Origin of the sequence: Mycobacterium sp. Marseille-P9652 (genome assembly GCF_902652685.1) — a bacterium.
Taxonomy (GTDB): domain Bacteria; phylum Actinomycetota; class Actinomycetes; order Mycobacteriales; family Mycobacteriaceae; genus Mycobacterium.
Map to the genome: position 1 here is coordinate 230,687 of NZ_CACRUY010000001.1, position 56,655 is coordinate 287,341.

The 56,655-nt window shown below is 70.4% G+C and carries 53 protein-coding genes and 3 pseudogenes (2 of these 56 only partly in view); 19 read left to right on the forward strand and 37 right to left on the reverse strand.

What is annotated here, in order from left to right:
* From GPY60_RS00895 to GPY60_RS00985, 18 genes are all read right to left on the reverse strand, one after another.
* Nucleotides 1-556, reverse strand: the 5' portion of a protein-coding gene (locus GPY60_RS00895) for a cation:proton antiporter (protein ID WP_156685673.1). The gene continues 596 nt to the left of window position 1, outside the view; only the first 556 of its 1,152 coding nucleotides appear in the window; the start codon lies at nt 554-556; its stop codon lies off the left edge, out of view.
* A 4-nt stretch (nt 557-560) separates the two neighbouring features.
* Nucleotides 561-1,043, reverse strand: coding sequence for a cation:proton antiporter regulatory subunit (locus GPY60_RS00900; RefSeq protein ID WP_156685674.1), 483 nt, complete (start codon nt 1,041-1,043; stop codon nt 561-563).
* An 81-nt stretch (nt 1,044-1,124) separates the two neighbouring features.
* A complete protein-coding gene (gene mddA, locus GPY60_RS00905; RefSeq protein ID WP_156685675.1) occupies nt 1,125-1,901 on the reverse strand; it encodes a methanethiol S-methyltransferase in 777 nt (258 codons plus the stop codon).
* Between the two features lie 71 nt (nt 1,902-1,972).
* Complete coding sequence (locus GPY60_RS00910) at nt 1,973-3,529, reverse strand: HD domain-containing phosphohydrolase (protein ID WP_156685676.1); 1,557 nt, start codon at nt 3,527-3,529, stop codon at nt 1,973-1,975.
* 11 nt (nt 3,530-3,540) lie between these two features.
* Complete coding sequence (locus GPY60_RS00915) at nt 3,541-4,284, reverse strand: hypothetical protein (protein ID WP_156685677.1); 744 nt, start codon at nt 4,282-4,284, stop codon at nt 3,541-3,543.
* 135 nt (nt 4,285-4,419) lie between these two features.
* A complete protein-coding gene (secA, locus tag GPY60_RS00920) occupies nt 4,420-7,233 on the reverse strand; it encodes a preprotein translocase subunit SecA (protein ID WP_156685678.1) in 2,814 nt (937 codons plus the stop codon).
* An 80-nt stretch (nt 7,234-7,313) separates the two neighbouring features.
* On the reverse strand, nt 7,314-7,994 hold the full coding sequence (hpf, locus tag GPY60_RS00925) for a ribosome hibernation-promoting factor, HPF/YfiA family (protein WP_156685679.1): 681 nt from the start codon (nt 7,992-7,994) through the stop codon (nt 7,314-7,316).
* A 353-nt stretch (nt 7,995-8,347) separates the two neighbouring features.
* Entirely contained in the window at nt 8,348-8,977 is a 630-nt protein-coding gene (locus GPY60_RS00930; RefSeq protein WP_156685680.1) for a ComF family protein, read from the reverse strand.
* Nucleotides 8,978-9,274: 297 nt separating this feature from the next.
* Nucleotides 9,275-11,014, reverse strand: coding sequence for an MtrAB system accessory lipoprotein LpqB (lpqB, locus tag GPY60_RS00940; RefSeq protein ID WP_156685766.1), 1,740 nt, complete (start codon nt 11,012-11,014; stop codon nt 9,275-9,277).
* A 14-nt stretch (nt 11,015-11,028) separates the two neighbouring features.
* A complete protein-coding gene (mtrB, locus tag GPY60_RS00945) occupies nt 11,029-12,717 on the reverse strand; it encodes an MtrAB system histidine kinase MtrB (RefSeq protein ID WP_156685681.1) in 1,689 nt (562 codons plus the stop codon).
* Nucleotides 12,718-12,730: 13 nt separating this feature from the next.
* The gene (gene mtrA, locus GPY60_RS00950) at nt 12,731-13,417 is read right to left on the reverse strand and encodes a two-component system response regulator MtrA (protein WP_007168097.1); all 687 of its coding nucleotides are present in this window, start codon (nt 13,415-13,417) and stop codon (nt 12,731-12,733) included.
* 80 nt (nt 13,418-13,497) lie between these two features.
* Nucleotides 13,498-14,130, reverse strand: a complete 633-nt coding sequence (locus GPY60_RS00955; RefSeq protein WP_156685682.1) for a dTMP kinase — start codon at nt 14,128-14,130, stop codon at nt 13,498-13,500.
* Nucleotides 14,131-14,228: 98 nt separating this feature from the next.
* Nucleotides 14,229-15,701 carry an adenosylhomocysteinase gene (gene ahcY / locus GPY60_RS00960; protein ID WP_156685683.1) on the reverse strand — a complete coding sequence of 491 codons (1,473 nt, stop codon included), beginning with the start codon at nt 15,699-15,701 and terminating at the stop codon, nt 14,229-14,231.
* 98 nt (nt 15,702-15,799) lie between these two features.
* Nucleotides 15,800-16,396 (reverse strand): TetR family transcriptional regulator AlkX, encoded by a 597-nt coding sequence (gene alkX / locus GPY60_RS00965; RefSeq protein WP_156685767.1) that lies wholly within the window; start codon nt 16,394-16,396, stop codon nt 15,800-15,802.
* Nucleotides 16,397-16,422: 26 nt separating this feature from the next.
* Complete coding sequence (locus tag GPY60_RS00970; RefSeq protein ID WP_156685684.1) at nt 16,423-16,605, reverse strand: rubredoxin; 183 nt, start codon at nt 16,603-16,605, stop codon at nt 16,423-16,425.
* A complete protein-coding gene (locus GPY60_RS00975; protein ID WP_156685685.1) occupies nt 16,602-16,775 on the reverse strand; it encodes a rubredoxin in 174 nt (57 codons plus the stop codon). The genes GPY60_RS00970 and GPY60_RS00975 overlap by 4 nt, the downstream gene beginning before the upstream one ends.
* Nucleotides 16,775-18,004, reverse strand: a complete 1,230-nt coding sequence (locus tag GPY60_RS00980; protein ID WP_156685686.1) for an alkane 1-monooxygenase — start codon at nt 18,002-18,004, stop codon at nt 16,775-16,777. Before GPY60_RS00980 ends, GPY60_RS00975 begins: the two co-directional genes overlap by 1 nt.
* 228 nt (nt 18,005-18,232) lie before the next feature.
* Nucleotides 18,233-19,711, reverse strand: a complete 1,479-nt coding sequence (locus tag GPY60_RS00985) for an amino acid permease (protein ID WP_156685687.1) — start codon at nt 19,709-19,711, stop codon at nt 18,233-18,235.
* A gap of 54 nt (nt 19,712-19,765) precedes the next feature.
* On the opposite strand from GPY60_RS00985, the gene GPY60_RS00990 reads away from it, so the two are divergent.
* Complete coding sequence (locus GPY60_RS00990; protein ID WP_156685688.1) at nt 19,766-21,193, forward strand: FAD-dependent oxidoreductase; 1,428 nt, start codon at nt 19,766-19,768, stop codon at nt 21,191-21,193.
* Here GPY60_RS00990 and manA read toward each other — a convergent pair.
* The 4 genes from manA to GPY60_RS01010 form a co-directional block, all read right to left on the reverse strand.
* The gene (gene manA, locus GPY60_RS00995) at nt 21,171-22,397 is read right to left on the reverse strand and encodes a mannose-6-phosphate isomerase, class I (RefSeq protein ID WP_156685689.1); all 1,227 of its coding nucleotides are present in this window, start codon (nt 22,395-22,397) and stop codon (nt 21,171-21,173) included. The genes GPY60_RS00990 and manA overlap by 23 nt on opposite strands.
* Nucleotides 22,398-22,405: 8 nt before the next feature.
* Nucleotides 22,406-23,515: a TobH protein gene (locus GPY60_RS01000; RefSeq protein WP_156685690.1), complete on the reverse strand. Its 1,110-nt coding sequence runs from the start codon at nt 23,513-23,515 to the stop codon at nt 22,406-22,408.
* The gene (locus tag GPY60_RS01005) at nt 23,512-24,918 is read right to left on the reverse strand and encodes a phosphomannomutase/phosphoglucomutase (protein ID WP_156685691.1); all 1,407 of its coding nucleotides are present in this window, start codon (nt 24,916-24,918) and stop codon (nt 23,512-23,514) included. Before GPY60_RS01005 ends, GPY60_RS01000 begins: the two co-directional genes overlap by 4 nt.
* Before the next feature lie 148 nt (nt 24,919-25,066).
* Nucleotides 25,067-25,513, reverse strand: a complete 447-nt coding sequence (locus GPY60_RS01010; RefSeq protein WP_197283491.1) for a DUF3499 domain-containing protein — start codon at nt 25,511-25,513, stop codon at nt 25,067-25,069.
* A gap of 212 nt (nt 25,514-25,725) precedes the next feature.
* Between GPY60_RS01010 and GPY60_RS01015 the strand changes: the two genes are divergently transcribed.
* Nucleotides 25,726-26,148, forward strand: coding sequence for a metallopeptidase family protein (locus GPY60_RS01015; RefSeq protein ID WP_156685693.1), 423 nt, complete (start codon nt 25,726-25,728; stop codon nt 26,146-26,148).
* Between the two features lie 32 nt (nt 26,149-26,180).
* Here the strand turns inward: GPY60_RS01015 and GPY60_RS01020 are convergent, their stop codons facing one another.
* Nucleotides 26,181-26,516, reverse strand: a complete 336-nt coding sequence (locus tag GPY60_RS01020; protein WP_156685694.1) for a WhiB family transcriptional regulator — start codon at nt 26,514-26,516, stop codon at nt 26,181-26,183.
* A gap of 315 nt (nt 26,517-26,831) precedes the next feature.
* On the opposite strand from GPY60_RS01020, the gene cofD reads away from it, so the two are divergent.
* From cofD to GPY60_RS01035, 3 genes are read left to right on the forward strand one after another with little or no spacing between them, the layout of a single operon-like run.
* Complete coding sequence (gene cofD, locus GPY60_RS01025) at nt 26,832-27,833, forward strand: 2-phospho-L-lactate transferase (RefSeq protein ID WP_156685695.1); 1,002 nt, start codon at nt 26,832-26,834, stop codon at nt 27,831-27,833.
* Entirely contained in the window at nt 27,826-29,175 is a 1,350-nt protein-coding gene (locus GPY60_RS01030; protein ID WP_156685696.1) for a coenzyme F420-0:L-glutamate ligase, read from the forward strand. Before cofD ends, GPY60_RS01030 begins: the two co-directional genes overlap by 8 nt.
* Nucleotide 29,176: 1 nt before the next feature.
* A complete protein-coding gene (locus tag GPY60_RS01035) occupies nt 29,177-29,722 on the forward strand; it encodes an NUDIX hydrolase (RefSeq protein WP_156685697.1) in 546 nt (181 codons plus the stop codon).
* Between the two features lie 57 nt (nt 29,723-29,779).
* On the opposite strand, the gene GPY60_RS01040 is transcribed toward GPY60_RS01035, so the two are convergent.
* From GPY60_RS01040 to rfbD, 3 genes and pseudogenes are all read right to left on the reverse strand, one after another.
* Nucleotides 29,780-30,859, reverse strand: a complete 1,080-nt coding sequence (locus tag GPY60_RS01040; RefSeq protein WP_156685698.1) for a sugar phosphate nucleotidyltransferase — start codon at nt 30,857-30,859, stop codon at nt 29,780-29,782.
* Entirely contained in the window at nt 30,860-31,750 is an 891-nt protein-coding gene (locus GPY60_RS01045; protein WP_156685699.1) for a glycosyltransferase family 2 protein, read from the reverse strand. It abuts the gene before it with no gap.
* Nucleotides 31,743-32,643 (reverse strand): annotated as a pseudogene (gene rfbD / locus GPY60_RS01050) (dTDP-4-dehydrorhamnose reductase). The gene GPY60_RS01045 and the pseudogene rfbD overlap by 8 nt, the downstream one beginning before the upstream one ends.
* Nucleotides 32,644-32,718: 75 nt before the next feature.
* Here rfbD and GPY60_RS01055 point away from each other — a divergent pair.
* The 5 genes from GPY60_RS01055 to GPY60_RS01075 all read left to right on the forward strand — a co-directional run bounded on the left by GPY60_RS01055 (nt 32,719) and on the right by GPY60_RS01075 (nt 38,919).
* Nucleotides 32,719-34,197 carry an LCP family protein gene (locus tag GPY60_RS01055; RefSeq protein ID WP_370462630.1) on the forward strand — a complete coding sequence of 493 codons (1,479 nt, stop codon included), beginning with the start codon at nt 32,719-32,721 and terminating at the stop codon, nt 34,195-34,197.
* The gene (locus tag GPY60_RS01060; RefSeq protein ID WP_197283492.1) at nt 34,185-34,913 is read left to right on the forward strand and encodes a TIGR03089 family protein; all 729 of its coding nucleotides are present in this window, start codon (nt 34,185-34,187) and stop codon (nt 34,911-34,913) included. The genes GPY60_RS01055 and GPY60_RS01060 overlap by 13 nt, the downstream gene beginning before the upstream one ends.
* A gap of 157 nt (nt 34,914-35,070) precedes the next feature.
* Nucleotides 35,071-36,696 (forward strand): PPE family protein, encoded by a 1,626-nt coding sequence (locus tag GPY60_RS01065; protein ID WP_156685701.1) that lies wholly within the window; start codon nt 35,071-35,073, stop codon nt 36,694-36,696.
* A gap of 122 nt (nt 36,697-36,818) precedes the next feature.
* Entirely contained in the window at nt 36,819-37,727 is a 909-nt protein-coding gene (locus GPY60_RS01070; RefSeq protein WP_156685702.1) for a class I SAM-dependent methyltransferase, read from the forward strand.
* Nucleotides 37,728-37,737: 10 nt separating this feature from the next.
* Entirely contained in the window at nt 37,738-38,919 is a 1,182-nt protein-coding gene (locus GPY60_RS01075; protein ID WP_156685703.1) for a CoA transferase, read from the forward strand.
* A 2-nt stretch (nt 38,920-38,921) separates the two neighbouring features.
* Here GPY60_RS01075 and GPY60_RS01080 read toward each other — a convergent pair whose 3' ends face one another.
* From GPY60_RS01080 to GPY60_RS01100, 5 genes are all read right to left on the reverse strand, one after another.
* Entirely contained in the window at nt 38,922-39,371 is a 450-nt protein-coding gene (locus GPY60_RS01080) for a response regulator (protein ID WP_156685704.1), read from the reverse strand.
* Nucleotides 39,368-40,969 carry a sensor histidine kinase gene (locus GPY60_RS01085; protein ID WP_156685705.1) on the reverse strand — a complete coding sequence of 534 codons (1,602 nt, stop codon included), beginning with the start codon at nt 40,967-40,969 and terminating at the stop codon, nt 39,368-39,370. The genes GPY60_RS01080 and GPY60_RS01085 overlap by 4 nt, the downstream gene beginning before the upstream one ends.
* The gene (locus GPY60_RS01090; RefSeq protein ID WP_156685706.1) at nt 40,966-42,156 is read right to left on the reverse strand and encodes a PP2C family protein-serine/threonine phosphatase; all 1,191 of its coding nucleotides are present in this window, start codon (nt 42,154-42,156) and stop codon (nt 40,966-40,968) included. Before GPY60_RS01090 ends, GPY60_RS01085 begins: the two co-directional genes overlap by 4 nt.
* Before the next feature lie 260 nt (nt 42,157-42,416).
* On the reverse strand, nt 42,417-43,118 hold the full coding sequence (locus GPY60_RS01095; protein WP_156685707.1) for a rhomboid family intramembrane serine protease: 702 nt from the start codon (nt 43,116-43,118) through the stop codon (nt 42,417-42,419).
* A gap of 70 nt (nt 43,119-43,188) precedes the next feature.
* Nucleotides 43,189-43,458, reverse strand: a complete 270-nt coding sequence (locus GPY60_RS01100) for a hypothetical protein (RefSeq protein ID WP_156685708.1) — start codon at nt 43,456-43,458, stop codon at nt 43,189-43,191.
* A gap of 363 nt (nt 43,459-43,821) precedes the next feature.
* Here GPY60_RS01100 and GPY60_RS01105 point away from each other — a divergent pair, with 363 nt between their 5' ends.
* Nucleotides 43,822-44,406: an HdeD family acid-resistance protein gene (locus GPY60_RS01105; RefSeq protein WP_231639206.1), complete on the forward strand. Its 585-nt coding sequence runs from the start codon at nt 43,822-43,824 to the stop codon at nt 44,404-44,406.
* Here GPY60_RS01105 and GPY60_RS01110 read toward each other — a convergent pair.
* The 3 genes and pseudogenes from GPY60_RS01110 to GPY60_RS01120 form a co-directional block, all read right to left on the reverse strand.
* On the reverse strand, nt 44,370-45,539 hold the full coding sequence (locus tag GPY60_RS01110) for an acyl-CoA dehydrogenase (RefSeq protein WP_156685710.1): 1,170 nt from the start codon (nt 45,537-45,539) through the stop codon (nt 44,370-44,372). The two genes, GPY60_RS01105 and GPY60_RS01110, sit on opposite strands and share 37 nt — an antisense overlap.
* A 15-nt stretch (nt 45,540-45,554) precedes the next feature.
* Nucleotides 45,555-46,133, reverse strand: coding sequence for a 5-(carboxyamino)imidazole ribonucleotide mutase (gene purE / locus GPY60_RS01115; RefSeq protein ID WP_370462631.1), 579 nt, complete (start codon nt 46,131-46,133; stop codon nt 45,555-45,557).
* Nucleotides 46,063-47,392, reverse strand: a pseudogene (locus tag GPY60_RS01120) (5-(carboxyamino)imidazole ribonucleotide synthase). Before GPY60_RS01120 ends, purE begins: the two are co-directional and overlap by 71 nt.
* A gap of 108 nt (nt 47,393-47,500) precedes the next feature.
* Here GPY60_RS01120 and GPY60_RS01125 point away from each other — a divergent pair.
* Entirely contained in the window at nt 47,501-48,172 is a 672-nt protein-coding gene (locus GPY60_RS01125; RefSeq protein WP_156685712.1) for a GtrA family protein, read from the forward strand.
* Here the strand turns inward: GPY60_RS01125 and GPY60_RS01130 are convergent.
* Together GPY60_RS01130 and GPY60_RS01135 are read right to left on the reverse strand one after the other, a co-directional pair.
* Complete coding sequence (locus GPY60_RS01130; protein WP_156685713.1) at nt 48,127-48,645, reverse strand: PH domain-containing protein; 519 nt, start codon at nt 48,643-48,645, stop codon at nt 48,127-48,129. The two genes, GPY60_RS01125 and GPY60_RS01130, sit on opposite strands and share 46 nt — an antisense overlap.
* Before the next feature lie 72 nt (nt 48,646-48,717).
* Nucleotides 48,718-49,509, reverse strand: coding sequence for a biotin--[acetyl-CoA-carboxylase] ligase (locus tag GPY60_RS01135; RefSeq protein WP_156685714.1), 792 nt, complete (start codon nt 49,507-49,509; stop codon nt 48,718-48,720).
* 52 nt (nt 49,510-49,561) lie between these two features.
* On the opposite strand from GPY60_RS01135, the gene GPY60_RS01140 reads away from it, so the two are divergent.
* The 7 genes and pseudogenes from GPY60_RS01140 (at nt 49,562) to GPY60_RS01170 (ending at nt 56,002) form a co-directional block, all read left to right on the forward strand.
* Nucleotides 49,562-51,202 (forward strand): acyl-CoA carboxylase subunit beta, encoded by a 1,641-nt coding sequence (locus GPY60_RS01140; RefSeq protein WP_156685715.1) that lies wholly within the window; start codon nt 49,562-49,564, stop codon nt 51,200-51,202.
* Nucleotides 51,199-51,453 carry an acyl-CoA carboxylase epsilon subunit gene (locus GPY60_RS01145; protein WP_156685716.1) on the forward strand — a complete coding sequence of 85 codons (255 nt, stop codon included), beginning with the start codon at nt 51,199-51,201 and terminating at the stop codon, nt 51,451-51,453. Before GPY60_RS01140 ends, GPY60_RS01145 begins: the two co-directional genes overlap by 4 nt.
* Nucleotides 51,450-52,073: pseudogene (locus tag GPY60_RS01150) on the forward strand (Maf family protein); the annotation flags it as partial. The gene GPY60_RS01145 and the pseudogene GPY60_RS01150, both read left to right, overlap by 4 nt.
* Before the next feature lie 103 nt (nt 52,074-52,176).
* A complete protein-coding gene (locus GPY60_RS01155) occupies nt 52,177-53,070 on the forward strand; it encodes a sulfurtransferase (protein ID WP_156685718.1) in 894 nt (297 codons plus the stop codon).
* The gene (locus GPY60_RS01160; protein ID WP_156685719.1) at nt 53,067-53,486 is read left to right on the forward strand and encodes a SufE family protein; all 420 of its coding nucleotides are present in this window, start codon (nt 53,067-53,069) and stop codon (nt 53,484-53,486) included. Before GPY60_RS01155 ends, GPY60_RS01160 begins: the two co-directional genes overlap by 4 nt.
* Before the next feature lie 119 nt (nt 53,487-53,605).
* On the forward strand, nt 53,606-55,399 hold the full coding sequence (locus GPY60_RS01165) for an acetyl/propionyl/methylcrotonyl-CoA carboxylase subunit alpha (protein WP_156685720.1): 1,794 nt from the start codon (nt 53,606-53,608) through the stop codon (nt 55,397-55,399).
* 183 nt (nt 55,400-55,582) lie between these two features.
* Nucleotides 55,583-56,002, forward strand: a complete 420-nt coding sequence (locus tag GPY60_RS01170; RefSeq protein WP_156685721.1) for an STAS domain-containing protein — start codon at nt 55,583-55,585, stop codon at nt 56,000-56,002.
* Here GPY60_RS01170 and GPY60_RS01175 read toward each other — a convergent pair.
* A protein-coding gene (locus GPY60_RS01175; protein ID WP_156685722.1) for an RNA polymerase sigma factor SigF crosses the window boundary here: on the reverse strand, nt 55,973-56,655 show its 3' portion. 106 nt of this gene lie beyond the right edge of the window; only the last 683 of its 789 coding nucleotides appear in the window; its start codon lies off the right edge, out of view — the gene reads right to left on this strand; it ends in the stop codon at nt 55,973-55,975. The two genes, GPY60_RS01170 and GPY60_RS01175, sit on opposite strands and share 30 nt — an antisense overlap.

The following is a 56,655-nucleotide window of genomic DNA, read 5'->3' on the forward strand; positions in this document are numbered from 1 at the left end:
ACATGCCGCCGATCGCCCGCAGCCACCCCCCGCCCGACGCCAGAACCGCGAACAGCGGCAGGTAGGCCGCCATCGCGAAGTCCTCGAGCACCAGAACCGACAGCACCGCGGGCGTCTCCCGGTTCCCGAGCCGGTTCAGGTCGCCGAGCAGCCGGGCGACGACGCCCGACGACGAGATGTAGGTGACGCCGGCCAGGCACAGGATCGCGACGCCGTCCAGGCCCAGCAGCCAGCCGGCGACCGCACCGGGCGTCGCGTTGAGGACGAGGTCCACGCCCGCGGACGGCAGGTGGTGGCGCAGGCTGCTGGCGAACTCGGTGGCGGAGAACTCCAGGCCCAGGGTGAGCAGCAGCAGGACGACGCCGATGGGCGCGCTGGTGGCGACGAAGTCGCCGGCGGCCGCCACCGGCAGTATCCCGCCCTTGCCCAGCGCCAGGCCGGCCAGCAGGTACACCGGTATGGGGGACAACGCGAACCGGCGCGCCACGGCCCCCAGGATGGCCAGCCCCGCCAGGAGGGCGCCCAGCTGTAGCAGCAGCGTCCCCGAAATCTGCACCGGCTCAGCCCTTTTCGATGATCTGCTCGACACCGGCGATGCCGTCTTCGGTGCCGATCACGATCAAAACGTCTCGGGCGCGCAGGATCTCGGCCGGCCCCGGCGAGGCGAGCACCTCGTCGTTGCGCACGATCGCCACGATCGACGCGCCGGTGAGGGTGCGGGCGCGGGTGTCTCCCAGCGGACGGTCGACGAAGGGGCCGCCGGCGACGATGTGGACCTGACCCGTCTCCAGCCCGGGGATCTCCCGGGCCAATTCGGTGAACCGCTCGGCGATGCGCGGCGCCCCCAGGATCTGGGCCAGGGCCTCGGCCTCTTCGTCGGTGAGGTGCAGGAGCGGACGGGCCTGGTCCGGGTCCTCGCGGGCGTAGACGACGACGTCGAAGTCACCGCCGCGCCGGGCGATCACGCCGATCCGGTCGCCCTTGTGGTCAGTGAACTCGTAGCGGAGGCCGACGCCCGGGAGCAGGACCTCCTTGACATCCATACCCGAAACATACCGGGGATGTGCGACGGCTCGGCGGCCGTACCGAGCCGATGCACACCAACCTCATATGTGGGCGGATCGTCAGTGCCGCACGGGGCACGCGCTGGCCGGACGGTCCGCCTCGGTGGCGTGCCGGCGCTTGAGGGGCACCAGCATCGGCACGTCACGGCGGTATTGGCGATACGCGTCGCCCAGCACGGCGACCAGGTCGCGCTCTTCGATCTGCACGGCGATCAGGATGTAGGCCGTCATGCCGAGCGTGAACACCAGGTGGCCGGCCGTCATGGTGGGCGCGGCCCAGAAGGCGACGAGGAAGCCGAGCATCAGCGGGTGCCGCACCAGCCGATAGAGCAGGCGGGCGTGAAAGCCGATGTGGCTGTACGGCTTTCCTCGCCACGCCAGGTAGACCTGCCGCAGGCCGAACAGGTCGAAGTGGCTGACCATGAACGTCGACGCCAGTGCGATGCCCCAGCCGAGCCAGAACAGCGCCCACACCACGGCGCGTCCCGCCGGCTGCCGCACGTCCCAGACGACGGCGTCCATGGTCCGCCATTGCCAGTACAGCAGTCCCAGCACCGCGCTGGCGATCACCACGTACGTGCTGCGCTCGATGGACGGCGGCACGAATCGGGTCCACCACCTCTTGAACGCCGGGCGCGCCATGACGCTGTGCTGGACGCCGAACGCGCCGACCAGCAGCACGTTCACTACGAGCGCCTCGCCCAGGGGTGCCGGCAGTCCGTGGTCGACGGTTCGGGGCACCCACGAATCGGCAAGGAAGGCAACGAGATACAGGAAGGCCGCGAGAAACAGCAGGTAGGCCGCGGCGCCGTAACCGATGGTCAAGTATCGCTTCATGGGCTTAAGTGTCCGCCGCGCAAGGGCATTGGGATATAGGTCATTTGCCTCAACTTCGCCCGCGCGCCGGCCTAGTCAGAATTGACTAGGCCGTGCCGAAGGGCGTACATGCTGGCGCCGATGCGGTTGGAGACGCCGATCTTGGCGTACGTGCGCTCCACGTGGTTGCGGGCGGTCTTCTCGCTGATCACCAGCGACGCCGCGATCTCCTTGTTGGACGCGCCGCGGGCGACCAGGCACAGCACCTCGATCTCCCGCGGGGTCAGCCCGTCCGGGCGCAGGTTCACCCGGCGCGCGGGCTGCCCGGCGGCGTGTAGCACGGCCTCCACGGCCACGGAGTCGAGTTCACCGGCCTGGACCCTGGCCCGCAACCGCCGGGCCGCGCCGCCGGCGGGCAACGCCTCGCGATACGGCCTTGGCTCACAGGCGGATTGATAGCTCACGGCGGCGGCCAGGATGCGGTCGGGCAGGCCGAGCGCGCCGCCGTCGAGCCCCCGCGGGTATCCCGAGCCGTCGAGGCACTCGTGGTGGTTGCCCGCGACCTGTGCCAGGCGGCGCAGACCGGGCACCTGCTCGAGGATCCGGACCGTGAAATAGGGATGCAGCCGCACGCGCTCGAACTCGGCCGCCGTCAACGGATTTGCGCTGGACCAGATCTGGTTGGAGACCCCGATGCGGCCCAGGTCATGGATGTGGCCCGCTCGGCGGGTGAGCGCGGCGCCGTCGGCGTCCATCCCGGCGGCCAGCGCCGCGTCGCCGGCGAGGCGGGCCACCTCTCGCGAATGCCCCAAAGTGAAGGGGCATTTGAGGTCGACGAAGTCGCCGAGCGCGATCAGCAGCGTGTCCAGCGCCTCGTCGTCGAGGCGCTGATGGTGGTCCGGGGCCGCCCGCAGCGCCGCCGCCCACGCGTCGCCGGGCTGGGGGCCGTCGAGGACCTCTCCGGAGTGGCTCAGCAACGCGTCGACAACCTGCGGATCGAATTGCCCGCCGCGCCGCTCGCGCGCCATGGCCAGCGCGCCCTCCATGCCGTACGCGCGGTGGTGGACCTCCACCATGTCGGCCACCTGGGCGATGCGCATGTGGATCGGGATCTCGTCACCCCGCGCGCCGGCGGGCAGCCCGCCGCCGTCATAGCGCTCGAAGGTGTAGGCCAGCGCGGCCTGCACGCCGGGATCCAGGCCGATCCGGTCGGCCAGCAGGGCGGCGGACGTGCAGTGCGAGTGGATCAGCCGGGAGATGTGTCCGCGCGCGTTGACCATGAGCGTCGCCATCATGCTCAGCCGTTGCGCCAGCGGCCGACCGCGCGCGACGTTGCCGGCGAGGAAGCGAAGGTAGGGCAACCCGGACCAGTCGACCAGGTAGGAGTCGTGGCGCACCGCGATGTCGTCGCCGAACCACCGGGCGTACTCGTGCGAGTCGGCGTGGCAGCCGATCCACATGATCAGCGTTGTGTAGTAGGTGGTTTCGCGCTGCTGCTCGCTCAGGCCGAGCCGGTCGGCGAGCCTGGTCGCGATCAGCGCGGCGCGAAGCATGTGCTCGGCGGGCTGCCCCAGGCCGAGGTCGATCGCGACCGACAGCGCCGCCAGCATCTCCGCGCGGGTCGGCGGCTCGGGCGCCGAGGAAGGCATAAGCCCCATTGTCACCTGATCAGCGTGGGCGGAACAGCCTGATGACGGTTATCGTCGAACGCCTCGAACCGCCCCGAGCCCACAACGAACAGGCCGCGCTGTGGGGGCGCGAACCCGCCCAGCCGGGCCTGCGTGCGCAGCCGCCCGAGCGGCCCGAGGTCCGACCCGTCGAGGACCGCCCGCGACCGCGAAACCGCCCACAGCAGCTTGGGCGCGATCATGAAGCGTTGCCCGTTGGGCACGACACCCGACAGCCGGACCTGTCCGGCGCCCAGCACGGGGCGCGCCGCCTTGCCCAGAAGGCCGAGCACGGTGGGGTTGGTCCACGCGGCGGCCGGAAGCCGCTCGCCGACCATGCTCATCAGCCGCGTCGACGGCGTCGCCTGCAAATCGATGTGCCATTCGAGCAGTCCCGGAATCGCCACGCAGAGCGACCACGGGGTGACCCAGGCGACGTCGATCTCGCACTGCACCGGGTCGGTCGGGGTGGCCGAGCTGAAGAACCGCGCGCAGCTCTGCGGGCCGGGGGTGGTGGCGTAGAACGTCCACGTGCCGCCGGGGTCGCGATGCCAGACCGAGCGGTAACCGGGCGAGAACGACGTCGCGGGAAAGTGCCGCAGGGCGAGGTAGTGCCCGCTGGCGAAGGGTAGGCCCATCACGCCGAAGCCGACGAACCGTTCGTCGTCCCCGGAGGGCAGGCGGGGGTCATTGAGGACGGCCGTGGCCGCGTCGAGGGGGGTGCGTGTGGTGGTCATGCACCGAGACTGCCCGTCAACTCCCGGCGGGCGCATGGGGCGAGTGCCTCAAATCTCGCGGGCGCTGTGACCGTAGCGTCACGCTCGGCGCCGAGTGTGACTGCAGCGTCACGCCCGGGAAGGCGAGGCCCGAGGCTAGCGCTTCTTCACCGATTTCGGCGGCTTGGCGCCGCGGCCCTGCTGCCGCGCGGCCGCGCGGCGCTCACGGCGAGAGCCGACACCGGCGGGCGCCTTCTGCCCATTGCCGCCGTTGCGCTGCACCTCCGCGGAGCCGTCCTCCGCCGGACCGGAGTAGGTCAGGGCTGGCTGCTCGTCGTCGATTCCCTTGGCGTGCAGCACACTTCGCGGCTCTTCGCGCGTCTCGACGGCCGCTTCCTGCTCCGGCTGCTTGCCGAGCTCGGCCAGCCCTTCGGGCACGGCAACCGGCGCCACCTGGGGGGCGGGCACGGCCTCGACGGTGACGTTGAACAGGAACCCGACCGACTCCTCCTTCATGCCGTCGAGCATGGCCATGAACATGTCGAAGCCCTCGCGCTGGTACTCCACCAACGGGTCGCGCTGCGCCATGGCCCGCAGCCCGATGCCCTCCTTGAGGTAGTCCATCTCGTAGAGGTGCTCGCGCCACTTGCGGTCGATGACGTTGAGCAGGACGTTGCGTTCCAGCTGGCGCATCGCGCCCTCGCCGGCGATCTCCTCCAGCTCGGCTTCCCTTGCGGCGTAGGCCCTTTCGGCGTCCTTGAGCAACGCCTCCAGCAGCTCCTCGCGGGTGAGGTCGTCGCGCTCGGAGTCCGAATCCGGACGCATCAGCGTCTCGTGGCTGATCCCCACCGGGTACAGCGTCTTGAGCGCGGTCCACAGGGCGTCGAGGTCCCAGTCCTCGGCGTAGCCCTCGGCCGTCGCGCCGTTGACGTAGGCGGTGATGACGTCGCGCAGCATGTCCAGCGCCTGTTCCTTGAGGTTCTCGCCCTCCAGGATGCGGCGGCGCTCGGCGTAGACCACCTTGCGCTGCTGGTTCATCACCTCGTCGTACTTCAGGACGTTCTTGCGGACCTCGAAGTTCTGCTGCTCGACCTGGGTCTGCGCGCTCTTGATCGCCCGGGTGACCATCTTGGCCTCGATCGGCACGTCGTCGGGCAAATTGAGGCGGTTGAGCATCGCCTCGAGCGCGGCGCCGTTGAACCGGCGCATCAGCTCGTCACCCAGCGACAGGTAGAAACGCGACTCCCCCGGGTCGCCCTGCCGGCCGGAGCGGCCGCGCAACTGGTTGTCGATGCGGCGCGACTCGTGGCGCTCGGTGCCCAGTACGTACAGCCCGCCCGCCTCGATCACCTCGGCGGCCTCCTTGCCGGCCTCCTCCTTGACCTTGGGCAGCTCCTCGTGCCAGGCCGCCTCGTACTCCTCGGGCGTCTCGACCGGGTCGAGGCCGCTCTCGCGCAGCCGCAGGTCGGTGAGGAAGTCGACGTTGCCGCCCAGCACGATGTCGGTGCCGCGGCCGGCCATGTTGGTGGCGACCGTGACGCCACCGCGCCGGCCCGCGACCGCGACGATCTGCGCCTCCTGCTCGTGGTACTTCGCGTTGAGCACGTTGTGCGGGATGCGGCGCTTCTGGAATTGGCGCGACAGGTACTCCGAGCGCTCGACGCTGGTGGTGCCGATGAGCACCGGCTGGCCCTTCTCGTAGCGCTCGGCGACGTCGTCGACCACCGCGATGTACTTGGCCTCCTCGGTCTTGTAGATGAGGTCGGACTGGTCGGTGCGGACCATCGGCTTGTTGGTCGGGATCGGCACCACGCCGAGCTTGTAGATCTCGTGCAGCTCGGCCGCCTCGGTCTGGGCGGTGCCCGTCATGCCGGAGAGCTTGTCGTAGAGCCGGAAGTAGTTCTGCAGGGTGATCGTGGCGAGCGTCTGGTTCTCCGCCTTGATCTCGACGTGCTCCTTGGCCTCGATGGCCTGGTGCATGCCCTCGTTGTAGCGGCGGCCGTAGAGCACGCGGCCGGTGAACTCGTCGACGATCAGCACCTCGCCGTCGCGCACGATGTAGTCCTTGTCGCGGGTGAACAGCTCCTTGGCCTTCAGCGCGTTGTTGAGGTAGCTGACCAGCGGCGAGTTGGCCGCCTCGTAGAGGTTGTCGATGCCGAGCTGGTCCTCGACGAACTCCACGCCCAGCTCGTGCACGCCGACGGTGCGCTTGCGCAGGTCGACCTCGTAGTGGACGTCCTTCTCCATCAGCGGCGCCAGCCGGGCGAACTCCAGGTACCAGTTGGAGGCGCCGTCGGCCGGTCCCGAGATGATCAGGGGCGTGCGGGCCTCGTCGATCAGGATGGAGTCGACCTCGTCGACGATGGCGAAGTTGTGCCCGCGCTGGACCAGCTCCTCCAGCGAGTGCGCCATGTTGTCGCGCAGGTAGTCGAAGCCGAACTCGTTGTTGGTGCCGTAGGTGATGTCGGCGTTGTAGGCGACGCGACGCTCGTCGGGCGTCATCTGCGCGAGGATCACCCCGACCTCCAGGCCGAGGAAGCGGTGCACGCGGCCCATCCACTCGCTGTCGCGTTTGGCCAGGTAGTCGTTGACGGTCACGACGTGCACCCCCTTGCCGCCGATGCCGTTGAGGTAGGCCGGCAGCACCGAGGTCAGGGTCTTGCCCTCACCGGTCTTCATCTCGGCGACGTTGCCGAAGTGCAGCGCCGCCGCGCCCATCACCTGCACGTCGAAGGGCCGCTGGTCGAGCACCCGCCAGGCCGCCTCCCGGGCCACCGCGAACGCCTCGGGCAGCAGGTCGTCGAGGCTTTCGCCGTCGGCGTGGCGCTTCTTGAACTCGTCGGTCTTGGCCCGGAGCTCGGCGTCGGTCAGCTTCTCGACGTCGTCGGAGAGGGTGTTGACGTAGTCAGCCACCCGACTGAGACGTTTGAGCATGCGACCTTCGCCAAGGCGCAGCAACTTCGACAGCACGGTGTTGTCCCCTGTTTGTTAGGAGTCTTTCTTCAAGCGACTCCCATGGTAGGTGACAACCCGGTAAGGGCCGTCCAGCCTCAGGCGAGCCGGATAAGTCCGTAGTCGTAGGCGTGCCGCCGGTAGACCACGCAGGGCCGCTCCGTCTGCTTGTCGTGGAACAGGAAGAAGTCGTGCCCGACGAGCTCCATCTCGTAGAGCGCGTCGTCGACCGTCATCGGGGTGGCCGGGTGCTCCTTGGTGCGGACGATCCGGCCGGGCTCGTGATCGACCTGGCCGTCGACGGCGGCGCCGTCACGCTCGACCGGCGCCTCGGGAGCGATCTGCGGTTCGGGCGGCGGCACGACCGCGGTGGCGGCGGCCAAAGACACAGGCGTCTTGTCGCCGTAGTGCACCTTGCGGCGATCCTTGACGCGGCGCAGCCGGTTCTCGAGCTTGTTGACCGCCGTCTCGAATGCGGCGTAGAAGCTGTCCGCGCACGCCTCCGCCCGGCTCACCGGCCCGCGGCCGCGAGCGGTGATCTCCACCCGCTGACACGATTTGCGCTGACGCCGGTTGGGCGCGTGTTTGAGCTCGACGTCGAAGAGATAGATGGAGCGGTCGAACCGCTCGACCCGGGCGAGTTTCTGCGACACGTAGACGCGGTAGTGGTCGGGGATCTCCACGTTGCGGCCCTTGAACACGACCTCGGCCGTGAGCGTCGCTTCGGGCTGCGTATCGGTTTCTGCCGGCGGTTGATCCAGAATTTGAGTGGAATCCACGGTGTGCCTTGACATACGGGACAACTCGTTTCTCTCGTCACGTCGCACGCGCCCTGCGTGCCGGGCCTTCACGAACGCGCCGACGGGGGTGGAAACGGTGTCGAAGAGAAGCGACCACCGCGCAGGCTGCCCGCCGGTGCAAGGTGTCGAATACTCACCCCTTCCCGTAGCGGGTCAGACCACGAAAGTCATTGGATGTTGTCCTCGACGTTAACCCCTGTTCGGCGTGGCATGCCACTGATTCCGCTGAGCTGTTGCGAGTTCTTCACATGCGCTGTCGTCGAACGTCGATTCATTGCGCAGAATTGCTTGTTTGTTCGACAACCAGTCCACGTTCGGCGGATGCCCGGCGCTCACGCGGCCGCGATCACCAGCACCGCGGCAACGTCGACCCCGGCGGCGTGCAGCACCCGCACCGCCTCGCGGGCCGTCGCCCCGGTGGTCACGATGTCGTCGACGACCACGACCTCGGTGGCGGGCCGCCCGCGCAGCGCGACGCGGCCGGCGATGTTGCGTTCACGCGCCGCGGTGCCCAGGCCGACCGAGTCACGCGCCAGCCCCCGCATCCGCAGCGCCGGCGCGACGGCGATCTCGGGATGCGCGGCCACCGCGGCCCGCGCCACCCGGGTGACCGGGTCGCCGCCGCGTCGTCGCGCGGCCGTTCGCCGGGTCGGGGCGGGAACGATCGTCAGCGGCGTTTCGACGAGGCCCCACGTCACCAGCCGATGCACGCCGAGGGCCAGCGCGCGCGAGAGGGGCCCGACGAGATCGCCGCGACCGCGTTCCTTCAGCGCCACGATGGCCCGGCGCCGCGCCCCGGCGTAGCGGCCGAGCGCGAACACCGGCACGCCGGGATCGGCGCGCGGGTTGACCACGTGCGGCTCGTCGCACCCGACGGCCAGCTCGGCGGCGCACGCTTCGCACCAGCGGGACGACGGCGCCCCGCAGCCGCCGCATTCCACGGGCAGGATCAGGTCGAGCACCCGGCCAGTGTGGCGGACCGGGCCGACAGGTTAGTCCAATGGTGGCGACCCGCTCGCCCGGCTACGCCGCGCTTGCGATCGCCACTACCCGATGGCGGCGACCCGCTCGCCCGGCTATGCCGCGCTTGCGATCGCCACTACCCGATGGCGGCGACCCGCTGCGCCCGGCTACTGCTTGGCGGCGACCCGCATCGCCCGGCTACGCCGCGCTCGCGATCGCCGCTGCCGCGCTTGCGATCGCCGCTACCCGATGGCGGCGACCCGCTGCGCCCGGCTTCGCCGCGCTTGCGATCGCCGCTACCCGGGCATCACCGGGGCTGCGCCGGGCACCGCCAGGCCGGAGACGTCCGACCACCCCTCGCCCTCGGCGGCCGACGCCGAGTACTGCACCACGCCCTGCGGGGCGGCGACGTAGATGGTCGACGGGTTGGCCGCGACCGTCGACACCGGGAGCTGCACGCCGCGGGCCGGCGCGTCGGAGTTCACCCCGTCGAGGTTCACATACGACACCGGGTGGCTCGCGTCGGTGCGCGTCACCACGATGTCGTCGCCGGTGCGCCAGGACAGCGACACCACCGAGTTGCCCAGCCCGAACCCGAGCCGACGCGGGTAGGTCAGCGCGTACTGCCCGGCCTGGGTCTGCTCCACGGCGGCGAGGATCACCTGGCCGTTGATCACCATCGTGGCCCGCGTGCTGTCGCGGGAGAGCTGCAGGTCGGTGATCGGGCCGGGGAACTTGCTGGCGACCGCGACCGAGTCCACCGGGATGCGGGCCGGCTGCCCCGACGCCGGCTCCTGAATCGCCCGCAGCACGTTGTTGCCGTCCACCACGGTCCAGACGGCGTCGTCCAGCGACCAGCTGGGCCGCGTCAGGCTGTGCCCGTCGGCCGACTGGACGGCCTCGCCGCCGAGGTCGCCGATCCACAGCGACGCCGCCTGGTCGGGCGCGCCGCGCCGCAGCGTCACGATCGAGGCCGCCTGCCGCCCGTTGCGCGACAGCGCCGCCCCGGTCTGGTCACCCATCCGCCCGAAGGCCCCCGGAACGGTCGTGATCCGCTGGCCGTCGAGGCCGACGAGCGACCCGTTGATCAGCGCGTGCACCCCCGCGCCGGCTCCGTCGGCCACGCCGGGGTCGGTGGCGGCGACGTCGGAGGTGGTCCATCCCTCGGCGAAGCGGTCGTCGAGCGGCGCGCCGTCGGCGTTGATCACGTAGGGGCCGCGGATGTCGGCGCGGGCCAGCGTCCAGATGATCTGCGCGGCCAGTAACGCCCGGCTGTGCGGGTCGGTGGTGGACAGCTTCTCGAGCTCGACGCGGGCGCCGCCGTACCCGCGCCCGATGCCGTTCTTGCCGCCGTCGGCACGGGTCACCGGCCCGCGCAGCCGCAGCGGCGGCGCGAGCAGGTTGCGGACGGTGTGCGCCATCTCGGGCCGCGGTCCGGCGACCAGCTTGGAAATCAGCTCGGTGGCGAGCGCGTCGTGGTCGGGCACCGCGACGTAGCGCGGGTCGGGGACCACCGTCTTGCCGGTCGGGTCGGCGAAGTACAGCGTGTTGCGCTTGTAGGTCGCCTGGAACTGCTGCCAGTCCAGGAACACCCCGTTGGGCAGCCGGTCGATGCGCCATCCCCCGGACGTCTTGACCAGCTCGATGGTGCCCGGGTCGGGCAACACCCCCTCGGCGGTCTCGAACACCCCCACGTCGGACAGCGAGCCCAGGATATCGGCCCGCATGTTGGCCGAAACCCGTTCGGCCCCACGGGTTTCCACGAACACGACGTGGTCGATGAGCAGCGCGCTACCCGCGTCGTCCCACGAGTTGGACGCCGACTGGGTGAGGAACTGCCGCGCCGCCAGGTGCCGGTTCGCCGGGTCGGCGGTGGCCTTGAGGAACTCGCGCAGCAGCACGTCGGGGTCCATGCCCGGGGTCGGCTTGGGCAGGTTCGACGGGGCCGGCCGCTCGACGGTGCCGATGGCCTGCGGCGCCGACGAATTGGGCACACCCGCGCAGCCGGCGACCACGACCGCCAGCAGCATCAGCATCAGCAGCTTTCGCACTACCCGCTCCTCTCGGCGGGCTCGCGCGGCCGCAGCCGCTCCTTGCCGTGTTGCGGACCGGGGGCGGCGGGGGTCGGCGCCGGCTGCGGGATCGGCTTGAGGGGCAGCGGGCTGGTGGTGACCTTGTGGCCCCGCACCAGCGGGAGGGTCAGCCGGAAGCACGCCCCCTGGCCCGGCTCGCCCCAGGCCTCGAGTCGGCCTTGGTGCAGCCGCGCGTCCTCGATGCTGATCGCCAACCCGAGCCCGGTCCCTCCAGAGCGCCGCACCCGCGACGGGTCCGAGCGCCAGAACCGGCTGAACACCAGCTTCTCCTCGCCGGGGCGCAGGCCCACGCCGTAGTCGCGGACCGTGACGGCGACGGTGTCCTCGTCGACACCCATCCGGATCTGGACGGGCTTGTGCTCCGCGTGGTCGATGGCGTTGGCGATCAGGTTGCGCAGGATCCGCTCGACCCGGCGGGCGTCGACCTCGGCGATCACCTCGTGGTCGGGCATCTCGACCTGCAGCTCGATGCCGGCATCCTCGGCCAGGTGGCCGACGTTGCCCAGCGCGCTGCGCACGGTGGTGCGCAGGTCCACCGCCTCGACCGAAAGCTCGGCCACGCCGGCATCGTGCCGCGAGATCTCCAGCAGGTCGTTGAGCAGCGTCTCGAACCGGTCCAGCTCGTTGACCATCAGCTCGGTCGACCGGCGCAGCGTCGGGTCGAGGTCCTCGCTGTGGTCGTAGATCAGGTCGGCGGCCATCCGCACGGTGGTCAGCGGCGTGCGCAGCTCGTGGCTGACGTCGGAGGTGAACCGCCGCTGCAGGTTGCCGAACTCTTCGAGCTGGGTGATCTGCCGCGACAGGCTCTCGGCCATGTCGTTGAACGACACCGCCAGCCGCGCCATGTCGTCCTCGCCGCGCACCGGCATCCGCTCGGACAGGTGTCCCTCGGCGAACCGCTCGGCGATGCGCGACGCCGACCGCACCGGCACCACCACCTGCCGCGAGACCAGCAGCGCGATGCCGGCGAGCAGCACCAGCAGCACCGCCCCGCCGGTGATCATGGTCCCGCGGACCAGCGTGATCGTCGCCTGCTCGTTTTTCAGCGGGAAGATCAGGTACAGCTCCAGGTTGGCCACCTGCGCCGAAGCCGGCGTGCCGATGATCAGCGCCGGCCCCGAGAAGCCGTCGGTGTGGACCTCGGCGTACTGGTAGGCGGCCTGCCCGGCCTTGATGAACCCGCGCAGCGAGTTGGGCACCTGGTCGACGGGCCCGGCCGTGGTCGCGGCGCGCGGGCCGTCACCCGGCACCATGAGCACCGCGTCGAACGCGCCGGCCAGACCCGCGCCCGATGCGGGGTCGGTCTTCGAGGTCAGCGTGTTACGGGCCAGCTGAAGGCTGGAGTCCAGGGACCGCGTCTCCTCGCCGTTGACGATGCCGCCGACGGTGGTGCGGGCGCGCTCGATCTGCTCGGTCGCGGCCTTGACCTTGACGTCGAGCACGCGGTTGGTGACCTGGCTGGTCAGGACGAAGCCGAGCGCCAGGATGACCGTCAGCGACAGGCCGAGCGTCAGCGCGACGACCCGCAGTTGCAGCGACCGGCGCCATGCGGTGCCGACGATCCGACTCACCGCGCCCATGCCGCGGGTCATCAGACCCGAGCGGCCCCAGCGGCTCCTCGTACGTTGCTTGGAGCCCCAGATCAAGGGCGCTCCCGGATCACGGAGGTCCGGCCTTGTATCCCACTCCTCGAACGGTCAACACCACGGTCGGGTTCTCCGGGTCCTTCTCGACCTTCGCCCGCAGACGCTGGACGTGCACGTTCACCAAGCGGGTGTCCGCTGGGTGACGGTATCCCCACACCTGTTCGAGCAGCACATCTCGAGTAAACACCTGCCGCGGTTTGCGCGCCAACGCGACGAGCAGGTCGAACTCCAGCGGCGTCAGGGAGATCTGCTCGCCGTTGCGGGTGACCTTGTGGGCCGGCACGTCGATTTCGACGTCGGCGATCGACAGCATCTCGGCGGGCTCGTCGTCGTTGCGCCGCAGCCGCGCCCGCACCCGCGCCACCAGCTCCTTCGGCTTGAACGGCTTCATGATGTAGTCGTCGGCGCCCGACTCCAGGCCCAGCACCACGTCGACGGTGTCGGTCTTAGCGGTCAGCATGACGATCGGCACGCCGGAATCGGCCCGAAGCACCCGGCACACGTCGATGCCGTTCATGCCCGGCAGCATCAGGTCCAGCAGTACCAGGTCGGGGCGCAATTCGCGCACCGCAGTCAGGGCCTGGGTGCCGTCACCGATGACCGCAGTGTCGAAACCCTCCCCACGCAGCACGATGGTGAGCATCTCGGCGAGCGAAGCGTCGTCATCGACGACGAGAATCCTTTGCCTCATGGAGTCCATGGTGTCACCAGATCGGGACAAAACTCGGACACCACACGGGCGTTTCTTCCCCGATAAGGGCGAATCGAGACCAAATTGTGCTATCCGGCGCCCAAAGAGGCGGCCAGCCGGCCCGGTTCGACGTCCGCGTCGACCACCAGCCACCGGCCGGCCCACTCGGCCGCGGCCAGGCCGGCGTAGACGGCGCCGGTGCGCTGCTGCAGGCCGTCGTCGCGTTCGTAGCTGTCCCGGGCGCGCCCCGGCTCGTGCTCGGCCCGGTGCCGGGCGCGCCGCGCGGCGAGCTCGACCGGCACCCCGAGCAGCACCTGCCAGTCCGGCGACGGCAGGCCCAGGCGCTGATATTCCAGCCGCCGCACCCACTCGACCGCCGGCCCGCCCGCGTCCTCGTGCAGGCGGGCGGCGCTGTAGGCGGCGTTCGATGCGACGTAGCGGTCCAGGATGACGACGTCGTGGTCGCGGCGCAGGGCGTCGATCTCGGTGACGGCCCCGGCGCGGTCGAGCGCGAACAGCGTCGCCATCGCGTACACCGACGACGCGAGGTCGCCGTGCTCGCCGTGCAGCGCCTCGGCCGCGAGGTCGGCGGTGATCGAACGCCCATAGCGCGGGAACGCCAGCGTCGCCACCGACTTTCCGGCGGCCTCGAAGACCGCGCGCAGGCCGTCGGTGAGCGTCCGCTTGCCCGAGCCGTCGACCCCTTCGATCGCGATCAGCACGGCGCGAGCCTATCTCGGGCAGTCGAGCGTCACGCTGGCGTGACACGCGGCGCCGAATGCCACGCTGGCGTGACGTTCGGCGAGCCCGGCGCCAGAACTCAGTACCGGTAGTGGTCGGCCTTGTAGGGGCCGTCGACGTCGACGCCGATGTACTCGGCCTGCTCCTTGGTCAGCTTGGTCAGCTTGCCGCCGAGGGCCTCGACGTGGATGCGGGCCACCTTTTCGTCGAGGTGCTTGGGCAGCCGGTACACCTCGTTGTCGTACTCGTCGTTCTTGGTCCACAGCTCGATCTGCGCGATCACCTGGTTGGAGAAGCTGTTGCTCATCACGAACGACGGGTGCCCGGTGGCGTTGCCCAGGTTCAGCAGCCGGCCCTCGGAGAGCAAGATGATCGACTTGCCCGAGTCGGGGAACGTCCACACGTCCACCTGCGGGCGGATGTTGGTCTTCGTGGCGCCGGAGCGCTCCAGCTGGGCGACCTGGATCTCGTTGTCGAAGTGCCCGATGTTGCCCAGCACCGCGTAGTCCTTCATCGCCTTCATGTGCTCGAGGGTGATGATGTCCTTGTTCCCGGTGGCGGTGATGACGATGTCGGCGGTGCCGATCGCGTCCTCGACGGTCTCGACGTCGTAGCCCTCCATCAGGGCCTGCAGCGCGTTGATCGGGTCGATCTCGGTGACGACGACGCGCGCGCCCTGGCCCTTGACCGACTCGGCGCAGCCCTTACCGACGTCGCCGTAGCCGCAGACCAGCACCTTCTTGCCGCCGATCAGCACGTCGGTGCCGCGGTTGATGCCGTCGATCAGCGAGTGCCGGCAGCCGTACTTGTTGTCGAACTTGGACTTGGTCACCGAGTCGTTGACGTTGATCGCCGGGAAGGCCAGGTCACCGGCGGCGGCGAACTGGTACAGGCGCAGCACGCCGGTGGTGGTCTCCTCGGTGACGCCCTTGACGGACTCCGCGATCTTGGTCCACTTGTCCTTGTCGGTCTCGAAGCGATTGCGCAGCAGCTCCAGGAAGATCTTCCACTCGGTGGGGTCGTCCTCCTCGGCCGGCGGCACGACGCCGGCCTTCTCGTACTGCGCCCCGCGCAGCACCAGCATGGTGGCGTCGCCGCCGTCGTCGAGGATCATGTTCGCGGGCTCGTCGGGCCAGGTGAGCATCTGCTCGGCGGCCCACCAGTACTCCTCCAGCGTCTCGCCCTTCCAGGCGAACACCGGGACGCCCTTGGGCTCCTCGGGAGTGCCGTACGGGCCGACGACCACCGCAGCGGCGGCGTGGTCCTGGGTGGAGAAGATGTTGCAGGACGCCCACCGCACCTGCGCGCCCAGCGAGACGAGGGTCTCGATGAGCACCGCGGTCTGCACGGTCATGTGCAGCGAGCCCGAGATCCGGGCGCCCTTGAGGGGCTGCACCTCGGCGTACTCGCGGCGCAGCGACATCAGGCCCGGCATCTCCTGCTCGGAGAGCTCGATGTCCCGCCGACCGTAGTCCGCCAGCGACAGGTCGGCGACCTTGAAGTCGATGCCGTTGCGAACGTCGGGGGTCAGCGATTGCTCGGTCGTCGTCATGAAAGTTTCATCCTTTTCAGGGCTTACCGGGTTTCAGCGGTACTTAGCTTAGGTATGTTCTTCGGCCACTGTAGCCGCCCACCCGAACGCCCTTAGGATCAGGGAACTCCCGCGACACCGTGACGCTCGGCGAACGGCGTCATCAAGCGTGCCAGATCGGCCGCGACGTCGTGATCAGCCTCCGGTGGCATCGACACGTAGCTGAGGCAGAGCCGCACGATCGCCCGGGCCAGCACGCCCGCGTCCTCGTCGCTGGTGGCCACCCACGTCTGGGTGAACGCCGAAGCCAGCCGGCTCGACGCGCGGGTGATGATCGGCCCGCTGTCGGTGGTGATGAGCTGCAGCAGGTCGGGCTTGGCGACCCCGGTCAGCAGCGAGATCACCAGGGGGTCGGCCGCCGATTCCGCGAAGAAGTCGCGGAAGCCCTGCAGGAACGCCTCGTACATGTTGCCGACATGGCTGTCGAGGGCGGCGTGGACCGTGTCGACGAGCCGGTCGGCCAGGCGCAGGGCGTACCCCTGCGCCAGGCCCTGGCGCGACCCGAACTCGTTGTAGATGGTCTGCCGGCTGATGCCCGCGGCGCGGGCCACGTCCGACAGCGTGATGGCCGACCAGTCGCGGCTGCCGAGCAGCTCCCGCATCGCGTCCAGCACCGAGTCCCGCAGCAGGACCCGGGAGGCCTCCGCATACGGCATCCGCTTCACAGGCGTGAGGGTAGCGCTCACGGCCGGGCGACCTCGACCATCTCGAAGTCCGACTTCGCAGCGCCGCAGTCCGGGCAGCTCCAGTCCTCGGGGATGTCGTCCCAGCGGGTGCCGGGCGCGATCCCGTCCTCGGGCCAGCCCTGGGCCTCGTCGTACTCGAAGCCGCACTGGATGCAGCGGAACAGCTTGTAGTCACTCATGTCTTTGCTCCTACTTCGTCGAAATCGACCTTCTCGCGCACCGCGCAGTCCGGGCAGCACCAGTCGTCGGGGACCTGTTCCCACCGCGTGCCGGGGGGAAACCCTTCGCGGGCATTGCCTTTGGCCTCGTCGTAGACGTAGCCGCAGCCCGGGCACCGGTAGGTGGCCATCACGCCGGCACCCCGTACTTGGCGAGCAGCTTGGTGCGCAGCCGCGGGTGCAGGTTGACCTTGGTGATGTCGCCGTCGTAGTGGTCCAGCACCCGGTGGTCCATCACCTTGCGCCACAGCGGCGGGATATAGGTGAGCGAGATCATCGACGCGTACCCGCTGGGCAGGTTGGGGGCGCCGTCCATGCTGCGCAGCGTCTGGTAGCGCCGGGTCGGGTTCGCGTGGTGGTCGCTGTGCCGCTGCAGGTGGTAGAGGAACAGGTTGGTGACGAGGTGGTCGGAGTTCCAGCTGTGCACCGGCGCGCAGCGCTCGTAGCGGCCGTTGGCGTTCTTCTGCCGCAGCAGTCCGTAGTGCTCGAGGTAGTTGACGGCCTCGAGCAGGGAGAAGCCGAACACCGCCTGGATGACGACGAACGGGATCAGCGCCGGGCCGAAGACCGCGATCAGCACACCCCACAGCGCCAGCGACATCGCCCAGGCGTTGAGCACGTCGTTGCGGGGGTAGGTCAGCGGGTTCCAGGGGTTCTTGCCGAGCCGGCGGATCCGCTGGGCCTCCAACCCGAGCGCCGAGCGCAAGCTGCCGAACACGCTGCGCGGCAGGAACTCCCAGAAGGTCTCGCCGAAGCGCGCCGACGCGGGGTCCTCCGGGGTCGACACCCGCACGTGGTGACCGCGGTTGTGCTCGAGGTAGAAGTGGCCGTAGCAGGTCTGCGCGAGGGTGATCTTGGACAGCCAGCGCTCGAGCGACTCCTTCTTGTGGCCCATTTCGTGAGCGGTGTTGATGCCGACGCCGCCGACGATGCCGACCGACAGCGCCACGCCGAGCTTGCCCGCCCAGCCCAACGGGCCGTCAAAGCCGAGCCAGCTCAGGTGGGGGGCGGTGAACAGGTAGGCGCCCAGCACCACGCTCAGGTATTGGAACGGAATGAAGATGTAGGTGCAGTAGCGGTAGTACTTGTCGTTCTCCAGCCGTTCCATCACCTCGTCGGGCGGGTTCTGTCCGTCGGGGCCGAAGCGCATGTCCAGCATCGGCAGCAGGATGTAAACCAGGAACGGCCCGATCCACAGCGGCGCCTGAGCTGCCGCGTGCCAGCCGAGCTGGTTCAGCCCCCACACGAGCGGGAGCATGACGAACAGCGCCGTCGGCGGGATGAGCCCGATGAGCCACAGGTGGCGCTTCTTGTCGCGCCAGACGTCCTGGCTCTCGGGCAACCGGTCCAGTGTGGTCATATGCCAAACCTCCTTGTGAGTCACACCACGTTGAGATTGGACAATACCGTCCTCTGCGTCTCCTGTCTAGACACAGAGCCTCCATTTGTAAACCAATAGGCCGACGGCTGCCGCTCACGGTGGGCGTCGATCCTGCGCTGACGGCATCGAACCTGCGGCCACGTCGCGATTGCGGCGGATTCCGCCGCCGTGGATGCAGGCTCGAATGAGCCCGGGGTGATCGCGGGCTCAGGCTGCCGCTTTGCCGGCCATGCGTCGGCCCTGCACCGAGTGCCGGTAGCCGTAGCCGACGTAGATCGCGGTCCCGATCACCAGCCAGATGCCGAACCGGACCCAGGTCAGCGCGGTCAGGTTGAGCATCAGCCACAGGCACGCGCAGATCGAGGCGATCGGCAGCACCGGCACCCACGGCGCCCGGAAGCCGCGCTCGAGGTCGGGGCGGGTGCGGCGCAGCACCAGGACGCCGGCCGACACCAGGACGAACGCGAACAGCGTTCCGACGTTGACCATCTCCTCGAGCTTGGCGATCGGGAACACCGATGCCGTCAGGGCCACCAGCACCGCGACCAGCACGGTGATGCGGACCGGCGTGCCCCGGGAGCCGGTCTTGGCCAACCCCCGCGGCAGCAGGCCGTCGCGCGCCATCGCGAACAGCACCCGGCACTGCCCCAGCATCAGCACCATCACCACGGTGGTCAGCCCCGCGAGCGCGCCGATCGAGATGATCTCGCTGGCCCACCCGATGCCGTTGTCGGAGAACGCGGTGGCCAGGTTGGCGTGACCCCGACCGGGGACCGTCTTGAGCCGCGTGTAGGAGACCATGCCGGACAACACGACCGAGACCGCCACGTAGAGCACGGTCACGATGCCCAACGACGCGAGGATGCCCTTGGGGACGTCGCGCTGGGGGTTCTTGGTCTCCTCCGCCATGGTCGCGACGATGTCGAACCCGATGAACGCGAAGAACACGATGGACGCCCCGGCCAGCACGCCGTACCAGCCGTAATGACTGCCGTGCGCCCCGGTCAGCAACGACAGCACCGACTGGTCGATGCCACGGGCGTCGGACCCGGCTTCGGGCTTGGGGATGAACGGCGAGTAGTTCGAGCGCTTGATGTAGAACGCGCCGACGGCAACGACCAGCACCACCACCGTCACCTTGATCCCCGTGACCACCGCGGAGAACCGCGACGACAGCTTGGTGCCCAGCGCGATCAGCGTCGCCACCACCGCCACGATCAACAGCGCGCCCCAGTCCAGCTGAATCGAGCCCAATTGTATTGTGCCGCCGCCGAATCCGAACACCGAGCCGAGGTAGCTCGACCATCCCTTGGAGACGACGGCGGCGCCGATGGCCAGCTCCAGCAGCAGGTTCCAGCCGATGATCCAGGCCAGGAACTCGCCGAAGGTGGCATAGGAGAACGTGTAGGCGCTGCCCGCCACCGGGAGGGTGGAGGCGAACTCGGCGTAGCACAGCGCGGCCAGCGCGCAGGTGACCGCGGCGATGATGAACGAGATCCAGATGGCCGGGCCCGTGATGTCGCCGGCGGTCGACGCGGTGACGGTGAAGATGCCGGCGCCGATCACGACGGCGACCCCGAACACGACGAGGTCGATCCAGGTCAGCTCCTTGCGCAGGCGGGTGTCGGGCTCGTCGGTGTCGGCGATCGACTGCTCGACCGACTTGGTGCGCCATTTGTTCGCCATCCGCCCCGCCCCTTCCTGGTCAGCTGACCGCACAGTACTGGGTACGCTGCGGGCATGGGGGTTAGCGCAGCGAACACCAGAGAGCACGCGGTCGTCATCGGCGGGAGCCTTGCCGGCCTGTGCGCCGCGCGGGTGTTGTCGGACACCTTCTCCCGGGTCACGGTCTACGAACGCGACGAGCTGCCTTCGACGCCGGACAACCGCGCGGCGGTGCCGCAGGGCCAACACCTGCACCTGCTGATGGCCCGCGGGGCGGCCGAGTTCGAGGGTTTGTTCCCCGGCCTGCTCGACGACATGGTGGCCTGCGGCGTCCCGATGCTGGAGAACCGCCCGGACTGCATCTACCTGGGCGCTGCCGGCCACGTCCTGGGCACGGGGCACACCCTGCGCGACGAGTTCACCGCCTACGTGCCCAGCCGGCCGCAGCTCGAGTGGCAGATCCGCAACCGCGTCGCCAAGATCGAGAACGTCGAGATCGTGCGGCGCTCGGTCGCCGAGCCGCGGTTCGACGCGCCCCGCGAGCTCGTCACCGGCGTCCTGCTGGACCCCTCCGACAATCACGGTGAGCCGGAGTTCGTGCCGTCCGATCTCGTCGTCGACGCCGCGGGCCGGGGCACCAGGCTGCCGGTGTGGCTGGAGCAGTGGGGCTACGAGCGGCCCGTCGAGCAGACCATCGACATCGGGATTCACTACGCCACCCACCGATTCCGCATGCCGGAAGGCCTCGTCGCCGAGAAGGTCGTCGTCGCCGGCGCCTCCCACGACCAGTCGCTGGGGCTGGGCATGCTGTTCTACGAGGACCGCACCTGGGTCCTGACGACGTTCGGGGTGGCGAACGAGAAGCCGCCACGGACGTGGCCCGAGATGCTGGCGCTGGCCAAAGAGCTGCTGCCCGAGCACTTTACGTCGGCAATGGCCCAAGCGGAGCCCATCGGCGAACCGGCGTATCACGCGTTCCCGGCCAGCAGATGGCGGCGATACCACAAGATGAAGCGCTTCCCGGGCGGCATCGTCCCGCTCGGCGACGCCGTCGCCAGCTTCAACCCCACCTTCGGCCAGGGCATGACGATGACCTCGCTGCAGGCCGGTCACCTGAAGTGGGCGCTGGGGTTCCCGGATCACCAGCTGGCCGCCGTGCTCAACGGCGCGACCGCCCGGACTACCTATCCAATTTGGATGATGAACGGCATCGCCGACGTCCACTTCCACCATGCGAAGACGAAGGCGCCCGTCCCCTGGTGGTGGCGGCCGTCGGCGGCGCTGTTCGACCAGTTCCTGGGGGCCGCCGAGACGGAACCCGTTCTGGCGGAATGGTTTTTGCGGCGGTTTTCGCTGCTGGACAGCCTCTATATGGTGCCGCCGCTGAGCATTGTCGGCCGCACCATGCGGCACAACATGCGGCTGTGGCTGCGCGAGCGCCGCGAGGCCCGGCGCAACGGATCGCCGCGGCCGGAGGCCGTCACAGCCCTTCGGTCACCCTGAACAAGGTGGTGGGCTGGCGGGCGACCAGCCGGATCGGCCCGTCGTCCGCCGGCACCCAGGCCGCCATCCCCCGCTGCAGCGTGAGCGAACGGGATTTGCCGTGCACGGTGGTGCAACCCTCGGTGCACAACAGGATCTGCGGTCCCTCGTGGCTGCAGGACGCGTCGACCTCGTGGCCGAGGTACTCGCCCTCGAGCGTCAGCAGCGCGACCGCGAACTCGTCGGCGGGCGTCTCGTAGACCTGAACGAACCCCTCGCGGTGGACGCGCGGGCGCAGTTGGGACTCGGCGCTCGGAGTGAAGTCGAGCACCCGCAGCAACTCGGGCACGTCGACGTGCTTGGGGGTCAGCCCGCCGCGTAACACGTTGTCGGAGTTGGCCATCACCTCCACGGCGAAGCCGCGCAGGTAGGTATGCAGGTTGCCGGCCGGCACGAAGATGGCCTCCCCGGGGGCCAGGGTGACGCGGTTGAGCAGCAGGGCCGCCAGTACCCCGGCGTCGCCGGGGTAGCGCTCGCCCAGCTCCAGCACCGTCTTCGCCTCGGCGGCGAATTCCGTTGCGCCGCAACTGACGTACTGGATCGCGCCGTCCAGCACCGCGGACACCAGCACGTCGATGTCGGGCTGGGGCGCGGTGATCCACGTGGTGAACAGCGCGCGCAGGCCGTCGGCGTCGGACTGGTCGCTGAGCAATTCGATGAAGGGGTCGAGGTCGGAGACGGCCAGCGCCCGCAACAGCTCGGTGGTCCGCGACGCCTGACGGAAGCCGGCCAGCGCCTCGAACGGCTCCAGCGCCACCAGCAACTCCGGCTTGTGCGAGGTGTCGCGGTAGTTGCGGATCGGCGAGTTCACCGGAATGCCGAGCCGCTCCTCGCGCAGGTAGCCCTCCAGCGCCTGGGTGGAGCTGGGGTGCGCCTGCAGCGACAGCGGCTCGTCGGCCGCCAGCACCTTGACCAGGAACGGCAGCACGTCACCGAAGCGGGCACGCGACCCTGAGCCGAGCTCCCCCTCCGGATCGTCGGTCAGCGCCGCCAGCAGCGAGATCTCGCCCTCGTCGGTCTCCAGCCAGGCCGGGTCGCCGGGGTGCGCGCCGAACCACAGCTCGGCCTCCGGATGGGCCGCCGGAACCGGGCGTCCGGTGAATTCCGCGATCGCCGTACGTGATCCCCACGCGTACGTGCGCAACGCCCCGCGAAGCAACTCCACTTGTCTATCTATCCCCGCACCAGTCGCATGTAAACGGCCGCCATCTCCAGCCGAACGGCCAATACTGCCAGTTGCTGCTCGGGGCGCCCCGCACCGGCGCCGGCGCTTGCGGGTGCGGCCGCGTCCGGGGGCGCCTCGCCGGGTTCCGTCACCTCGGGCACGTCCTGGGCCGAGAGCAGGTCGACGTCGTCGAGCCCGGCGACGCGGGCGGCCACCACCGTCCGCTCGTCGGACAACGTGAGCGCCAGCACCCGCAGCCGCTCGGGCAGCGGTCCGTCGATCTCCTCGTCGTGGAAGAGGGCGTCCACCGCGGGCGCGCCGGCCATGCCGCGCAGCGCGACCACCGCGTCCGCCAGCCCGGTGGCTGCGACCGACTCGTGGGCGATCCGCAGCAGGGTCGAGCTGCCGTGCCGGGCCAGCGCCAGGGTCGCGGCGGAGTCGCCGGCCAGCGCCACCCGACGGCCCGCCATGCGCGCGGCCAGCGTCTTGGCCGGGTTCGTGAACAGCTCGCGACCCGCGCTGTTGCGCAGCGCCTCGGCGTCCAGCTCGTCGGCCAGCGAAGCGAGGTCCTGGCCGGCGTTCGGGCGGGGGTCGACGGTCTGCAGCGTCGCCAGCCCGGCGGCGAGGTAGCGGCACAGCCCGAGTTCGTCGGGAACCCAGAGCCGCGGCGCGAGAACGGCGACCCGGCCCGCGGTGGAATCGCGCAGCGGACCTTCGAACGGCGCGACCACCACCACGCGCGCGCCGCGGCGCACCCCCATCGAGGCGGCGCTGACCAGCGCGGGGTCCCCGGGGTCGTCGCCGGCGACCACCAGCACGTCGAGCGGCCCCACCCACGGCGGCGCCTCAGAGAGCAACGCGACCGGCTCGGCCGCCGCGGCGCCCAGCGTCGCCGAGAGCATGGCGCCGGCGCTCTCGGCCGCGCCCCGCCCGGCGACCCAGATGATGCTGCGGGGTCGGTCGCCCGTCCGCAGCGCGTCGAGCGCGCCCTCGTCGACGGCCGCGGCGATTGCGCGCACCTGCGCGCCGGCCGACGACGCCGCCCGCAGCAGACCGTCCCGATCGGCGCCGAGCAGGCCCTCGGTGTCCTCCAGGTCGATCACGCGGGTGTCGCTCACGGCGCCGCCTCGGCGTGCGCCGTTTGCGCCGCGGTCGCTGAAATCTGACTGCTGATCTGGCCGACGAGCGCGTCGACGTCCTCGGCGCTGCGGGCCTCGACGTTGAGCCGCAGCAGCGGCTCGGTGTTGGAGCTGCGCAGGTTGAACCAACTGCCGCCACCGAGGTCGACGGTCACCCCGTCGATGTGGTCGATGGAGTGGATGCGGGTGCCGAACGACTTGAGCACCTCGTCCACGCACCGCCCCGCGTCGGCCACAGTGAAGTTGATCTCGCCGGAGGACTCGTAGCGCTGGTAGTCGGCGGTCAGCTCCGACAGCGGCCGGTCCTGCTCGCCGAGGGCGGCGAGCACGTACAGCGCCGCCAGCATCCCCGAGTCGGCGCCCCAGAAGTCGCGGAAGTAGTAGTGCGCCGAGTGTTCCCCGCCGAAGATGGCGCCCGTCTCGGCCATCAGCGCCTTGATATAGGAGTGCCCGACCCGCGAGCGCAGCGGCGTGCCGCCTCGCTCGGTGACCAGTTCGGGGACGGCGCGCGACGTGATCACGTTGTGGATGATCGTCGCGCCGATCTCCCGGCTCAGTTCCCGCGCGGCCACCAGGCTGGTCACGGTCGACGGCGACACGGGCCGGCCGCGCTCGTCGACGACGAAGCAGCGGTCGGCGTCGCCGTCGAAGGCCAGCCCGATGTCGGCGCCCGTCTCGCGGACGAAGTTCTGCAGGTCCACCAGGTTCGCCGGGTCCAGCGGGTTGGCCTCGTGGTTCGGAAAGGAGCCGTCGAGCTCGAAGTACAACGGCAGCAGGGTGATCGAGCCGATCGCGCCGAGCACCGCGGGCGCCGTGTGCCCGGCCATGCCGTTGCCCGCGTCTACCGCGACCCGCAGCGGGCGCAGGTCGGAGGTGTCCACGAGCGAGCGCAGGAAAGCGCCGTAGTCGTCGAGCACGTCGGCGTCGGCGACGGCGCCGGGCAGGCCGTTATACGGCTCGACCCCGGCGATCAGCTGGTCGGCGATCACGCGCAACCCGGTGTCGGCGCCCACGGGCTTGGCACCGGCCCGGCACAGCTTGATCCCGTTGTAGGCGGCCGGGTTGTGGCTCGCGGTGAACATCGCGCCCGGGCAGTCCAGCAGGCCGGAGGCGAAGTACAGCTCGTCGGTCGACGCCAACCCGATGCGCACCACGTCCAGGCCCTGCCCGGTGACGCCGTCGGCGAACGCCGCCGCCAGGGCCGGCGAGCTGTCGCGCATGTCGCGGCCGATCACCACCCGGTTCGCGCCCTCGTCGCGCATCAACCGGGCGAAGGCGGCGCCCAGGTCGCCGACGAAGGACTCGTCGAGCTCCTCGCCGACCAGGCCGCGCACGTCATAAGCCTTGACGACGCGGTGGACGATCGCGGCGGGCCGAGACATGCGGGACCCTCCTGACGCCATCTATTGCTGTGCCTCTTGGGCGCCAGCCTATCCGCCCCCGGTTCGGCGCAGTGCTCTAGCCGGATGGCCGGGCTAGTCGCATGGCCGGGCTCCTCGCTCGCGCCCTGTCGGCGATCGCCGCGCCCGGCTACTCGCTGGGATCTGGTAGCACGCGCAGGTGCCCGCGGCGCCGGCCCGACCGGTGCTCGGGCGGGGCCAGCACGCTGCCGCTCGGTGCGGTGGCGTGGGGCCCGGCGTGGTGGACGTGCGGATCGGCGTACCCGTCGAACCCGGTGCGCGGTGCCGCGGCGCCGGCGCGGCCCGGGGCGCCCTCGCGCACCGCGTCCGCCAGGGCGACGAGGTCGTCCTCGTCGGGATTGCTGGGGATCGGCAGCGGGCCGGCGTGGCGCACCAGGTCCCACCCGCGTGGCGCGGTGATGCGACCGGCGTGGCCGACGCACAGGTCCCACGAGTGGGGCTCGCGCGCGGTGGCGAGTGGACCCACGACCGCAGTCGAGTCCGAGTAGACGAACGTCAAGGTCGCCACTGCGTAGTGCGGACACCCGGGCCGGCAACAGCGACGGGGAACGTTCACGATCGAAAGGCTATCGTGCGGAAACGCCGCCGAAGCGCCGGACACGCGCAACCGTTCGACCCGCGATGTCCAACCGTTACCATCGGCGCGTGGGCGATTCGCGCGGTTTTCCGCGAAGCGATCGGTCTTGGGACGAACCAAGCGGGCGCGGATCGGGCGCGCAGCCGGGGGCGGGGCGCTCGGCTGGCCGCCGGTCGCGGCGGGGCCGCGAGATGCGCGGGCCGCTCCTGCCGCCGACCGTGCCGGGGTGGCGCAGCCGGGCCGAGCGGTTCGACATGGCGGTGCTCGAGGCCTACGAGCCGATCGAGCGGCGCTGGCAGGATCGACTGTCCGACTTGGACGTGGCGGTCGACGAGATTCCGCGGATCGCCGCGAAGGACCCGGAGAGCGTCCAGTGGCCGCCCGAGGTGGTCGCCGACGGCCCGATCGCGCTGGCCCGGTTGATCCCGGCGGGTGTCGACGTGCGTGGCAATTCCACGCGGGCACGAATCGTGTTGTTCCGCAAGCCGATTGAGCGACGGGCCAAGGACACCGTCGAACTCGGCGATCTACTGCATGAGATTTTGGTGGCTCAGGTCGCCATCTACCTTGACGTCGACCCCTCGGTCATCGACCCGACGATCGACGACGACTGACTGCGTGACTGCTTGGCTGCTTGGCGCGCGCGTCAGATGATGCCGCGCTTGAGGCGCCGGCGCTCGCGCTCGGACAGCCCGCCCCAGATGCCGAACCGCTCGTCGTGTTCGAGGGCGTACTCGAGGCACTCGTGGCGCACCTCGCAGCCCAGGCAGATCTTCTTGGCCTCCCGCGTGGAGCCGCCCTTCTCGGGGAAGAAGGCCTCGGGGTCGGTTTGCGCGCACAGCGCGCGGTCCTGCCACTGGTCGGCGACCGGCGGGGCCGGCTCCGGCTCGAATTCGACTGCGACATCAGGAACCACAGTCAGGTGCGGCCGGAGAAGCGGCGTGGGGGCGCTGCTCATAACGGTGTTTGATGTGTTTGCCATGACGCCCCGAAGGTGCTCGTAAGACATGCGGTCGTCCGCCTCCTCAGCTTGGTGGAGAGAGTGAGTAAGTCGCTCTGTTCTGATGTACAGACAATTCGAACAAGTGATCGAATCTCGGTCTGCGACACCGGAATCGGCCGGCCAACCGGGAAATGACACTGTTGTGATTAGACACGGGTTGACCTGCTGGGTCAAGCGTTTCGGCGCATTTCCATATCATCTCGTGACCAGATTTCGGCGTTTCTGTTGTTTTGGGGTCGCGGCGTGTCGATCACATCCCGATAACACCGCAGCGCGACGGTACTGTCGGGCGGTGTGAAGGTCACCGTTCTGGTCGGCGGGGTTGGCGGCGCCCGTTTCCTGCTGGGTGTTCAACAGCTGCTCGGGCTCGGTCAGTTCCGTACGCAACAGGCCCCAGACGCGGCCGCCTCCGGCCACGATCTGACGGCGATCGTCAACGTCGGCGATGACGCGTGGATCCACGGAGTGCGGGTCTGTCCGGATCTGGACACCTGCATGTACACCTTAGGTGGAGGTGTAGATCCGGAGCGCGGGTGGGGTCACCGCAACGAAACCTGGCACGCCAAAGAGGAATTGGCGCGGTATGGCGTGCAGCCCGACTGGTTCGGACTGGGCGACCGCGACCTGGCGACCCACCTGGTGCGCACCCAGATGCTCAACGCGGGCTACCCGCTTTCCCAAATCACGACCGCGCTGTGCGACCGCTGGCAACCGGACGCGCGATTGCTGCCGGCGAGCGACGACCGCTGCGAGACGCACGTTGTGATCACCGACCCGGCCGACGGCGGCCGGCGGGCGATTCACTTCCAGGAGTGGTGGGTGCGCTACCGCGCCCAGGTGCCCACCCACAGCTTCGCGTTCGTCGGCGCCGAAAAGGCAAGCGCGACAAGCGACGTCCTGGCCGCCATCGCCGAGGCCGACGTCATCCTGCTGGCGCCCTCGAACCCCGTCGTCAGCGTCGGGCCCATCCTGGCGGTCCCCGGCATCCGCGGCGCCCTGCGCGCCGCGGCCGCCCCGGTCGTCGGCTACTCACCGATCATCGGCGGAAAGCCGTTGCGCGGCATGGCCGATGCGTGCCTGCAGGTGGTCGGTGTCGAGTCCACCGCCGAGGCGGTCGGCCGCTACTACGGGGCGCGGCGCGGCACCGGGATCCTGGACTGCTGGCTGATCGCCGAGGGCGACGAGGCCGACGTCGAGGGCGTCGCGGTGCGCTCGGTGCCGCTGTTGATGCGCGACCCCAAGGCGACCGCGGAGATGGTGAGCGCCGGGCTGGAGCTGGCGGGCGTCGGTGTCTGAGCACGGAACCGCAGCGCGGGTCGAAATCCTCCCGGTCCCCGGGCTTCCCGAGTTCCGGCCCGGCGACGACCTCGGCGGCGCCATCGCCGCGGCCGCGCCGTGGCTGCGCGACGGCGACGTCGTCGTCGTCACCAGCAAGGTGCTGTCCAAGTGCGAGGGCCGGCTGGTGCCCGCGCCGCAGGACGCCGAGGAGCGCGACGCGCTGCGGCGCACGCTGGTCGAGGGAGAGGCGGTCCGGGTGCTGGCGCGCAAGGGTCGCACCCTGATCACCGAGAACCGCCTGGGCCTGGTGCAGGCCGCCGCCGGCGTGGACGGGTCCAACGTCGGCCGCGACGAGCTGGCGCTGCTGCCCACCGATCCCGACGGCAGCGCGGCGGCGCTGCGCACCGCCCTGCGCGAACGGCTCGGCGTCGACGTGGCCGTGGTCATCACCGACACCATGGGGCGCGCGTGGCGCAATGGGCAGATCGACGCGGCGATCGGCGCCGCGGGCCTGGCTGTGCTGCACGGTTATTCGGGGGCGGTCGACGCACACGGCAACGAGCTGCTCGTCACCGAGGTCGCCGTCGCCGACGAGGTGGCCGCGGCCGCCGACCTGGTCAAGGGCAAGCTGATGGGCATGCCGGTGGCGGTGGTGCGCGGGCTGTCGGTACCCGACGACGGCACGAGACCTTCCAGGGCCCGCGACCTGTTGCGGCCCGGCACCGAGGACCTGTTCTGGCTCGGCACGGCCGAGGCCATCGAGATGGGGCGGCGGGAGGCGCAGCTGCTGCGCCGGTCGGTGCGCCGCTTCTCCGGTGAGCCCGTGCCACCCGAACTCGTCGAGGGCGCCGTCGCCGAGGCGCTCACCGCGCCCGCCCCCCACCACACCCGGCCCGTGCGGTTCGTGTGGCTGCAGACGCCGGCGACCCGAAGGCGGCTGCTGGATCGCATGAAGGACAAGTGGCGCGCCGACCTCGCCGGTGACGGCAGGCCGGCCGACTCGATCGAACGGCGCGTCGCGCGCGGCCAGATCCTGTACGACGCGCCCGAGGTCGTCATCCCGTTCCTGGTGCCCGACGGCGCGCACGAGTATCCCGACGCCGCGCGCACCGCCGCCGAGCACACCATGTTCACCGTCGCGGTCGGGGCCGCGGTGCAGGCCCTGTTGGTCGCCCTGGCGGTCCGCGGGGTGGGCAGCTGCTGGATCGGCTCGACGATCTTCGCCGCCGACCTGGTGCGCGCGGAGCTCGGGCTGCCACCCGAGTGGGAGCCGCTGGGCGCCATCGCGATCGGCTACCCCGCCGAGCCAGCGGGGCCGCGCGATCCGGCGGGGGTCGCCGACCTGCTGATCAGGAAGTGACGTGAGCCTTCGGGAGTCGGCGATCGCGATGCTCACCGACTGGCGCGCGCCGGACGCGGCCCAGGACTCGCTGCGGCACGCCGTGCTCGCCTTCCTGCACGCCCGACCCGACGCCTGCTCGCGGGAATGCGTGCCGGGGCACGTGACCGCCTCGGCGTTGGTGCTCGACCACACCGGCTCGCGGGTGCTGTTGACCCTGCACCCCCGGGTGGGCCGCTGGGTGCAATTGGGCGGGCACTGCGACGACGGCGACGCGGACCTCGTCGCCGCGGCCCTGCGCGAGGCGACCGAGGAGTCCGGCACCGACGGCCTGCGCATCGATCCCGAGCCGGCCGCCATCCACGTCCACCCGGTCACCTGCGCGCTGGGCGTGCCCACCCGTCACCTGGACGTGCAGTTCGTGGCGCACGCGCCGCCCGGCGCGCAGATCTCGATCAGCGACGAGTCCGAGGACCTCCGGTGGTGGCCCGTCGATGCGCTGCCGCCAGGCTCCGACGAGGCGCTGGAGTATCTGGTGGGCCGGGCGGTCGGCCGAGTGTCACGCTAGCGTGGCAGCCGGCGCCGAGCGTCACGCCAGCGTGACGGCCGGCGCGGCCCAGCGGACCTACACGTCGGACGAGTACCGGATCCCGCCGTCGGGAATGGAGACGCCGGGCCACACGCGCGCACCGCGCAAGAGCTCGCAGCGCGCGCCGATGTCGGCGCCGTCGCCGATCACCCCGTCGCGGATCAGGGCCCGCGGGCCGATGCGCACGCCGAACCCGATGATCGAGCGCTCGATCACGCTGCCGGCCTCGACCTTGACGCCGTCGAAGATCACCGCGCCGTCCAGCCGCACGCCCGGGCCGATCTCGGCGCCGCGGCCGACGACCGTGCCGCCCACCAGCACCGCGCCGGGCGACACGGCGGCGCCGTCGTGCACCAGCTGCTCGGCGCGATGCCCGTGCAGGGCGGGTGACGGCGCGATCCCGCGCACCAGGTCCGCCGAGCCGCGGACGAAGTCCTCGGGCGTGCCCATGTCGCGCCAGTAGGTCGCGTCGACGTACCCGCAGACCTTGACGTCGGGATCGGACAGCAGGGCGGGGAAGACCTCGCGTTCGACCGACACCTCGCGGCCGCGCGGGATCCGGTCGATGATCTCGCGCGCGAATACGTAAGTGCCGGCGTTGATCTGGTCGGTCGGCGGGTCCTGCGTCTTCTCGACGAAGGCGGTGACGCGACCGTTGTCGTCGGTGGTGACGCAGCCGAACGCCCGCGGGTCGCCCACCCGCACCAGGTGCAGGGTGACGTCGGCGTGCTGTTTGCGGTGGAACTCGAGCATCTGGCCGAGGTCGGCGCCGGAGAGCACGTCGCCGTTGAACACCATCACGGTGTCGTGACGCAGGTGGCCCGCCACGTTGGCGATGCCGCCGCCGGTGCCCAGCGGCTGCTCCTCGGTGACGTACTCCATCTGCAGCCCCAGCTTGGACCCGTCGCCGAACTCCGCCTCGAACACCTGGGCCTGATACGAGGTGCTCAGCACCACGTGCTCGATGCCCGCCGCGGCGATCCGCGACAGCAGGTGCGTGAGGAACGGCAGCCCGGCGGTGGGCAGCATCGGCTTGGGCGCCGACAGCGTCAGCGGCCGCAGGCGGGTGCCCTTGCCGCCCACCAGCACCACGGCGTCGACCTGTGGTTTGTCCATTCAGCGCCTCCCCTCCGCCAGTCTGCGCCTGCGCGCGCTGCGCACCATCAGTCGCGACCGCACCCCCAACGACGCCCGCAGCGTCCAGCGAAGCGGCGCCCGCCACCAGCCCCCGTGGCGATCGGCCAGGAACAGGTACGTGCTGCGGTGGTGGGCGGCCAGGTGGCTGGCCGGGTCGTGACCGGTGGAGTGGCCCTTGTGGTGCAGGACCTCGGCCGTCGGCACGTAGACGCTCTGCCAGCCGGCCCGGCCGAGCCGGTCGTCGAGGTCGACGTCCTCCATGTACATGAAGTAGCGCTCGTCGAAGCCGCCGACCTGACTGAACGCCGACCGCCGCACCAGCAGGCACGACCCGGACAGCCAGCCGACCGGCCGTTCGCTGGGCTCGAGCCGCTCCTGGCGGTAGGCGGCGCTCCACGGGTTGCGCTTCCAGAACGGCCCGACCACCGCGTGCATGCCGCCCCGGACCAGGCTGGGCAGGTGGCGCGCCGACGGGTACACCGACCCGTCGGGATCGCGGATGAGCGGCCCGAGGGCGCCGGCGCGCGGCCAGCGGGCCGCCGCCTCGAGCAGGGCGTCGATGCTGCCCGGGCCCCACTGCACGTCGGGGTTGGCCACGATCACCCAGTCCCCCGCGTCTTCCAGGCCCTGGTCGAGCTGTTCCACCGCCCGGTTCACCGCGGTCCCGTAGCCGAGGTTGGCGCCGGTCTCGAAGAGCCGGACGTTCGGGTAGCGCTCGACCGCCGTCTGCGGGGTGCCGTCGGTGGAGCCGTTGTCGGCCAGCAGGACGCTCACCGGACGGTCGGTGGCCAGCGACAACGACGCGAGGAACCGCTCCAGGTGGGGCCCCGGCGAGTAGGTCACCGTCACGACCGGCAGGACGTCAGTCACGCGTCGAGGGTAGCGGTCGGCTGGACACGGCGTTGACGTCAGATGGCGCCGGCGTCGGACAGCGCCGCGACCAGCGCGTCGCGCCACGGCCGCAGCGGCGTCATGCCCGCGGCCGCCGACTCGCGGCTGCCCAGGGCGGAGTAGGTCGGCCGCGGCGCAGGCCGCGGGAACTGGGCGGTGCTGACCGGCCGCACCCGCTCGGGGTCCTCGCCGCACAGCTCGAAAACCGCGCGCGCCAGCCCGAATCGGGAGACCGCGCCCTCGTTGGCGGCGTGCAGGAGAGGGCCGGGAACCTCGTCGTCGGCGATCTGCAGCAGCGCGGCCGCCAGGTCGCCGACGTACGTGGGCGACCCCGCCTGGTCGTCGACGACGTCGATCGGCCCGTCGCCGGCGGCCAGCCGGCGCATGATCGCGACAAAGTCCCGCCCGTCGCCGCCGGTGTACACCCAGGCGGTTCGGACGACGACAGCGTCCGGGGACGCCGCCAGTGCGGCCCGCTCCCCCGCCAGCTTGGTCTGCGCGTAGACGCCCCGCGCGTCGGTTTCGTCGCTGGGCTCGAAAGGCCGGTCGCCGTCGCTGAACACGAAATCGGTGGACACGTGGATCAGCCGGGCGCCGGCCTTGGCGCAGGCCCGGGCGAGGTTCTCGGGGCCGGTGGCGTTGACCGCGTGGGCCGCCGCCGCGTCGCTCTCGGCGCCGTCGACGTTGGTGTAGGCCGCGCAGTTGATCACCACGTCGCCGGCCTCGATGAGGCGCTGCGCGGCGGCCGGGTCGGTGATGTCCCACTCCGATGAGGTGAATGCCAGGGCGTTCCGGCCCTGCTCGGTGGTGATGGCGGCGAGCCGCCCGCCCAGTTGCCCGCCCCCGCCCGTGATCAGGATCCTCGCCGACATGGTCACGAGTTTGGCATGCCCCGGGCACGCCGGGGCTCGTTACGCCCGAAGCGCGTGTGGCGCAAGTAGCCTGTTGTGATGCCTGTGCAGCGTGTGATTCGTGTGATTGCCACTGTGCTGACCCTTGTCGTGGTTCTCGGGACCGGGCTCGCCTGGAGCAACGTCCGCGCGTTCGAGGACGGCATCTTCCACATGTCCGCGCCCTCGCTGGGCAAGGGCGGCGACGACGGCGCCATCGACATCCTGCTCGTCGGCCTCGACAGCCGCACCGACGCGCACGGCAACCCGCTGTCCGCCGAGGAGCTGGCGACGCTGCGCGCCGGCGACGAGGAGGCCACCAACACCGACACGATCATCCTCATCCGCATCCCGAACAACGGGAAGTCGGCCACCGCGATCTCGATCCCGCGCGACTCCTACGTCGCCGCCCCCGGCCTGGGGAAGACGAAGATCAACGGCGTCTACGGCCAGACCCGGGAGGCCAAGCGCGTCAGCCTGGTCAAGGCCGGCGACTCCGCCGAGGACGCGGCGCGGCAGGGCACCGAGGCCGGCCGCGAGGCGCTGATCAAGACGGTCGCCGACCTGACCGGGGTCACCGTCGACCACTACGCCGAGATCGGCCTGCTGGGCTTCTCGCTGATCACCGACGCGCTGGGCGGCGTGGACGTGTGCCTCAAACAGCCTGTGTTCGAACCGCTTTCGGGCGCCGACTTCCCGGCCGGCCCGCAACGGCTCGACGGTCCGGAGGCCCTGAGCTTCGTGCGGCAGCGCCACGAACTCCCCCGGGGCGACCTCGACCGGGTGGTGCGCCAGCAGGTGGTGATGGCGTCGCTGGCCCACCGGGTGATCTCGGGCCAGACCCTGTCGAGCCCCACCACGGTCAAGCGGCTCGAGGCCGCCGTGCAGCGCTCCGTGGTGATCTCGTCGGGCTGGGACGTCATGGATTTCGTGCAGCAGATGCAGAAGCTGGCCGGCGGCAACGTCGCGTTCGCCACGATCCCCGTGCTCGACGGCGCCGGCTGGAGCGACGACGGCATGCAGAGCGTGGTGCGGGTGGACCCGCACCAGGTGCAGGAGTGGGTGGCCGGCCTGCTGCACGACCAGGACCAGGGCAAGACCGAGGAACTGGCCTACACCCCCGCCAAGACCACCGCCAGCGTGGTGAACGACACCGACATCAACGGGCTGGCGGCGTCGGTGTCACAGGTGTTGAGCGCCAAGGGCTTTGCCACCGGCACCGTCGGCAACAACGACGGCGGCCACGTGAAGACCAGCCAGGTGCGCGCGGCCAAGACCGACGACCTCGGCGCCCAGCAGGTGGCCAAGGAGCTCGGCGGGCTGCCCGTCGTCCCCGACGCCTCGCTGGCACCCGGCGCGGTGCGGGTGGTGCTGGCCAACGACTACACCGGCCCGGGCTCGGGCCTGTCCGGCGGGCCGAGCAACCAGGTGATGGCCGCCGCCGCGTCGGGGCCGGGCTCGGCCCCCGACCCGACCGTGCCGCCGCCGTCGCCGATCCTGACCGCGGGTTCCGACAAACCCGAGTGCATCAACTGAGCACGCTCAGCGCCGCCATCCTGGACCCGATGCTGCGGGCCGACCCGGTCGGCCCGCGCATCACCTACTACGACGACGCGTCCGGCGAGCGCATCGAGCTGTCCGCGGTGACGCTGGCGAACTGGGCGGCCAAGACGGGCAACCTGTTGCGCGACGAGCTGGGTGCCGGTCCGGCGAGCCGGGTGGCGATCCTGCTGCCGGCGCACTGGCAGACCGCGGCGGCGCTGTTCGGGGTGTGGTGGATCGGCGCGGAGGTGGTGCTGGACGGCGCGGCCGACCTGGCGCTGTGCACGGCCGACCGGCTTGAGGAGGCCGACGCCCTGGTGGCCGGCGGTGAGGTGGCCGTCCTGTCGCTCGACGCGTTCGGCCGCCCGGTCCCCGACCTGCCGATCGGGGTGACGGACTACGCGACCGCGGTCCGCGTGCACGGCGACCAGATCGTGCCCGAACCGCACCCGGGTCCCGCGCTGGCCGGCCGGTCGGCCGACGAGATCCTGGCCGAGTGCCAAAGCTCGTCCGCGGCAAGGGGTTTGACGCCAGATGACCGGGTGCTCTCCACCGCCTCGTGGGCCCGAGCCGACGACCTGGTGGACGGCCTGCTGTCGATCCTGGCCGTCGGCGCCTCGCTGGTGCAGGTGGCCAACCCCGACCCGTCGCTGCAGGCGCGCCGGATCGAGACGGAGAAGGTCACCCGGGTGCTCGACCAGCCACTCTGACATTGCCGAGTTAGCTTACCCAATGCTAACTTCACGGCGTTAAGTCAAGTCCGAGTGGGGGCAGGAGCTTGGATAACCGCCACGCCGGCACGATCCGGACCCGGGGCGTGTTGGACGCCTGGGGAGTTCGCCGCGCGTCTCGGGATGGCTGCGGTCCATGACGGCGCCCATCTGGATGGCCGCGCCGCCGGAGGTGCATTCGGCGTTGCTCAGCAGTGGTCCCGGTCCGGCGTCTTTGCTCGCGGCGGCGACGGCGTGGGACGGGTTGAGTGCCGAGTACGCCGCCGTGGCCGAGGAACTCGCCGCGGTGGTGGCGAACGTGCACGCCGGTTCGTGGCAGGGGCCGAGCGCCGAGTCGTTTGCCGCGGCTCATGCGCCGTATCTGGCGTGGTTGACCCTGGCCAGTGCCGTCAGCGCCGCGACCGCCGCCCGGCAGCAGGCGGCAGCCGCCGCCTTCGCCGCCGCGCTGGCTGCTATGCCGACTCTGGGCGAGCTGGCCGCCAACCACGTCGTCCACGCGGTGCTGGTGGCGACCAACTTCTTCGGGCTCAACACCATCCCGATCGCCCTCAACGAGGCCGATTACGCGCGAATGTGGATCCAGGCGGCCACCACGATGGCCACTTACGAAGCCGTCTCGAGCGCGGCCGTCGCGTCGACGCCGCACACCACCCCGGCGCCGGCGGTGGTGAACCCGGTATCGGGGTGGGTCGATTCGGTCGGCAGCGCCGTCCAGACCGCGGGACAGCTCGCCCAGGACGCCGCCGCGACAAACCTGTCCGACCTGCCGTCCGCGTTGCTCGACTTGATCCAGAACTTCAGCATCACCGCCTTCCTGCAGGACCCGATCGGCTACACCCAGGAAGTATTCGAGTCGTTCCTGGGCCACTTCCCCCTGCTGTCGGACCTCTATCTCGGGTTCGGCGGCGACCACATCTTCGAGTTCCTGGAGAACCCGGTGGGCTTCGTGGAGAACGTCATCAACAAGTTCCTGGCGGATCCGGTTGCCGCGCTGAGTAACCCGTTTCTGTTGGTACTGAGCCCGGACGATTTCGCCTCCATCGCCTACAGCCTCTTCTCCCCGTTCGTCGCGCCCGCCGCACTGGCTGCGGCGCCCGTCGGGGCGGTCGGCCTCGCGGGGCTGGCCCAAGCGATCGGCCCGGCCGGCATACCTCCGGTCGCTGTGGCGCCGTCGCTTGCACCCGCGGTGGCTGCGCCCGTCGTGCTGCCGGCCGCCGCGGTGGCTCCCACCACGGTCGCGTCGGCCGTCGCCTCCGGCGCCCCGCCGACACCGGCTCCCGCGCCCGCGGCGAGCACCGTCGCCTCTCCGGCGCCGCCGCCCGCCGCGGGTGGGCCGGCGGTCGTGGGTCCTTACGCCGTGGGGCCGCCCGGCATCGACGTCGGTTCGGGGCGCGGCGCCGTGGCCGGTGCCAGCGCCAGAAGTAGGACGCCGCTGGGCGACACCGCGGCCGCGGCCGACGCGGCGGCGACGCGGCAGCGGGCGGCGGCGCGCCGGCGGCGCCGGGCGAAACAGCGCGGCTACGGCGACGAGTTCGCGGACATGAATGTCGAGGTCGAGGCGGACTGGGGCGCACCGCCCGCCGCCGAACCGGTGGCGGTGGGCTCGGACCTCGGTGCAGGGACTATCGGGTTCGCCGGGACGGTGTCGGAAGACGGTGCCCAAGCGACGGGGTTGACCACGTTTTCCGCCGACGACTTCGGCGGTGGACCAAGCACGCCGATGCTGCCCCACACATGGGGTACCGACAACTCCGAGAGGTAGCGAGGGGAGGGCTGACGGTTTGAGCAAACGACGGCCGATCGCTGCCGCCGACACATCTTGATATCGCTATAGGGCAACCTCGCCGGCGACCACATTCGCGCAGATCGTTATTGTGGCTAACCATGGCGCGCACCGACAACGACACCTGGGACCTCGCGACGAGCGTGGGGGCCACCGCGACCATGGTGGCGGCGGGGCGGGCCCGGGCCACCCGCACGGGCCTGATCGACGACCCGTTCGCCGAGCCGCTGGTGCGCGCCGTCGGTGTGGACTTCTTCACCCGCTGGGCCGCAGGCGAACTCGACTCCGCCGAGGTCGACGTCCCCGGTGCCCCGTGGGGCATGCAGCGCATGACCGACATCCTGGCCGCCCGCACCCGCTACATCGACGCGTTCTTCGCCGAGGCGCAGGACGCGGGCATCCGCCAGGTGGTCATCCTGGCCTCCGGCCTGGACGCCCGCGGCTACCGGCTGCCCTGGGCCGACGACACCACGGTGTTCGAGATCGACCAGCCACAGGTCATCGACTTCAAGGCCGTCACCATCGCCGGGCTCGACGCCAATCCCACCGCCGAGGTGCGGGCGGTTCCGATCGACCTGCGCAACGACTGGCCGGCCGCGCTGCGGGCGGCCGGGTTCGACACCGCCCGCCCCGCCGCCTGGGCGGCCGAGGGCCTGCTCGGGTTCCTGCCCGCCGACGCCCAGGACCGGCTGCTGGACAACATCACCGCACTCAGCGCCCGCGGCAGCCGGCTGGTGGCCGAGGTGTTCTGGAACTCCGGCACCAACGAGGACGCGCTGAACGCCGCGGCCGGAAAGTGGCGGGAGAACGGCCTCGACGTCGAACTCGACGACCTGGGCTTCCCCGGCGAGCGCAACGACGTGGCGACGTACCTTGAGGGCCGCGGATGGCGGCCGGCGAGCACGCCGATCAACGGGTTGCTGGCCGACGCCGGACTGCCATTGCAGTCCACCGACGAGTCGGCGCCGTTCGCCAGGAACTATTACTGCACCGCGGTATTCGAGGGCTGAGGGAGGCCCCATGGCACACAGGCCCCTGGACGGATTCCGCGTCCTGGACTTCACCCAGAACGTCGCCGGGCCGCTGGCCGGCCAGGTGCTCGCCGATCTGGGCGCCGAGGTCATCAAGGTGGAGGCCCCCGGCGGCGAGGCCGCCCGGCACATCACCGCCGTCCTGCCCGGGCGCCCGCCGCTGGCAACGTATTTCCTGCCGAACAACCGCGGCAAGAAGTCGGTGACCGTCGACCTGACGACCGAGGAGGGCAAGCAACAGATACTGCGGCTCGCCGACACGGCCGACGTCGTCCTGGAGGGCTTCCGGCCCGGCGTCATGGAACGCATGGGCCTCGGACCCGACGACTTGCGTTCGCGCAACCCCAAACTCGTCTACGCGCGCCTGTCGGCCTACGGCGGCAACGGCCCGCACGGCAGCAGGCCCGGCGTCGACCTGATGGTCGCCGCCGAGGCGGGCATGACCACCGGAATGCCCACGCCGGACGGCAAGCCGCAGATCATCCCGTTCCAAATGGTCGACAACGCCAGCGGTCACGTCCTGGCCCAGGCCGTGCTGGCCGCGCTGCTCAACCGGGAACGCCACGGGGTGGCCGACGTCGTGCGCGTGGCGATGTACGACGTCGCGGTGGGGCTGCAGGCCAACCAGCTCACCATCCACCTGAACAAGCCGACGGATGCGCCCAAACCTGACCAGGCGCCAAAGGCCAAGCGCCGCAAGAGCGTCGGCTTCGCGACCCAGCCGTCGGACGCGTTCCGGGCGGCCGACGGCTACCTGGTGATCAGCGCGTACGTGCCCAAGCACTGGGCCAAACTGTGCGAGATCATCGGCCGGCCCGACCTGCTGGCCGACGAGCGGTTCGCCGACCAGCGCGCGCGAGCGCTGAACTATCCCGAACTCACCGAGGAACTCGAATCGGCGCTGGCCGCCAAGACCGCCGCCGAATGGGTCGACCTGCTGCAGGAGGGCGGCCTGATGGCCTGCCTGGCCTACACGTGGAAGCAGGTGGTCGGCACGCCGCTGTTCGCCGAGAACGACCTGGCCCTGCGGGTCGGGGAGGGTGATGACGCCATCACCGTGATCCGCACGCCCGCACGGTATTCCAGCTTCGACGCCGTCGCGACCGATCCCCCGCCGGAGCCCGGCCAGCACAACGCCGAAGTGCTGCCGAAGCCCGAACCGGCCTCCTGACGTCAGACCCCCGGAAGCCGAACCACCTGGATGAAGAACTCGTCGATCTGCCGGACCGCGTTGATGAACTGGTCCAGGTCGACCGGCTTGGTGACGTAGGCGTTGGCGTGCAGCTCGTAGCTGCGCAGGATGTCCTCCTCGGCCGACGAGGTGGTGAGCACCACGATCGGGATGCGCGACAGGTCCGGATCGGACTTGACCTTCTCCAGCAGCTGGCGGCCGTCGTACTTGGGCAGGTTCAGGTCGAGCAGGATGAGGTCGGGCCGCGGGGCCTCGGCGAATTGCCCTCGCTTGTAGAGGAAGTCGAGGCCCTCCTCGCCGTCGTGCGCGACGTGCAGATTGTTCTTGAGCTTGTTGTGTTCGAACGCTTCCCGCGTGATCAGTTCGTCCCCGGGGTCGTCCTCCACAAGCAGGATCTCGATCGCCCGACCCTCGGGTGTTCCGGATGTCACTGGTGCGCTCCTTCCAAAGCGGCCTGGCTGTCGTCCGCGGTCGCGGGAACGGGCAGCGTGAAGATGAACCGGGTCCCGTCGGTGTAGGTGTCGTCGATCCTGATGGTGCCGCCGTGGTGCTCGACGATCTTCTTGACCAGCGCGAGCCCGACGCCGGTGCCGGCGTACACCTCTCGGCCGTGCAGGCGCTGGAAGATGACGAAGACCTTGTCGGCGAACTCCTGCGGGATGCCGATGCCGTTGTCCGACACGCTCAGCACGTACTGGCCGTCGGAGTCGCCGGCGCCCTCCCGGCACTCGATGACGATGCGCGGGCGCCGGTCCTTGTGCCGGAACTTCACCGCGTTGCCGATCAGGTTCTGCCACAACATCGTCAGCAACACCGGGTCCCCGACGATCCGGGGCAGCGGCTGGGCCGGCCGCACGATCTCGGCCTCGGACTCCTCGATGGCGGCGGCCAGGTTGGCCACGCCGGCGTCGAGCGCGGTGTCGAGTTCCACCTCGGTCTGCATCGTGTTGAGGCGGCCCGCCCGGGAGAAGGTGAGCAGGTCGTTGATCAGCACCTGCATGCGCTTGGCCCCGTCGACGGCGAAGCCGATGTACTCGAGCCCGCGCTCGTCAAGCTGGTCCCGGTAACGCTTCTCGAGCAACTGACAGAACGAGGCGACCTTGCGCAGCGGTTCCTGCAGGTCGTGGGAGGCGACGTAGGCGAACTGCTCGAGCTCGGTGTTCGACCGTCGCAATTCGACCGCCTGCTCATCCAACTGGGCTCGGGCCGAACGGGATACCTCGAGTTCCTCGACGATCCGCCTGCGCATGTCCTCCACGTCGATCGCCATGTCCCGAATGTCTCTGGGCCGCTTCGGGGGGACGATGCGCTCGTCGAAGTTTCCCTCGGTGATCCGCCGGCACGCCGCCGCGAGCGCCGCCAGCGGGCGAGCGACCATGTCGCGCACCAGGAAACCGAGCATGGCCGCCGCGGCGAAGAAGAACAGCACCATGGCGATCAGCACGCGGTCGCGCCACGCGTTGGTGCGCCGGAGCTCCTCGGCCGCGTGCGTGCGGCCCTCGGACAGATCCGCGTTCTGCTTGTCGAAAAGCGAACGCAGGTGGTCGAATTCGGCCTTGCCGCGCTCCGTGGCCGGTCGGTTGGTGAGGTTGCGGGTGCCCGGGGCGACGCTCGCGATCGCCGGCTCCGCGTAGTTGGTCCGCCAGTTGGCGGCGGCCTGCTCGACGGCGTCGAGGTCGGTGAGCAAGTCGACGCGCCCGGCGAGGCGGCGCCGCAGGTCGTCGGCGGCCGCCCGTTCGGTCTGTTGGCCGTCGTAGTATGGCGTGAGGAACTGCCGGTCGGCGGCAATCAGGTAGCCGCGCACACCCGTCTCCTGGTCGCGCAGCGCCGCCTGCAACTGAAAGGCCGTCACGCGCGCCGGCCCGAGGCTGTCGGTCAGCTCGCGCGTGGTCGCGTCGGTGTGGTGCAGCAGCAGCGCTCCGACGACCGCGCCGGCGAGCACCAGCACGCCCATCAGGGCGAGCGCCAGGGCCTGCCATCCACGGACCGTCAGCTGGGACAGTCCCAGGCGGTCCGGCAGAGCGCTCATGAAGCGGTCCGCTCGATGCGCAGCACGGCGATGTCGTCGGTCAGGCCGCCGCGCGGCTCGGCGAGCCGCTGGGCGCCGTCGATCAGGGCGTCGACGAACTCCGGGCCGGGGCGGTGCGCGTGGGAGCGGGCCAGCGCGAGCAGGCCGTCCTCGCCGAGGCGTTCGATCCCCCGTCCCGAGTACCCCTCGAACAGGCCGTCGGTCAGTAGCAGCAGCCCCTGGCCGGCGGCCAGCTCGAATTCGGTGCGCGGCCAGTCGTTGGCGCGCAGGCCCAGCGCCGGGCCGGCCGGCGGCTCGACCCAGTCGACGGCGCCGCCGCTCTGCAGCAGCATCCCGGGGTGCCCGGCGCGCACGGCGGTGACGCGCGGGCTGTCGGGCGCGATCTCCAGACCCAGGACCGTCGCGAAGATCCCGATGTCCGTCCGCTCCGAGCGCAGCACCCGCTCGAGCTGGCACATCAGCTCGACGCCGTGCACCCCGGCGAACGTGAGCGCGCGGAACGCGATCCGCAGCGCCGCGCCCAGGGCCGCCTCGTCGGGCCCGTGGCCGGCGACGTCGCCGATCAGGACGTGGACGGTCCGGTCGGGCGTCTGCACGACGTCATAGAAGTCGCCGCACAGCAGCGCGTCCTCGCGGCTCGGCCGGTAGCGGGCGACGATGTCGACGCCCGGGTTGTCCTGCAGCAACGGGGACGGCAGCAGGCCCCGCTCCAGCAGCGCGTTCTCGCGCGCCCGGAGCTGGCTGGCATGCAGGTCGGCGGCGATGAGCTCGGCGCGCTTGCGCTCGATCGCGTAGAGCAGCGCCCGCCGCAGCATCTCAGGCTCGACGCGCCCCTTGACGAGGTAGTCCTGCGCGCCCGCCGCGACGGCCGAGGCCCCGAAGTACTCGTCGTTCAGGCCGGTCAGCACCACGATGGGCACGGTGGCGTCCCGCTTGGCGATACGGTCCAGCGCGTCGATGCCGTTGGCGTCGGGCAGGTGCAGGTCCAGCAGCACGCAGTCGGGGCGGGCCGAGGCGAGTTCACGCTCCGCGTGCGCCATCGACTGGGCCCACACCACCCTGATGTCGGCCACCGCGTCGGCGATCAGATCCTCCACCAGCACCGCGTCGGCGCGGTCGTCCTCGACCAGCAGCAATGACAGCGACCGCCAGTGGGCGGCCGGGGTCACGGGAGCTTGCACGGGCATCAATTCCCGGTCATCCGATGACGCGCGAGGGCGACCGTGTTGTTCACTGGACACCCCCCTGGGCCGCGGACTGATCTTTGCTGTGGCGATGCGGCGGGATAGCCGGTGCGCCGCAGCTGACTCTACGTGTGGCCTGCCCAACCCGAATGGATGCCGGGCAAATCTTATTCGGTCCGTTCGCGGCGACCCAAATCGGGCGCCGGTCCGCAGGCACCTGAACTGCGGCGACGCGGGCCCGCGAGCGACACAAACAAGACGGCCTAGATCGGGGCCCATCGCTCACGCTTTGCCGTCACCCGTCCCGTGCCGCTGAGGACACCCGCGACGAGCACGCCGAAGACGAAGCCGCCCACGTGCGCGAAGAACGCGACGCCACCGCCGCCGGAGCTCGTGGGGTGCACCAGGGCGTTCCTGCCTTCCATGAACTGGTACACAAACCAGCCGCCGAGGTATATCCACGCCGGGATGTTGACCGGGAACCACAGCATCAAGGTGCGCACGTTGGAGGTGGGATAGAGCACGAAGTAGGCGCCGAGCACGGCGGCGATCGCGCCGCTGGCGCCGAGGGTAGGAATCTGCGCATCGGACGCGCTGCCGAAATACAGCGTCATCGCCGCCTGCATCATGGTCGCCGCGAAACCGCCGGCAACGTAGAACAACAGGTAGCCGAGCCGGCCGAAGGCGTCCTCGACGTTCTTGCCGAAGATCGCCAAGAACAGCATGTTGCCCAGGATGTGGTCCCAGCCGGCGTGCATGAACATGGCGGTGATCCAGCTGACCCCCCACGGCAGGCCGAGCCGGCAGGTGTTGGTGACGTCGCAGGGGTGAAACGACGCCTGGTTGATCGCCGCGTCGCCGCTTGGCAGTTCGTAGAGCAGGAAGACCGCGAAATTGGCCGCGATCAGCGTGACGTTGACGACCGGGAAACGGCGGGCCGGGACGTCATCGGAGAACGGGATCACCGACCTTGCCCCCTTTCGAAGGGCTAAACCATTGTGCGGCAGAACAATTCATCACACCGGCGAGCAGCGGCTACTCGGCCCCCTCCAGCACCGTGAGCTCCCAGTTGAACCACGCGCTGGCATACCGGATCCGTTTCTTCGCTTCGTCGATATCCGGCCTGACGGCCAGCCTGTCGAGAATCCGCTCGGCGACGTGACGCGAATGATCCGGCAGGCCTTCGGCGCCGCACTGACACGTCGCCGTGCCGTCAGGGCCGCCCTCGCCCGGGCGGTGCTCGTCGACGACCCGGCCGACGTGCTCGGCCAGTCCTTGGTGGAAGTGCTCCAGCGGCTCTGCCATGTCATCACCCCGACGGCAATCCGGCGTCGAAACCACGGCGGCGCCCCCGACGGGATTCCGCCTGTGATGGCCGCCATTTCACTGCGCTCGCTACCCCGGGCATAGGGCACAAAGTCATCGATGTGGGTAGGCAATCGAGCCTTCGCGGGCCTTCACCTCTTGCCGTAACCCGCGCGCCGGGAGGATCCTATCCTGCAGAAAACAACGCCGATGTCGGTGCGGGAGAACGAGGCGATGCGGCCGCCCGCGGCCACGCGATCTGCCTTCCGGGCCGAAATAGCGCGCCGACAACCGTTTTGGGCGCCAGGCCGTCGATCGGCGCAGCACGGGAGGCGACGACCCATGGGTGCTCACGCTCGCGCGGTGCCCAGTCCCTGGCAGGTGACGCTGCCGTGGGGGGTGGCGACACTGATCCTCGGCGTGCTCCTCCTCGCCGCACCGGCGAGTTCGATCATGGCCGCGGCCGCCCTGTTGGGCATGTATCTCGCGGCGTCGGGCTTCGCCGAAATGGCTTTGGCGTCCGCGCTCGATTCAGCCGCGGGCAGCCGAATCGCGCTCTTCCTGACGGGCGCGTTGTCGTTGGTATTGGCTGTCGTCACGTTCCGGCACTTCGGCTACGCCTATGCGGTCCTGTTGCTGGCCCTCTGGATCGGCGTCGCGTTCATCTTCCAAGGCGTCTCCGAAGTCGCGGTGGCCCTCGATCAGCCGGCGCTGCCCAACCGCGGGTGGTACGCGGCCCTCGGGGTCATCAGCATGGTGGCGGGCGTCGTCATGCTCGCCTGGCCGTTTTCCACCCTCACCGCGGCGACGACCGCCGCCGGCGTCTGGCTGGTGGTTATGGGGACGGGCGATGTCTTCTGGGCCCTACGGGCGCGCCGACCCCTGGGACACGTGGCGCCCCGGGAGGTTGGTCAGCGCAGCAGTGCGCGTGACATCACCACGCGCTGAATCTGGTTCGTGCCCTCGTAGATCTGCGTGATCTTGGCGTCGCGCATCATGCGCTCGACGGGGAAGTCGGAGGTGTAGCCGGCGCCGCCGAACAGTTGCACGGCGTCGGTGGTGACCTCCATCGCGACGTCGGAGGCGAAACACTTCGAGGCCGCGGAGATGAAGCCCAGGTTGGCTTCGCCGCGCTCGGCGCGCGCGGCCGCCTGGTACACCAGCATCCGCGCGGCCTCGACCTTCATCGCCATGTCGGCGAGCATGAACTGCACGGCTTGAAAGCTGCTGATCGACTCGCCAAACTGCTTGCGGTCCTTGGTGTAGGCGATCGCGGCGTCCACCGCGCCCTGGGCGATGCCCACGGCCTGGGCGCCGATGGTCGGACGAGTGTGGTCCAGGGTGGCCAGCGCCGTCTTGAAGCCCGTGCCCGGCTCGCCGATGATCCGGTCGCCCGGGATGCGGCAGTTCTCGAAATACAACTCGGTGGTCGGCGAACCCTTGATCCCCAGCTTCTTCTCCTTGGGACCGACGGTGAAACCCTCGTCGTCCTTGTGCACCATGAACGACGAGATGCCGTTGGCGCCCTTGTCCGGGTCGGTCACCGCCATCACGGTGTACCAGGACGACTGGCCGCCGTTGGTGATCCAGCACTTGGCGCCGTTGAGGATCCAGTCGTCACCGTCGGCCTTGGCCCGGGTGCGCATCGCGGCCGCGTCGCTGCCGGCCTCACGCTCGGACAGCGCGTAGGACGCCATCGCGGTCCCGTCGGCGATCTGCGGCAGCACCTGCTTCTTCAGCTCGTCGGAGCCGCGCAGGATCAGGCCCATCGTGCCCAGCTTGTTCACCGCGGGAATCAGCGACGCCGACGCGTCGACGCGCGCCACCTCCTCGATGACGATGCACGCCGCCACCGAGTCCGCGCCCTGACCGCCGTACTCCTCGGGCACGTGCACGGCGTTGAACCCCGACGCGTTCAGGGCGTCCAGCGCCTCCTGCGGGAACCGGGAGTTCTCGTCCACGTCCGCGGCGTGCGGAGCGATCTCCTTTTCCGCCAGCGCGCGGATCGCCGCCCGCAACTCCTGATGCTCCTCGGGCAACTGGAACAAATCGAACGACGGGTTTCCGGCCCAACCAGCCATGACTAACTCCTCCTGCTACTCACCGGTAACTTTACCGTGCAGCTTCTGCAGCGCCGCATCCTTTGCGGCCACGCTTTTTGCCAGCCCGTCCTGGAATTCGACGACGCGCGCCCGCAGCGCCGGGTCGGACGACGCCAGGATCCGCACGGCCAGCAGGCCCGCGTTGCGGGCGCCGCCGATCGACACGGTGGCCACCGGCACGCCCGCGGGCATCTGCACGATCGACAGCAGCGAGTCCAGGCCGTCCAGCCGGGCCAGCGGCACCGGCACCCCGATCACCGGGAGCGGCGTCGCGGACGCCACCATCCCGGGCAGATGGGCGGCGCCGCCGGCGCCGGCGATGATCACCTCGATGCCGCGGTCGGCCGCGCCGCGCGCGTAGTCGAACATCACCGCCGGGGTGCGGTGTGCCGACACCACCCGGACTTCGGCCGGAATCCCGAACTCGGCCAGTGCCTCCGCGGCATCCGACATGACCGACCAGTCGCTGTCGCTGCCCATGATCACGCCTACCCTGGCGGCTCTACTCACTGCGCCGCTCCTCTCCCCCGCAAGCGGGTGGGGTCCCCGCAGGGCTGGGGAGTGCCCCCACATCGCTGCGTCCCCCTCGGCGCTCCGCGCCTGGGGGCGCCCCCACTGCATCGTCGCCGGCGCTACTCATGCGGGTCCCATCCGTCGGTCCACTCCCCGTGCGACAACCAGTGTGCCGCCAGCTCGGCGCGCTCCCGCAGCACGGGCAACTCGGCGGGATCCGCGCCCACGAAGTTCACGTGGCCCACCTTGCGGCCCGGTCGTTCGGTCTTCCCGTAGAGGTGAACGCGGGCCTCGGGCATCCGCGCGAACAGGTGGTGCATCCGCTCGTCCGGGCTCATCTCCGGCTCCCGCGCCGCGCCCAGGACGTTGGCCATCACGGTCACCGCCGCGATGGCGTCGGTGCTGCCGAGCGGATAGTCCAGCACCGCCCGCAGGTGCTGTTCGAACTGGCTGGTCCGCGCGCCGTCCATGGTCCAGTGCCCGGAGTTGTGCGGCCGCATCGCGAGCTCGTTGACGAGCAGCTCGCCGCGCGTGTCCTCGAACAGCTCGACGGCGAGCACCCCGACCACGCCAAGCTCGTCGGCCAGGCGCAGCGCCAGCCGCTGCGCCGCCGCGGCGACGTGGTCGGCCAGGTCCGGGGCCGGGGCGATGACCTGCACGCAGATGCCATCACGCTGCACCGTCTCGACCACCGGCCAGGCGGCGCCCTGCCCGAAGGGGGACCGCGCGACCAGCGCCGACAGCTCCCGCCGCAGGGCAACCCGCTCCTCGGCCAGCACCGGCACGCCGTCAGCCAGGTAGCCGGCCGCGATCTCCCGGGCGTGTCCCAGGTCGCGGGCCATCTGCACGCCGCGGCCGTCGTAGCCCCCGCGGACCGCCTTCACGACGAGCGGCCCGTCGACGCGCGCCGCGAAGGCGTCCAGCTCGTCGAGGCTGCCGATGCCCGCGTAGCGGGGCACCGGCGCGCCGAGCGCCTCCAGCCGGCGCCGCATCACGAGCTTGTCCTGGGCGTGGATCAGCGCCTGCGGCGGCGGGGCCACGTTGACGCCCTCGGCGACCAGCTTGTCCAGCAACTCCGACGGGACGTGCTCGTGGTCGAACGTCAGCACGTGGGCGCCCCTCGCCGCCCGGCGCAGGTCCTCCAGCTCGGTGTGCAGGCCGATCACGACGTCGGGGGTGACCTGCGCGGCCGGCTCGTCGGGGCCGGTGGCGAGCACCCGCAGCGTCTGCCCGAGCGCGATCGCGGCCTGATGGGTCATGCGGGCGAGCTGTCCGCCGCCGACCATGGCGACTATCGGTGTATCCGGCACGGCCATCATGGTGTCACGGCGACGGGATGATGGTGACGGCGTGTTGACCGGCGGTGACGCGCAATAGTTATGCAATACTTTGCGCCGATTTTGTGTCCGTCCGTATGCTGACGTGTTGTGTCCTTCGCCGAAGCCGTCATAGCGCGTCTGCCCGAGGGCATTCAGCCGCTTCTGCTCCGCCACCGCGAACTGATCAAATTCGCCATTGTGGGCGGCACGACGTTCATCATCGACTCGGCGATTTTCTACACGCTCAAGCTGACGGTTCTGGAGTCCAAGCCGGTGACGGCCAAGGTGATCGCCGGCATCGTCGCGGTGATTGCTTCCTACGTCCTGAACCGGGAGTGGAGCTTCCGCGACCGCGGCGGCCGCGAGCGGCATCACGAGGCGCTGCTGTTCTTCGCGTTCAGCGGCGTGGGCGTGTTGCTGTCCATGGCGCCGCTGTGGTTCTCCAGCTACGTCCTCCAGCTGCGCGTGCCGACGGTGTCGCTGACCGTGGAAAACATCGCCGACTTCATCTCGGCCTACATCCTCGGCAACCTGATGCAGATGGCGTTCCGGTTCTGGGCGTTCCGGCGCTGGGTGTTCCCCGACGAGTTCGCCCGCAACCCCGACAAGGCGCTGGAGTCGGCGCTGACCGCCGGCGGCATCGCCGAGGTCTTCGAGGAAGCCCTGGAGGGCGAATTGGAGGACGGGAACGTCACCCTGCTGCGGGCCTGGCGCAACCGGGCCGGCAGGCGGGCTCAGCTGGGCGATTCCTCCGAACCCAGGGTGTCGAAAACCTCGTGATACAGCAGCGCGTGCACTTCGCGCAGCCGGGGAATGTCGTAAAACTCCAATGGGTCCTGTGACGCCGATTCGATAATCAGCGTCCCGGTCCGAAACATTCGCTCGAGAAGCCGGTCGCGGAATTCCACGCTGTTGATTCGCGCGAGCGGGATGTCGATTCCGGTGCGGGTCAGCACCCCGTGCCGGTACATCACGCGCCGGTTGGTGACGACGAAGTGGGTGGTCAGCCAGCTCAGGAACGGCCAGAGGGTCAGCCAGCCGACGATCACCAGCCAGATGCCCCAGATGACGCCGTGCAGGATGTTCTTCGCGATCTGCTCCCAGTGCGTCGAGTTGACGTAGCCCGACCCGAACGCCGCCAGCGCGGTCGTCAGCACGAGCACGACGACGGGCCAGATCAGGCGTTTCCAGTGGGGGTGGCGGTGGATGACCACCTGCTCGCCGGCGGCCAGGGCGTTGTCCGGATAGCTCACGGAGCGAAGCTACCTCGACGGTGGCGACCCGCCGCGCCCGGCTACGCCGCGCTTGCGATCGCCACTACGCTGCTAGCGCAGATGCACCACGTCACCAGCGGAAATCACGACGGATCCGTCGCCGGTGTCGAGCATCAGCCTGCCCTGGTCGTCGATGCCGGTGGCGGTCCCGACGATCTCCTTGCCGCCGGGCAGGTGCGCGCTCACGCGACCGCCGATCGTCAGGCTGCGGTCCCGGTAGTCGGCCGCCAGCTCCCAGTCGGCCCCACGGGCGGCCCGCCACGCGACGATCCGCCTGCCGAGTTCGGTCAGGATCGCGCGGACCAGCGCGTGCCGGTCCGGCTCCACCACTCCCAGATCGAGCAGGGACGTCGCCCCCATTCCCTCGGGTGCGTGAAAAACGTTGAGCCCCAGGCCGATCACCACGACGGGCCGCGACACCTCGGCGAGGATGCCGGCCAGCTTGCGGACCGAATCGGGGGGGCCGGCCAGCACGTCGTTGGGCCACTTGAGGCCGGCCCGGACGCCCGTGACGGCCTCGACCGCGTCGACGACCGCGACGCCCGTCGCCAGCGGTAGCCAACCCCAGCCGGCGACCGGGACGTCGACGACGCTCACGCCCACCGACATGGTGATCTGGGTCCGCACCCCGGCCGACCAGTCCCGGCCGTGCCGCCCGCGGCCGGCGGTCTGGTACTCGGCGATGAGGACCGCCCCGGCGACGTCGGCCCCGGCGGCCGCCCGGGCCAGCAGGTCGGCGTTGGTGGAGCCGGTCTGCTCGACGACGTCGAGCTGCCGCCAGCCCAGGCCGGTGCCGATCACCTCGGCGCGCAGCGCCGCCGCATCCAACCCCTCCAAGTCCATCACCGCCCAGCCTAGAAGGCGCCGCGAAACCCAGCCGATACCATCGACTCCCATGACAAGCGTTACCGACCACACCGCTGAGCCCGCTGCCGAGCACACCATCGACATCCACACCACCGCAGGCAAGCTGGCCGAGCTGCACAAGCGCCGCGAGGAGGCGCTGCACCCGGTGGGTGAGGAGGCGGTCGAGAAGGTCCACGCGAAGGGCAAGCTGACCGCGCGCGAACGCATCCTCGCCCTGCTCGACGAGGACTCGTTCGTCGAGCTCGACGCGCTGGCCCGGCACCGCAGCAAGAACTTCGGCCTGGAGAACAACCGCCCGCTCGGCGACGGCGTGATTACCGGCTACGGCACCATCGACGGTCGCGACGTCTGCATCTTCAGCCAGGACGCCACGGTGTTCGGCGGCAGCCTCGGCGAGGTGTACGGCGAGAAGATCGTCAAGGTCCAGGAGCTGGCGATCAAGACGGGCCGCCCGCTCATCGGCATCAACGACGGCGCCGGCGCCCGCATCCAGGAGGGCGTCGTCTCGCTCGGCCTCTACAGCCGGATCTTCCGCAACAACATCCTCGCCTCGGGCGTGATCCCCCAGATCTCGCTGATCATGGGCGCCGCGGCGGGCGGGCACGTCTACTCCCCCGCCCTCACCGACTTCGTGGTGATGGTCGACCAGACCAGCCAGATGTTCATCACCGGGCCCGACGTCATCAAGACCGTCACCGGCGAGGACGTCACCATGGAGGAGTTGGGCGGCGCGCACACGCACATGGCCAAGTCGGGCACCCTGCACTACGTCGCCTCGGGCGAGCAGGACGCCTTCGAGTGGGTCCGCGACCTGCTGAGCTACCTGCCGCCCAACAACGCCACCGACGCGCCGCGCTACGCCGTGCCCGCCCCGGAGGGCGCCATCGAGGAGAACCTCACCGAGGAGGACCTCGAGCTGGACACGCTGATCCCCGACTCGCCCAACCAGCCCTACGACATGCACGAGGTGATCACCCGCATCCTCGACGACGACGAGTTCCTGGAGATCCAGAACGGCTACGCGCAAAACATCGTCGTCGGGTTCGGTCGCATCGACGGCCGCCCGGTGGGGATCGTGGCCAACCAGCCCACGCAGTTCGCCGGCTGCCTGGACATCAACGCCTCGGAGAAGGCGGCCCGGTTCGTCCGCACCTGCGACTGCTTCAACATCCCGATCATCATGCTGGTGGACGTCCCGGGGTTCCTGCCGGGCACCGGCCAGGAGTACAACGGCATCATCCGCCGCGGCGCCAAGCTGCTCTACGCCTACGGCGAGGCCACGGTCCCGAAGATCACGGTGATCACCCGCAAGGCCTACGGCGGCGCGTATTGCGTCATGGGCTCCAAGGACATGGGCTGCGACGTCAACATCGCGTGGCCGACCGCCCAGATCGCGGTGATGGGCGCCTCGGGCGCCGTCGGCTTCGTCTACCGCAAGCAGCTCTCGGAGGCCGCCAAGGAGGGCAAGGACGTCGACGCGCTGCGGCTCGAGCTGCAGCAGGAGTACGAGGACACCCTGGTCAATCCGTACGTCGCCGCCGAGCGGGGCTACGTCGACGCCGTCATACCGCCGTCGCACACCCGCGGGTACATCGCGACGGCGCTGCGCCTGCTGGAACGGAAAGTCTCCCACCTGCCCCCGAAGAAGCACGGGAACATACCGCTATGAGCAACGAATCCGTCTCCGAGACAACCGAATCCGTGCACCACGCGCACGAGCCGCACATCCGGATCCTCAAGGGCAAGCCCACCGCCGCCGAGCTGGCCGCGCTGGTCGCGGTGCTGGGCAGCGCCGGCGGGGCGCCGGAGCCGGCGCAACCCGAGCGCACCCGCTGGGGAATGCCGGTGGACCGCTTGCGCTTTGCCATGTCCAACTGGCAGCGGATGACGATGCAGCAGATGATGCACATCAAGCAGTGACCCGGGTCGTGCTGGCGTCGGCCTCGGCCAGCCGGCTCAGGGTGCTGCGCCAAGCGGGCGTCGACCCGCTGGTCGTCGTCTCGGGCGTCGACGAGGACCTCCTCACGGCGCGCCTCGGCGCCGACGCGTCGCCCGACGACGTGGTCTGCGCCCTCGCGGCCGCCAAGGCCGAGCGGGTGGCCGGTGAGTTGGACATGCGCGTCGGTCGCGATTGCGTTGTAGTGGGCTGTGATTCGATGCTGTCCATCGACGACCGACTCTGCGGCAAGCCGGGAACGGCGGACGCCGCGGTGCGCCAGTGGCGCCTGATGGGCGGCCGGTCGGGGGTGCTGCACACCGGACACTGCCTGCTGCGCCTGTCCGACGGTGCCGTCACCCACCGCGAGGTGGAATCGGCTTGCACGACAGTGCATTTCGCGGTTCCGGACGAAGCGGACCTGCGGGCCTACGTAGCGCACGGCGAGCCGCTGGACGTGGCGGGCGGCTTCACGCTCGACGGGCTGGGCGGGTGGTTCGTCGACGGGATCGAGGGCGACCACTCCAACGTCATCGGGCTGAGCCTGCCGCTGCTGCGTCGCATGCTGGGCCGCGCCGGGTTGTCGGTGGCCGCGCTGTGGACCGGCGGACTAGCGCCGAGCGTCGACTTGTTGGGCGGTAACCCCGAAATTGCCGACCACAAGTCGACGTTGGGCGGGGCAGACGGGGGTGGGTAGGCTCGGAAGCGTGCCGCTACCACCCGATCCCGACCCCTCCCTCCTCGACTACGCCCACCCCGAACGGCTGGTCACCGCCGACTGGCTGTCGGCCAACATGGGTGCCCCCGGCCTGGCGATCGTCGAATCCGACGAGGACGTCCTGCTCTACGACATCGGCCACATCCCGGGCGCGGTCAAGATCGACTGGCACACCGACCTCAACGACCCGCGGGTCCGGGACTACATCGACGGCGCGCGGTTCGCCGACCTGATGAACCGTAAGGGCATCGCCCGCGACGACACCGTGGTGATCTACGGCGACAAGAGCAACTGGTGGGCCGCCTACGCGCTGTGGGTGTTCACCCTGTTCGGCCACCCCGACGTGCGCCTGCTCAACGGCGGGCGCGACCTCTGGCTGAGCCAGGGCCGGGAGACCACCCTGGAGGTCCCGACCAGGACCAGCACCGGCTACCCCGTCGTCACCCGCAACGACGAGCCGATCCGGGCGTTCAAGGACGACGTGCTGGCCATCCTCGGCACGCAGCCGCTGATCGACGTCCGTTCGCCCGACGAGTACACCGGCAAGCGCACCCACATGCCGGAATATCCGGAGGAGGGCGTGCTGCGCGGGGGGCACATCCCCACCGCCCGGTCGATCCCGTGGGCCAGGGCGGTCGACGAGTCGGGGCGGTTCCGCACCCGCGCCGAGCTCGAGGAGCTGTACGGCTTCCTCGACCCCGACGACAAGACCGTCGTCTACTGCCGCATCGGGGAGCGCTCCAGCCACACCTGGTTCGTACTCACCCACCTGCTCGGCAAGCCCGGCGTGCGCAACTACGACGGGTCGTGGACCGAGTGGGGCAACACGGTGCGCACCCCGATCGTCGGCGGTGACCAGCCCGGAGACGCCCCGGCCCGATGAGCATGCCCGCGCCCCTGGCCGAGGTGGTGTCCGACTTCGCCGAGGTCGAGGGCCAGGACAAGCTCAAACTGCTGCTGGAGTTCGCCGACGAGCTGCCCGAGCTGCCCGCCGACCTCGCGCAGGCGGCGATGGAGCCGGTGCCCGAGTGCCAGACCCCGCTGTTCCTCCACGTCGACGCGACGAACCCGGACAGCGTGCGGCTGTACTTCAGCGCGCCGGCCGAGGCGCCGACCACCCGTGGCTTCGCGTCCATCCTGGCCGCCGGCCTGGACGGGCAACCGGCCGCCGACATCCTGGCGGTGCCCGAGGACTTCTACACCGACCTGGGCCTGGCCGCTCTGATCAGCCCGCTGCGGTTGCGCGGCATGTCGGCGATGCTCGGCCGGATCAAGCGCCGATTGCGCGAGATGTCCTGATCGCAAAGGGGAATGGAGACCGGGTTTCGGCGCGTTCTGCGCGGCGCATAAACTCCGGTGAACAAGACTTGTAAGAAATTCTCTTAGAGACGACGACGTCCAGCCGATCAGGAGGCGCAGTGCCCACTCACGCCAGCTCGAGGATCTCCAAAGTGCTCGTCGCCAACCGGGGCGAGATCGCTGTCCGGGTGATCCGCGCGGCCCGCGACGCGGGGCTGCCAAGCGTGGCGGTGTACGCCGAGCCCGACGCCGACGCGCCGCACGTGCGCCTCGCCGACGAGGCCTTCGCCCTGGGGGGTCAGACGTCCGCCGAGTCGTACCTGGACTTCGCGAAGCTCCTGGACGCGGCCGAGAAGTCCGGCGCGAACGCGATCCACCCGGGCTACGGCTTCCTGAGCGAGAACGCCGACTTCGCCCAGGCGGTCATCGACGCCGGCCTGATCTGGATCGGGCCGAGCCCGCAGTCGATCCGCGACCTGGGTGACAAGGTCACCGCCCGGCACATCGCCGCCCGCGCGCAGGCCCCGCTGGTGCCCGGCACCCCGGACCCGGTGAAGGACGCCGCCGAGGTGGTGGCGTTCGCCGAGGAGTACGGCGTGCCGGTCGCCATCAAGGCCGCGTTCGGCGGCGGCGGCAAGGGCATGAAGGTCGCCCGCACCATCGAGGAGATCCCCGAGCTGTACGAGTCGGCCGTCCGCGAGGCGACGGCCGCGTTCGGCCGCGGCGAGTGCTTCGTCGAGCGCTACCTCGACAAGCCGCGCCACGTCGAGGCGCAGGTGATCGCCGACCAGCACGGCAACGTCGTCGTCGCCGGCACCCGCGACTGCTCGCTGCAGCGCCGTTTCCAGAAGCTGGTCGAGGAGGCGCCGGCGCCGTTCCTCACCGACGCGCAGCGCAAGGAGATCCACGAGTCGGCCAAGCGGATCTGCAAGGAGGCGCACTACTACGGCGCCGGGACCGTCGAATACCTCGTCGGCCAGGACGGGCTCATCTCGTTCCTGGAGGTCAACACCCGCCTGCAGGTCGAGCACCCGGTTACCGAGGAGACCGCCGGCATCGACCTGGTGCTCCAGCAGTTCAAGATCGCCAACGGCGAGAAGCTCGACATCACCGAGGACCCCACGCCGCGCGGGCACGCCATCGAGTTCCGGATCAACGGCGAGGACGCCGGCCGCAACTTCCTGCCGGCCCCCGGCCCGGTCACCAAGTTCCACCCGCCGGCCGGCCCGGGCGTCCGGCTGGACTCCGGCGTCGAGACGGGCTCGGTGATCGGCGGCCAGTTCGACTCGATGCTGGCCAAGCTCATCGTGTACGGCGCCGACCGCAACGAGGCGCTGGCCCGCGACCGCCGGGCGCTCGACGAGTTCGAGGTCGAGGGCCTGGCCACGGTCATCCCGTTCCACCGCGCCGTCGTCTCCGACCCGGCGTTCATCGGCGACGAGAACCGCTTCACGGTGCACACCCGCTGGATCGAGACCGAATGGAACAACACCGTCGAGCCGTTCACCGCCGGCGAACCGCTCGACGAGGACGACAACCGGCCCCGCCAGAAGGTGGTGGTCGAGGTCGACGGCCGCCGCCTCGAGGTCTCGCTGCCCGGCGACCTCGCCCTCACCAACGGCTCTGCCGATCCGGCCGGCGTCATCCGCAAGAAGCCGAAGCCGCGCAAGCGCGGGTCCCACTCCGGGGCGGCGGCCTCCGGTGACGCGGTGACCGCCCCCATGCAGGGCACCGTGGTCAAGGTCGCGGTCGAGGAGGGCCAGGAGGTCACCGCGGGCGACCTCGTGGTGGTGCTCGAGGCGATGAAGATGGAGAACCCGGTGACCGCCCACAAGGACGGCACGATCACCGGCCTCGCGGTCGAGGCGGGCGCCGCGATCACCCAGGGCACGGTGCTCGCGGAAATTAAGTAACTGACCTTGGGAAACGCTGGAATTGTTGTCGGCCCGAGCCACCGCGAGTAGGGTTCGGGGCAGGTTGAGTTCACAGCCATCCGGATAACGTCAGGACGCGGGGCAGGTGAACGCCCCGCCTTCGGCGCCATATGCGCCCGGCGTCATCCACAGCACACCCTCCTCTACTGATGGAGACGGACAATGTCTGTGGCTCAATCGTGGCAACACAGCCGCACGGCCCTCTTCAGCGCTCGCTGGGACCCGTCGGCCACCCTCATCACCGTGGACGGCGAACTCGACGCCGCCAACGCCGACGAGCTCGCCGGTTACGTGCAGCACAGCGCCAGCCGCGGCCGCCGGGTGATCCTGGACCTGCGCGGCTTGGACTTCATCGGCACGGCCGGCTTCTCGGCGCTGCACCGGATCAACGTCGTGTGCTCGGGCGCCCAGGTGGAGTGGGCGATGGTGCCCAGCCCCGCGGTGGCCCGGCTGCTGCGCATCTGCGATCCCGACGGCACCCTGCCGGTGACCAGCCCGGCGCAGGAGCCGCTGGTGCCCGCCGACCGGGCGACGCCGGCGCGGCCGGAAGACCTACTCCAGCTGGTCGCGCAGCCGCGCTAGCGACTTCGCCAGCAGCCGGGAGACGTGCATCTGCGAGATGCCGACCCGCTCGGCGATCTGCGTCTGGGTCATCGACTCGAAGAACCTGAGCACGAGGACCGTTCGCTCCCGCTCGGGGAGCGCCTCGAGCATGGGGCGCAGCGCCTCGCGGTCCTCGATCCGGTCGAGTCCGGTGTCCACGTCGCCCAGGGTGTCGGCGATGGCGCGCGCCTCGTCGTCGTCGCCGCCGCCCCCGCTGTCGATGGACAGGGTGTTGTAGGAGCTCCCCGCCACCAGGCCCTCGACCACCTCGGCGCGGTCCATGCCCAGCTCCGCGGCGAGTTCGGTGGCGGTGGGGGCCCGCCCGAGCCGCTGGGAGAGCTCGGCGGTCGCGGTGCCGAGCCGCAGGTGCAGTTCCTTGAGTCGCCGCGGGACCTTGACCGACCAGCTGTTGTCGCGGAAGTGGCGACGGACCTCGCCCATGATCGTGGGCACGGCGAACGAGACGAAGTCGGTGCCGGCCTGCACGTCGAAGCGGACCACCGCGTTGACCAGTCCCACCCGCGCCACCTGGACCAGGTCGTCGCGCGGTTCGCCGCGGCCCTCGAAGCGCCGGGCGATGTGGTCGGCCAGCGGCAGGCAGCGCTCGACGATCTTGTCCCGTTGACGCTGGA

Coding starts and splice junctions, on each gene's coding strand:
- GPY60_RS00915 (WP_156685677.1), bottom strand. CDS start 4,284: ATGACCACCACACGCACCCCCCTCGACGCGGCCACGGCCGTCCTCAAT.
- GPY60_RS01135 (WP_156685714.1), bottom strand. CDS start 49,509: ATGGACTTGGAGGGGTTGGATGCGGCGGCGCTGCGCGCCGAGGTGATC.
- GPY60_RS01100 (WP_156685708.1), bottom strand. CDS start 43,458: ATGGCAGAGCCGCTGGAGCACTTCCACCAAGGACTGGCCGAGCACGTC.
- GPY60_RS01145 (WP_156685716.1), top strand. CDS start 51,199: ATGAGCAACGAATCCGTCTCCGAGACAACCGAATCCGTGCACCACGCG.
- lpqB (WP_156685766.1), bottom strand. CDS start 11,014: ATGCTGATGCTGCTGGCGGTCGTGGTCGCCGGCTGCGCGGGTGTGCCC.
- GPY60_RS01075 (WP_156685703.1), top strand. CDS start 37,738: ATGGCACACAGGCCCCTGGACGGATTCCGCGTCCTGGACTTCACCCAG.
- GPY60_RS01090 (WP_156685706.1), bottom strand. CDS start 42,156: ATGCCCGTGCAAGCTCCCGTGACCCCGGCCGCCCACTGGCGGTCGCTG.
- alkX (WP_156685767.1), bottom strand. CDS start 16,396: ATGCCGTATGCGGAGGCCTCCCGGGTCCTGCTGCGGGACTCGGTGCTG.
- GPY60_RS00970 (WP_156685684.1), bottom strand. CDS start 16,605: ATGAGTGACTACAAGCTGTTCCGCTGCATCCAGTGCGGCTTCGAGTAC.
- purE (WP_370462631.1), bottom strand. CDS start 46,133: ATGTGGGGGCACTCCCCAGCCCTGCGGGGACCCCACCCGCTTGCGGGG.
- GPY60_RS01085 (WP_156685705.1), bottom strand. CDS start 40,969: ATGAGCGCTCTGCCGGACCGCCTGGGACTGTCCCAGCTGACGGTCCGT.
- GPY60_RS00975 (WP_156685685.1), bottom strand. CDS start 16,775: ATGGCCACCTACCGGTGCCCGGGCTGCGGCTACGTCTACGACGAGGCC.
- ahcY (WP_156685683.1), bottom strand. CDS start 15,701: ATGACGACGACCGAGCAATCGCTGACCCCCGACGTTCGCAACGGCATC.
- GPY60_RS01170 (WP_156685721.1), top strand. CDS start 55,583: ATGTCTGTGGCTCAATCGTGGCAACACAGCCGCACGGCCCTCTTCAGC.
- mtrA (WP_007168097.1), bottom strand. CDS start 13,417: ATGGACTCCATGAGGCAAAGGATTCTCGTCGTCGATGACGACGCTTCG.
- GPY60_RS01160 (WP_156685719.1), top strand. CDS start 53,067: ATGAGCATGCCCGCGCCCCTGGCCGAGGTGGTGTCCGACTTCGCCGAG.
- GPY60_RS01070 (WP_156685702.1), top strand. CDS start 36,819: ATGGCGCGCACCGACAACGACACCTGGGACCTCGCGACGAGCGTGGGG.
- GPY60_RS00980 (WP_156685686.1), bottom strand. CDS start 18,004: ATGACCACACTGGACCGGTTGCCCGAGAGCCAGGACGTCTGGCGCGAC.
- GPY60_RS01140 (WP_156685715.1), top strand. CDS start 49,562: ATGACAAGCGTTACCGACCACACCGCTGAGCCCGCTGCCGAGCACACC.
- GPY60_RS01110 (WP_156685710.1), bottom strand. CDS start 45,539: ATGGCTGGTTGGGCCGGAAACCCGTCGTTCGATTTGTTCCAGTTGCCC.
- GPY60_RS00990 (WP_156685688.1), top strand. CDS start 19,766: ATGGGGGTTAGCGCAGCGAACACCAGAGAGCACGCGGTCGTCATCGGC.
- mddA (WP_156685675.1), bottom strand. CDS start 1,901: ATGAAGCGATACTTGACCATCGGTTACGGCGCCGCGGCCTACCTGCTG.
- GPY60_RS00985 (WP_156685687.1), bottom strand. CDS start 19,711: ATGGCGAACAAATGGCGCACCAAGTCGGTCGAGCAGTCGATCGCCGAC.
- GPY60_RS00900 (WP_156685674.1), bottom strand. CDS start 1,043: ATGGATGTCAAGGAGGTCCTGCTCCCGGGCGTCGGCCTCCGCTACGAG.
- GPY60_RS01005 (WP_156685691.1), bottom strand. CDS start 24,918: ATGTCTCGGCCCGCCGCGATCGTCCACCGCGTCGTCAAGGCTTATGAC.
- GPY60_RS01065 (WP_156685701.1), top strand. CDS start 35,071: ATGACGGCGCCCATCTGGATGGCCGCGCCGCCGGAGGTGCATTCGGCG.
- GPY60_RS01020 (WP_156685694.1), bottom strand. CDS start 26,516: ATGGCAAACACATCAAACACCGTTATGAGCAGCGCCCCCACGCCGCTT.
- GPY60_RS01040 (WP_156685698.1), bottom strand. CDS start 30,859: ATGGACAAACCACAGGTCGACGCCGTGGTGCTGGTGGGCGGCAAGGGC.
- GPY60_RS01015 (WP_156685693.1), top strand. CDS start 25,726: ATGCGCGGGCCGCTCCTGCCGCCGACCGTGCCGGGGTGGCGCAGCCGG.
- GPY60_RS00910 (WP_156685676.1), bottom strand. CDS start 3,529: ATGCCTTCCTCGGCGCCCGAGCCGCCGACCCGCGCGGAGATGCTGGCG.